Here is a 57,671-nt window from a genome sequence, read left to right on the forward strand (position 1 = left end):
GATCGGAATCAGGTACGTGACGGTGGACGCGGTGCTCGCGCCGGCCAACCGGATGTTGCGCATGTTGATGACGAAGGCGAGCCCGGTGCCGAGCGCGCCGAGGGCCAGGACGCTCACCACGACCTTCGCCGACAGCTCGGTGGGCAGCGGCGGCGCGCCCGCGACGAACGGGGTGACGATGGCGAGCTGCGCGGTGGCGAGCAGCAACTGCACCGTGGACAGGGACAGCCCGGAGTGCGTGCTGCCCGCGATGAACCGCTTCTGGTACGGGATGGCGACGCCGTAGCAGGCGGCCGCCCCGAAGCACATCACCTGCCCGACGAAGTGCGCCCCGCCGATGCCCTCCCAGACCCCGAGCACGACGAGTACGCCGACGAAGCCCAGCCCGAGGCCGATCGCTCGGCGGACGGTCAACCGCTCGGTCCGGAACACCAGCACCGCGAGCGGCAGCACGATCAACGGCGTCGTGGCGTTCCAGATGCCGGCGAGCATCGACTCGACCCGTTGCTCGCCGTAACCGAAGAGGGTGAACGGCACGGCCACGCCGAACGCGGCGATGACGGCCAGGTGCGCCCACACCCGGGGTTCACGGGGCAGCCGGTCGCGCAGCACCGCGAGGACCACCAACAGGGTCAGCGCGCCCGCGCCGACGCGGTAGAGGGTCAGCTGCACGGGGTGCAGCTCGGCCACGCCGACCTTGATGAACAGGAAGCTGGAGCCCCAGATGGCGGCGAGGGCGAGAAAGCCCGGTAGCCAGGCCCGCAGCGGGGCCCTGTCAGGAGCGATGTCGGTGGTCACCCCTGACACTCTGCCGGAGGGGTGCGACAGAGTCGTCGGATTTTCCGCTGCTTGGACACGACAATTGACATCGACAACCGGACCGGGCGGTCACGTAGTGTCGCAGCGTGGGACGAATTGATGAAATCGCCAACCGCTACGTGGACAAGTGGGCGCCGTTGAGCCCGACCGGCGCGACCTACGTCGGCATCGCCGGCCATGACAACAAGCTCGACGACCTCTCACCGGACGGATACCGGGCCCGCGCCGACCTGACCCGCGAGACGCTCAGCGAGCTGGAGACGGCCGAGCCGCACACCGAGGCGGAGCGCACCGCCAAGGAGGCCATGCAGGAACGGCTCGGTCTGGACCTGGCCCGGTACGAGGCGGGCGAGACGACCAGCGAGGTCAGCGTGATCACCAGCGGGCTGCACGAGATCCGCATGGTGTTCGACCTGATGCCGACCGCGACGGCCGACGAGCAGGCCAACATCGCCACCCGGCTCAACGGCCTCGCCGGCGCGCTGGAGGGCTACAAGACCACGCTGCGTGAGGCGCTCGCCGACGGGCAGGTCAGCTCGAAGGTGCAGCTCATCGAGGTGGCCAAGCAGTGCGACATCTGGACCGACCCGACCGGGGACAACTTCTACCACGGCCTGGTCGAGCGGCTGGGCGCGGACGGCACCCTCGGTGCCGAGCTGCGCAGGGGCGCGGCGGCGGCCACCGCGGCGACCGCCGAGTTCGGTCAGTTCCTGCGGGCCGAGCTGGCCCCGCACGGGCGCGACAAGCAGGCCGCCGGCCGGGAGCGTTACGAACTCGCCTCGCAGTACTTCCTCGGCGCGAAGATCGACCTCGACGAGACGTACGCCTGGGGTTTCGCGGAGCTGGCCCGCCTGGAGGCGGAGATGCGGGTCGTGGCCGGGCGCATCGCCGGTTCGGGCGCGACGGTCGACGAGGCGGTGGCAAGGCTCGACGCCGACCCGGCGCGCACGATCCAGGGCAAGGAGGCGTTCCGCGACTGGATGCAGGCGCTCGCCGACAAGGCCATCGCCGAGTTGCACGGCACCCACTTCGACATCCCGGAGCAGGTCCGCCGGATCGAGTGCTGCCTCGCGCCCACCAGCGACGGGGCCATCTACTACACCGGGCCGAGCGAGGACTTTTCGCGCCCGGGTCGGATGTGGTGGGCGGTGCCGCAGGGCATCACCGACTTCTCCACCTGGCGCGAGGTGACGACGGTCTACCACGAGGGCGTGCCGGGGCACCACCTTCAGGTGGCCCAGACGGCCGTCCGGGCCGACCTGCTCAACCGCTGGCAGCGGCTGCTCTGCTGGGTCTCGGGGCACGGCGAGGGCTGGGCGCTGTACGCGGAGCGGCTGATGGACGAGCTGGGTTACCTCCAGGACCCGGGCGACAAGCTGGGCATGCTCGACGGTCAGGCGATGCGCGCCGCACGGGTGATCGTCGACATCGGCATGCACCTGGAGCTGGAGATCCCGAAGGACAACCCGTTCGGCTTCCACCCGGGCGAGCGGTGGACGCCCGAGCTGGGTTGGGAGTTCATGCGGGCGCACTGCCGGGTGCCGGACGAGAACCTGCGCTTCGAGCTGAACCGCTACCTGGGCTGGCCGGGCCAGGCGCCGTCGTACAAGGTGGGTGAGCGGATCTGGTTGCAGGCACGCGAGGACGCGATGGCTCGCAAGGGCGCCGACTTCGACCTGCGGGAGTTCCACCGGCAGGCGTTGGACCTGGGCGCGCTCGGCCTCGATCCGCTGCGCAAGGCGCTGGCCCGGCTCTGACCGGTGTTCAGCTCGTGGAACGGCGTCCCGACCCGGACGCCGTTCCACGCTGCGTCACTGCTGCGTCTGCTTGAGGCTGGGTCGGCCGGTCAACGTGTCGCAGGAGATGAAGGCCAGGTCGATCTGCGGGTCGGTGAAGGTGAGCGGCAGCGGCGAGGTGACCGGGATGCCGTCGGGGAAGGGCAGGTCCGGAGTCAGGGTGACCTTGATGCCCAGGAACCGGCCGACGAACCGGGTCGCGTAGAAGGTCACGTCACCGTCGATCGTCAGCTGGTCGGTCTCACTCAACAGCGAGCCGCTCGAAGGCCCCGTGACCAGCAACGCGAAGTCGCTGGTCACCGCCCTGCTCATGGTGAACTTCAACGCCCGCATCTCACCCTTGGCGGTGCGCAACGGCTCGACGCCCCGAAAACGCAGGTTCGTCATCACCACCTTGGAGCCGGTCAGTTTCGCCGGGATGGCGGCCACCTTGGGCATGTCCGGGTCGGCCGCCAGCTTCGGCAGCGGCTTGCCGGGCTCGACGGGCGCGGGCTTGGTCGGCTTCGGGCTGACACACGGAGCGTCGGGGGCGCGGGTGGGGGTCGCCGTCCGGGTGGAGTCGGGAGTGGCGCTACGCGTGGGCTTGGCGCTCGGGGTGGCCGACTCGCTGGCCCGGGCGGTGCCGCTGGTGGGCTCGTCCGTGGCGGCGGCCTTGCCGGACGTTTCCGTCTTGTCGTCGTCACCGCCGGTCAACAGGTCGCCGATCCCGTCGACGATGCTGCTGATCAGATTTCCGTCCGGCTTCTCCGTCGTGGCGCTGGGGCTCGGACTCGGGCTCGCGTTGGGCGGGGAGGCGGGCGGCGTGGTGGGCCGGGCCGACGATGTCGGGGTTGGGCAGGAGGGCGCCGCCGCTCGCACCGGCGACGCGCCGTCGACCGTCGTCAGACCCGCGCTGGCGAGGCTCATCAGGAGCAGCGTCACCACGTACGTCTTCGGGTCGCGGGCCACCGTCGACCGGGGCTGCGACGGTCCCGGCTCCACGACGGGCGGTAGCTCATCGGTGTCGCGCGCGTCCGTCTGCTGGTTCGGGGCTGGCTCGCGCAGCACGCTGCGTGGCTGCGGGATGATGTCGGTGAGCGGCCCGGTGACCTCGTCCGGGAGTTCCCTCGCCGGCAGAAGCTCGTCGACGAGCGGCGCTTCGTCGGCGGTGTCGCCGTCCTCGGCCTGCTCGTCGTCCGGCTCCTCGGCGGCCGGGGCCACCGCCGCGGACTTCTTGACCGGCACCCAGGCGAAGCCGAGCGCGCTACCGACCATTCCCAGCAACATGCCGATGAAGAACCCGCCGAGGTTGACTCCGATCAGCGAGTAGACCGCGGTCACCGCGCCGACGATGGCATAGAAGATCCGCTGCGCGGGGCTGAGCCACATCAGGAGGCCGCAGGTGACCAGGATGGTGGGGATCAACCAGGACAGGAAGCCGGTCGGTCCCATCTGCAGGGTCAGCCCGGCCAGGCTGACCTTGGTGGTGCCGAGGATCTCCACTCCGGCCAGGAGGGTGAAGAGGCCGCCCCAGAATGGCCGGGACCGCCGCCAGCGGCGGAAACCGCGCCAGGCCTGACCGACACGGCCGGGCTGCGCGCGATGAGTGGCGGTCGACACGTACGTCCTCCTGGGGTGAAAGGGGTGGGCAGGACCGAGGCTCGCGAGGGGCGCCCCTCGCGAGCCTCGGCGGCGTCAGCTCAGAAGCATTCCTTGGCCTCAGCGCCGACGTTGACCTTCAACTTGAGGCCGGTCAGCGTGAAGGTGCCGGCGGTGGTGTAGCGGGCGACCTGCTCAAGGTCCTTGATGTTCACGTGCGCGGCGTCCTGACCGAACGAGCCGGCCGGAGCCGGGCCGAGGTCACTGGCGTCCTTACCGATGTTGATGTCGGTGAACTCCGCGTCACCCTCGAGCGACTCCATCGCGATCAGCAGGTTCTTGGCCACGGCCTCCTTGCCGGGGGCGTCGCCGGCGTTGATGGTCAGCACGATCTTGGGCAGGCCGGGAATGGAGGCGTCGACCGACTGGCACAGCTTGGTCAGGTGAGCCTCGCCGATCTCCGACATGGCCACCGGGACGATCTGGCCGTCCTTGGTGGTCACGATGCCGCCGTACTGCTTGAAGCCCTTCCCGTCCAGCTCGGAGGCGGAGATCTTGAACGGCTTGCCGGCGACGGTGATGTTGGCGGCGATGGCGCCGTTGGCCATACCGAAGACGATGCCGCCGGCGGCGACCGCAGCGGGAACCATCATGGCGGCGAAGCGACGCCAGCGGGTGCCGCCGTGGGCCTGACGGGTTTCCGAATCCTTCACGGGTCCTCCTCGAACCGGGGGTCACCGATCGCAGTCGCGACTCGGGACTACGGGAAAGCACGTGGCCGCTGCGTCCCGCTCCGGGGGATGGTCGGCGGATCGCGCAGTGTGCGGATTGGATGCTCTCGCGAAGCGACGTACCTCACAAGGGCGCTGCTACTGGCCGGTAACCCGCGCTCCGCGTCAAGATCTCCGACCGTCACCGTCGGTCAGATCTGCGCCGCCCCACTCCCGCTACAAACCCATTAAAAATGGGGCGGATGACTCCAGAATCTTCACCAGCGGTAGTTGCTGCACAGCATTGTTACATTTACGTAACGCCGGGCTGAAAAGCCGCTGAAGACGATCCTGGCCTCATCCGTACGGCTGAGCCTGCTACGTCACCCCGCCTCGGTGAGCCAGTCGGTCAGCAGCCGGTGGTCGATCGAGTCCACCCGGCCGAGCCGGCGACCTGCCGCGACCCGCTCCCGCAGCTCCTCCCGGGTGAACCAGCGCGCCTGGAGCAACTCCACGCCGTCCACGCGTACTTCGTCTGACGTCGCCGTGGCCCGGAAGCCCACCATCAGCCCGGCGGGGAACGGCCACGCCTGCGACCCCCGGTAGGTGACGTCGGTGACGGTGATCCCGGCCTCCTCGGCCATCTCCCGGCGGACCGCGTCCTCCAGGCTCTCGCCCACCTCCACGAAGCCCGCCAACGTCGAGTAGGAGTCCTCGGACGCACCCGCGTGCCGGGCCAGCAGACAACGCCCGGCCGAGCCGGGCGCCTCGACCAACACGATGATCGCCGGTTCGATGCGGGGGAACAGCAACCGACCGCACTCCGCGCCGGAACAGGTCCGCACGTGGCCACCACCACCGACGACGGCCACCGCACCGCACGTGCCGCAGTAACGCTGCTGCCGGTGCCAGTGCAGCAACCCCCGGGCGTACGCCTGGGTCGCCGCGCCCGCCGGGTCGAGCCGCCCGACCAGCGCCCGTACGTCGACGGCGCGCGCCGCCCCCGCCATCTCGACGGCGGCGGCCTCACCGAGACCCGAGAGGTCCACGGCGAACACCGCGACGTCCCCGTCGAGCCCCAGGAACACGGTCTCCGCGGCAGCCGACCGGACGAGTGACGCGCGGTCGGCCGTCAGCCGGACCGGACCGTCTCCGTCGACGAGACAGCGGTCCCGCCACAGCGGCAGCACCACCGTCGCCGGGTCGTCGAGCAACGCGTCCAGCCGAGCCGGGTCGGTCCGTAACGCGCCCGCCCGGTCCAACCAGCCCCCGCCGTACGCCAACACCCGCTCCGCAGCGTCCACCCCGCCACCGTGCCACGCCCGTCCCCGAGCGCGGACACCGACCCACGCCCCCGCGACACGCCGGACGACACGCGGTAGCAGCACCGAACGGGCACAGCCCGCGCGGACGGCCGGCCATTGGTTACCGTGGTGTCCTCCGGGAGGGGGGACCTCCCGCGGCACCTGGCGATCGAGGTTGCAGTGACGCTGTACGGCGACAAACGTCCACCCGTCGACGATCGGCCCACCGTGCAGGTCACGGCGGTCACCTGGCCGGACGACGAGCCGGACGTTGTCACACCGGTAGCGGCCACGGCCATGGGCGAGCCGGACAACGGCGGTGGCCGTCCACGCCGCGTACGGATGCTGCTCGGCGCGGGCATCACCGGCGGCGTCCTCGCCGCCGTCGCGGGTGCCGGCGCCTGGGCGTACGCCGGTGACGTGCCCCGGGGCACCAGCGTGCTCGGCACCGAGCTGGGCGGTCGGAGCCGCAGCGCGGCCGACCGGGAGTTGCGGGCGGAGCTGGAGAGGCGGGCCGCCGCCCTCGCCGCGCCCCTGCGGATCACGGTCGGGGAGCGCACCGCCGAGATCAATCCGGCCGACGTGGGGCTGGCGGTCGACGTGGCGGCCACGGTTGCGGCAGCGGCCGAGGCCGAGGCGCACCCGGTCAGTCGGCTGGTCGGTTCCCGTACCGTCGAACCGGTCGTCACCGTCGACGCGCCCCGCCTGGACGCGGCCCTGCGCACGGCGCTCGGCGACCAGGTCCGTCCGATGACGATGCCGGCCATCTCCTACCAGGGCACCACACCCAAGGTTGTACGCCCCAAGCCCGGTCGCGCCCTCGACCCGCAGCGCTCGGTCGACGCCGTCCGGGCCGGCTGGCTCGCCGGCACGCCGGTCACCGTGCCACTTGTGGAGAGCCAGCCGGCGACCACCGCCGAGGAGGTGGACCGGCTGGTCGCCGAACTGGCCCGGCCGGCCGTCTCCGCGCCGGTCACCCTGCGCACCGACCGGGGCTCGGTGCAGGTGCCACCGTCGGTCATCGCGAAGAGCCTCCGCTTCAATGCCGACAAGGCCGGCAAGCTCACTCCGGCGGTGGACGTCAAACGACTGCGGACGGCCCTCGGCGACAAGCTGAGCGCGATCGAGGTGCCGCCGAAGGACGCCACGATGACCATCGCCGGCGGCCGTCCCAAGGTCGTCGACGGGCGTGCCGGGCAGCAGCTCGACACCGGCACACTGAGCCGCGACCTGTTGGCGGTGCTGCCGAAGCCCGACGGACGCGAGGTGACCGGAGAACTGAAGGAGACGCCGCCGGAGGTGACCGCGGAGAAGCTGGCCGGTCTGGGCATCAAGGAACGGGTGTCCACCTTCACCACGCGCTTCACCGGCGGGATGGCGTCGTCGCGCAGCCAGAACATCGCCACCATCGCCAAGAAGGTGGACGGCACGGTCGTGCTGCCCGGCAAGACGTTCTCCCTCAATGGGCACACCGGCGAGCGGGGCTACGCCCAGGGCTACAAGGACGCGCCGGTCATCCTGGACGGCAAGCTGGTGCCCGGCGTCGGGGGTGGCACGTCGCAGTTCACGACCACTCTGTTCAACGCCACCTACTACGCCGGCCTCCAGGACGTGGAGCACAAACCCCACTCGTACTGGTTCGACAGGTACCCGGCCGTCATCGAGTCGACCATCTTCTGGCCGAACCTGGACCTCAAGTTCCGCAACAACACCGAGTACGGCCTGCTCATCGACACGTCGTACACGTCGAGCTCGGTGACCGTCTCCATCTGGAGCACGAAGATCTACGACAGCGTCAAGACGGAGTACGGCCCGCGCCGCAACACCACCACGCCGAAGCTCATCCACCTTGAGCCTGGCCCGAAGTGCATTGCCAGCAACGGCATCAACGGCTTCACCCAGGACGCCTTCCGGGTCATCAAGAAAGACGGCGTGGTGGTCAAACGGGAGAAGTTCACCTGGCGGTACGACGCCGAGCCGCGCTACGTCTGCGGCCCCAAGCCTTCCTGAGCCCGCCCGTCGGTGTCGTCGGCAGACGACCTCGGCGTCATGCGCTGCTCCTGAACGCGGACCTCCGCGCGGTAGCGCGTCGCCGCCGGATGCCACATCTCCTCGAACGGCCCCATGACCTCGCCCCCGACACCGCGGCGACGACCACGCACACCCAGCCACCACAGCGCGGCCAGCACGACGCCCACGCAACAGCCAAAGACGAGAAGAATCAGTACGTCCACCACAGCCCGACCCCAAGCCCAGTAACCAACCACCACCGCCACCGAAGCCCTCACTCTGCCCCCCGTTACCTTTTTGATCGTCCCCAGCCGGGGACCCTCGGTCGCCCGGCCCGGTATGACTTCCTGCCCCTGTCGTTCGGATGATCCGGGGGGTGTTGTCGCCGGGTCGGGTGGCGTCGGCGGACCGCTGATAGGGACACGGCCACCCGTGTTGGGGTAGGTCTCTTCGTAACGTGGCTGCCGGCAGTCCGACGCCTGGACCAGCGGCCGGGGCCACGATGCGATGCGTGGAGGCGGGTGCGGTGAACGACGGATTCGGCGTCTTCTTGGGCTTAGACGTTGGCAAAGAGGGTCACCACGCCGTCGGGTTGACGCCGGAGGGCAAGCGGCTGCACGACGCGGCGTTGCCGAACACTGAGGCGCGGCTGCGGCAATTGTTCGACAAACTCGCCCGTCACGGTCGGGTCCTGGTCGTGGTCGACCAGCCCGCCTCGATCGGTGCCCTGCCGGTCGCGGTTGCCCGGGCGTGCGGTCATCAGGTGGCCTACCTGCCTGGCCTGGCGATGCGCCGGATCGCCGACCTGCACCCCGGTGCGGCGAAGACCGACGCCCGCGACGCCTATGTCATCGCTGATGCCGCCCGCACCCTGCCGCACACGCTGCGGCGGGTCGACGTCGGCGACGAAACCCTGGCTGAGTTGGAAGTCCTCGTCGGCTTCGATGACGATCTCGCCGGCGAAGCCACTCGCGTGTCCAACCGGATCCGGGGCCTGCTCACGCAGATCCACCCCGCCCTGGAACGAGTCCTTGGCCCCAAGGTCAACCACAAAGCGGTCCTTGAACTGCTGTCCCGCTGCGGCGGCCCACTCGGGCTACGCAAGGCCGGCCGCCGCAAACTGCTCTCGATCGCCGCCGTCCACGCACCCCGGATGGGTGAACGCCTCATCGAGCAGATCATGACGGCCCTTGATGAGCAGAGCGTCACCGTCGCGGGCACCCGGGCCGCGGAGACGATCCTGCCCCGCCTCGCGGACAGCCTTCGCGACATCCTGAGACAACGCGACCAAGTCGCGAAAGAGGTCGAGGGGATGCTTGATGCGCACCCTCTTGCCCCGGTCCTGACCTCGATGCCCGGCATCGGTGTCAGGACCGCAGCCCGGATCCTGCTCGAAGTCGGCGACGGCACCGCCTTCGCCACCCCCGGGCACCTCGCCGCCTACGCCGGCCTCGCCCCCGTGACCCGACGATCCGGCAGCAGCATCCGCGGCGAGCACCCACCCCGCGGCGGCAACAAGAACCTCAAACGCGCGTTCTTCCTCGCCGCGTTCGCATCCCTCGCCGACCCCGTCAGCCGCACCTACTACGACCGCAAACGCGCCGAAGGTAAACGCCACAACGCCGCTCTCATCTGCCTCGCCCGCCGCCGCTGCGACGTCCTGTTCGCCATGCTCCGCGACAAGAACCCCTACCAGCCACACCCCACCAGCCCCGTCCCCGCTTGACGAAACTCATAGGGACACCCCCCCCGCGTCCTCCCGGCGCCCCGCCCTCGGCGGGTCGATCATGAAGTTGTTGCCACTGTCGTCGGCGGGTCGAGGCACTAACTTCATGATCACCGGCGCTGGGCGGGACAGGAACCGAGGCCGGGGGCGCCGAGCGCGGGTGGGGATTTTGGTGGGGAATGCAGAAATGGCCACCCCCATCGGGGGTGGCCATTTCTGGAAGATTGTCCGGCGGTGTCCTACTCTCCCACACCCTCACGAGTGCAGTACCATCGGCGCTGGAGGGCTTAGCTTCCGGGTTCGGAATGTGACCGGGCGTTTCCCCTCCGCCATGACCGCCGTAACTCTATGAACATATCAACCATCACCAACACGGGTGGGTGTTTGTTCAGAGTTGCACAGTGGACGCGTAGCAGCTTAGTAGTCAAGTCCTCGGCCTATTAGTACCGGTCAACTGAACCCGTTACCGGGCTTACATTTCCGGCCTATCAACCCAGTCGTCTAGCTGGGGGCCTTACCCCACCAAAGGTGGGTGGGATACCTCATCTTGAAGCAGGCTTCCCGCTTAGATGCTTTCAGCGGTTATCCCTTCCGAACGTAGCTAACCAGCCGTGCCCCTGGCGGGACAACTGGCACACCAGAGGTTCGTCCGTCCCGGTCCTCTCGTACTAGGGACAGCCCTTCTCAAGTATCCTACGCGCACGGCGGATAGGGACCGAACTGTCTCACGACGTTCTAAACCCAGCTCGCGTACCGCTTTAATGGGCGAACAGCCCAACCCTTGGGACCTGCTACAGCCCCAGGATGCGACGAGCCGACATCGAGGTGCCAAACCATCCCGTCGATATGGACTCTTGGGGAAGATCAGCCTGTTATCCCCGGGGTACCTTTTATCCGTTGAGCGACACCGCTTCCACTCGCAAGTGCCGGATCACTAGTCCCGACTTTCGTCCCTGCTCGACCTGTCAGTCTCACAGTCAAGCTCCCTTGTGTACTTGCACTCAACACCTGATTGCCAACCAGGCTGAGGGAACCTTTGGGCGCCTCCGTTACCCTTTAGGAGGCAACCGCCCCAGTTAAACTACCCACCAGACACTGTCCCTGAACCGGATAACGGTCCGAAGTTAGATACCCAAATCAACCAGAGTGGTATTTCAAGATTGCCTCCACCCATACTGGCGTATGGACTTCACCGGCTCCCACCTATCCTACACAAGCTAACTCAAGTACCAATGTCAAGCTATAGTAAAGGTCCCGGGGTCTTTCCGTCCTGCCGCGCGTAACGAGCATCTTTACTCGTACTGCAATTTCGCCGGGCCTGTGGTTGAGACAGTGGGGAAGTCGTTACGCCATTCGTGCAGGTCGGAACTTACCCGACAAGGAATTTCGCTACCTTAGGATGGTTATAGTTACCACCGCCGTTTACTGGCGCTTAAGTTCTCCGCTTCGCCCCCGAAAGAGCTAACAGGTCCCCTTAACGTTCCAGCACCGGGCAGGCGTCAGTCCATATACATCGAATTACTTCTTCGCATGGACCTGTGTTTTTAGTAAACAGTCGCTTCCCCCTGCTCTCTGCGGCCATACAACGCTCCACCCGCGCGGGGCTTCACGTCTCCGGCCCCCCTTCTCCCTAAGTTACGGGGGCAATTTGCCGAGTTCCTTAACCACAGTTCGCCCGATCGCCTCGGTATTCTCTACCTGACCACCTGTGTCGGTTTGGGGTACGGGCCGCTAAGAACTCGCTAGAGGCTTTTCTCGGCAGCATAGGATCACTGACTTCACCTGAATCGGCTCGGCATCACGTCTCAGCCTCCATGTGTCGCGGATTTGCCTACGACACGGCCTACACGCTTACCCCGGCACAACCACCGGCCGGGCTCAGCTACCTTCCTGCGTCACCCCATCGCTTGACTACTACCCGCCAGGTTCCCACGCTCCCTATCATCAGTCCGAAGACCTCAAACAGTTCGGGTGGTTAGCACAACGAGGTTCATCAGGGACGCTCTTTCGCGGGTACGGGAATATCAACCCGTTGTCCATCGACTACGCCTCTCGGCCTCGCCTTAGGTCCCGACTCACCCAGGGCGGATTAGCCTGGCCCTGGAACCCTTGGTCATCCGGCGGAAGGGTTTCTCACCCTTCTTTCGCTACTCATGCCTGCATTCTCACTCGTGCCGCGTCCACAACTGGGTCACCCCGCTGCTTCACCCCCGGCACGACGCTCCCCTACCCATCCACACACCTGCACAAGGAATCAAGTCCAAGCGAGGTTAAAATGTGAATGCCACAGCTTCGGCGGTGTGCTTGAGCCCCGCTACATTGTCGGCGCGGAACCACTTGACCAGTGAGCTATTACGCACTCTTTAAAGGGTGGCTGCTTCTAAGCCAACCTCCTGGTTGTCTATGCGACCCCACATCCTTTTCCACTTAGCACACGCTTAGGGGCCTTAGCTGGTGATCTGGGCTGTTTCCCTCTCGACTACGAAGCTTATCCCCCGCAGTCTCACTGCCGCGCTCTCACTTACCGGCATTCGGAGTTTGGCTGATTTCGGTAAGCTTGTGGGCCCCCTAGACCATCCAGTGCTCTACCTCCGGCAAGAAACACGCGACGCTGCACCTAAATGCATTTCGGGGAGAACCAGCTATCACGGAGTTTGATTGGCCTTTCACCCCTAACCACAGGTCATCCCCCAACTTTTCAACGTTGGTGGGTTCGGCCCTCCACGCGGTCTTACCCGCGCTTCAGCCTGCCCATGGCTAGATCACTCCGCTTCGGGTCTAGAGCATGCGACTAAAGCGCCCTATTCAGACTCGCTTTCGCTACGGCTCCCCCACACGGGTTAACCTCGCCACATGCCACTAACTCGCAGGCTCATTCTTCAAAAGGCACGCCGTCACCCCGCAAGGCTCCGACGGATTGTAGGCGAACGGTTTCAGGTACTATTTCACTCCCCTCCCGGGGTACTTTTCACCATTCCCTCACGGTACTCGTCCGCTATCGGTCACCAGGAAGTATTTAGGCTTACCAGGTGGTCCTGGCAGATTCACGGCAGATTTCAGGGGTCCGCCGCTACTCGGGAACACCCACAGAAGGTCAACAGCTTTCACCTACCGGACTCTCACCGTCTACGGTCAGCCATTCCAGACTGTTCGACTAGCCATCAACTTTGTAACTTCTCCAACAGATGTCAGTCTGTTGAGCAGGGTCCCACAACCCCGACCACGCAACCCCTGACAGGTATCACACGCAGCCGGTTTAGCCTCAATCCGCTTTCGCTCGCCACTACTCACGGAATCACTAAATTGTTTTCTCTTCCTACGGGTACTGAGATGTTTCACTTCCCCGCGTTCCCTCCACACACCCTATGTGTTCAGGTGTGGGTGACACCACATGACTGGTGCCAGGTTTCCCCATTCGGACACCCTGGGATCACAGCTTGGTTGACAGCTCCCCCAGGCCTATCGCGGCCTCCCACGTCCTTCATCGGCTCCTGGTGCCAAGGCATTCACCGTTCGCCCTTGACAACTTGACCACAAAGATGCTCGCGTCCACTGTGCAATTCTCAACAAACAACCAACCCACAACCCAACACGCCCCACACCAAACCCGAACCAACGTTCGGCGGTATGTGAGGCCAGGCCATGCCTGGCAGACTCCCAGCCCCCACCAAGGAGGGCCGGCCAAGTCTCCGAAAGAAACAACCAAAGGTTGTTCTTTCAGGACCCAACAGGGTGCTTACATCCTTCCCCAGCCGCACCAGAACCCATCCGTTCCCACCACCCGAGGGTGGCTGTACTAGGTAGTCCCGGCCGTTGCCACGGACAGACTTGCCAGTGTCTCCGCCATCTGAGCACCCCGGTCCAACATTCGTGGACCGCGGGCTCCTTACCACCTTTCGGTGGAAGGTGCTCCTTAGAAAGGAGGTGATCCAGCCGCACCTTCCGGTACGGCTACCTTGTTACGACTTCGTCCCAATCGCCAGCCCCACCTTCGACGGCTCCCTCCACAAGGGTTGGGCCACCGGCTTCGGGTGTTGCCGACTTTCGTGACGTGACGGGCGGTGTGTACAAGGCCCGGGAACGTATTCACCGCAGCGTTGCTGATCTGCGATTACTAGCGACTCCGACTTCACGGGGTCGAGTTGCAGACCCCGATCCGAACTGAGACCGGCTTTTTGGGATTCGCTCCACCTCACGGTATCGCAGCCCATTGTACCGGCCATTGTAGCATGCGTGAAGCCCTGGACATAAGGGGCATGATGACTTGACGTCATCCCCACCTTCCTCCGAGTTGACCCCGGCAGTCTTCGATGAGTCCCCGCCATAACGCGCTGGCAACATCGAACGAGGGTTGCGCTCGTTGCGGGACTTAACCCAACATCTCACGACACGAGCTGACGACAGCCATGCACCACCTGTGACCGCCCCCGAAGGACCCCCCATCTCTGGAGGTTTTGCGGCCATGTCAAACCCAGGTAAGGTTCTTCGCGTTGCATCGAATTAATCCGCATGCTCCGCCGCTTGTGCGGGCCCCCGTCAATTCCTTTGAGTTTTAGCCTTGCGGCCGTACTCCCCAGGCGGGGCGCTTAATGCGTTAGCTGCGGCACAGGGAACCGGAGAGGCCCCCCACACCTAGCGCCCAACGTTTACAGCGTGGACTACCAGGGTATCTAATCCTGTTCGCTCCCCACGCTTTCGCTCCTCAGCGTCAGTATCGGCCCAGAGACCCGCCTTCGCCACCGGTGTTCCTCCTGATATCTGCGCATTTCACCGCTACACCAGGAATTCCAGTCTCCCCTACCGAACTCTAGCCTGCCCGTATCGACCGCAGGCTTGGGGTTGAGCCCCAAGTTTTCACGGTCGACGCGACAAGCCGCCTACGAGCTCTTTACGCCCAATAAATCCGGACAACGCTCGCGCCCTACGTCTTACCGCGGCTGCTGGCACGTAGTTGGCCGGCGCTTCTTCTGCAGGTACCGTCACTTTCGCTTCGTCCCTGCTGAAAGAGGTTTACAACCCGAAGGCCGTCATCCCTCACGCGGCGTCGCTGCATCAGGCTTCCGCCCATTGTGCAATATTCCCCACTGCTGCCTCCCGTAGGAGTCTGGGCCGTGTCTCAGTCCCAGTGTGGCCGGTCGCCCTCTCAGGCCGGCTACCCGTCGTCGCCTTGGTAGGCCATCACCCCACCAACAAGCTGATAGGCCGCGAGCCCATCCCAAGCCGAAAAACTTTCCACCACCAGCCATGCGGCCAGAAGTAATATTCGGTATTAGCCCCCGTTTCCGAGGGTTATCCCAAAGCTTGGGGCAGGTTGCTCACGTGTTACTCACCCGTTCGCCGCTCGAGTACCCCGAAGGGCCTTTCCGCTCGACTTGCATGTGTTAAGCACGCCGCCAGCGTTCGTCCTGAGCCAGGATCAAACTCTCCAACAAAAAATTAGTTGAACAGCTATCCCGGCAACAAACAAATGTTGCCAAAGGAATCCCAACCAACAACCCACCAAAAGCAGGCTGCCAGTCCGGGGTATAAATCATAATTGGCACTGGCTTTACAAGCACCCTGTTGAGTTCTCAAAGAACAACCACACACCGATCAGCAGGCCCACCCAGTGGGCCCCGTCCCGGGGCTTTTCGTTCCGCGTCCCCGCCGCTCTCGCGCCGGGCACTTTTACTACGTTACCTCACCGTCTCGGCCGTGTCAAACCGGTGTGTCCCGGTCTGTCATGCTTCGTGCGGGTTGGTCCCGGCGCACTCACGCAGCAGCGAACCGCTGCGTCAGGTCGTCGGATTCGGCAGACCGGCCGCTGTGGTCTCCCACAGTCGCGCCCGGTGCCCTGCCGGTCGTGAACCTTACCCGGTCGGTTCCGCCGCACCAAATCCGCCTCCCGGCAGATCAGGTGAGCACCGCCCGAACCGCGCCTCCAGGAGCGAACCCCTAGCTGGCCCGGTTGCCGGCCCGGTTCGTGGCTCCAGGACTTTCGCCCTGTTTGCCCCGTTCCGCGCTGGCAGAGAGAAAGTTACGCGTCCGTGGGTTTGATCGTCAAATCGGGGGGTAGCGTCCCGCGTCACACTCGCGCCCGATACGCGTTTCCGCAGCTCAGGACGTTCCGCCTCGGCGAGCGACCAGCCAGCCGCGGATGCCGAGCACCCCGACCGTCGTGCCGATGGCCAGCGACGCGGCGATCAGAAGCGCGTGCACCCACAGAAAACTGGTCGGCACACCGTCGCCCACCGTGGCGGACGCCCACGACCGCGGGTCCTGCCAGATCGCGACCGCGAACCTCGGCCAGATCACCCAGGTCCAGACCCCGACCCCGACCAGGAAGGCGGACCACCCGCGCGACAGCACCATGACTGCCGAGTATGTCAGCGGAGCTGCGCACCGCCGATTCCGACACTGACCGCCCGTCCGGCAGAGAGCCGGCCCTCGTTTCCCGCATCCGCAGGCCGGGCATTGAGTGGGAGGACAGGGAGGTGACCCGTGCAACCCTCGATCTTCAACCCCTGGGCCTGGCGCGATCCGTCGGCGCTGGCTGGCGGATACACACAGACCACGCCCTCGACCGGCCCGTCGAAGGACCCGGACGGCGGGCACGACGGTCCGGACGCCCCCGGTCCGGGTACCCCGATCGACCTCGTCGGCTACCACGTGCAGGCCCGCGACGGACGTATCGGCACCATCGACCAGGCGAGCGACGAGGCGGATGCCGGACACCTGGTGGTGGACACCGGACCGTGGATCCTCGGTCAGAAGGTGCTGGTGCCGGCGGGCACGGTGGAGCGGGTCGACCACCTGGACCGGCTCGTGTACGTCGACCGGACCCGGCAGGAGATCAAGGACGCGCCGCCGTTCGACCCGGCGTCGTTCGATCCGGAGTACCGGGACCGCGTCGGCAGCTACTACGCGGACCGTCACGTGCCACCCCCGCAGCAGCGCCGCGGGTAATCTGAGCTGGTGGTCCGGACGGGCAGTTGCGTGCCGGAGGCGGTCGAGGTGGTCGACGGCCTCCCGCACCGTGTCGTGTCGGCGTCCCTGACCAGCTCCGGCGACGGCCGTGAGCAACTTCTGGACCTGCTTCGTGCCGGTGGTCTGCGGTACCGCGCCGGCGCGCGATGGCGGACGGCTCACTGAGCCCTGTTCTCCGCCGACCGAGGGGGCGAGTTCGCCCCGCTCGGCGCGCGCCCGACGCGTGACCCACCTACCCGCACGAAAGGCACATCACCATGTCCGTCGCACGCATGCTCACCGGCGACCGGCCCACCGGCCGCCTGCACCTCGGCCACTACGTCGGCAGCATCGCCAACCGGGTGCGGCTGCACCAGCGGTACGAGAGCTTCTTCATCATCGCGGACCTGCACATGCTCACCACCCGCAACCGCCGGGAGGACATCGACCAGGTCTCCGGCAACGCCCGCGAGATGGTGACCGACATCCTCGCCGCCGGCGTCGATCCGACTCGGGCCACGTTCTACCTCCAGTCGGCGATTCCCGAGGTCGGCGACCTGAACACCCTCCTGCAGAACCTGGTGACCGTGCCCCGACTGGAACGGGTGCCGTCGCTCAAGGACATGGCCCGCGACGCCGGCAAGGAGGAGATGCCGTACGGGTTGCTGGGTTACCCGGTGCTCCAGGCCGCGGACATCCTCTGCGTCAAGGGCGAGGTGGTCCCGGTCGGCCGGGACAACGCCGCGCATGTGGAGGTGACCCGGGAGATCGCCAGGCGGTTCAACCACCTGTACGGGCCGGTCTTCCCGGTGCCCGAGCTGATCCCGGCCGACAATCCCAGCCTGGTGGGCACCGACGGCGTCGCCAAGATGAGCAAGAGCCGGGGTAACACCATCGCGCTGTCCGACGACAGGGCCACGGTGCGCCGCAAGGTGCGCGGGATGTACACCGACCCGAACCGGGTACGGGCCGACGTGCCGGGAACGGTGGAGGGCAACCCGGTCTTCGCGTACCACGAGGTGTTCAACCCGGACCGTGCGGAGGTGGACGACCTGGCCCGGCGTTACCGGGCCGGGCAGGTCGGTGACGTGGAGGTCAAGGAGCGGCTGGTCGAGGCGCTGGAGACGTTCCTGGCCCCGATCCGGGAACGCCGGGCGGCGATCGAGGCCGACCGGGGGCTCGTCGACCGGCTGATCGTCGAGGGCACCGAGCGCACCCGGCAGGAGGTACGCCAGACCCTGACGGAGGTACGCCGGGCGATGGGGCTGACCGGGACGTACCAACAGGTGCGCCGGCGGGCCGAGCGGAGCCGGCGCCGGACGGACGCGCCGGCCTGACGCGGACGTCTCGGGTCTTCCCGATGTGACGGGGAGACCCGAGGCGGTCCACCGAGGGCGCAGAATGCCAGGATGAGGGGAATTCGTCCGGTCGTGGTCGGTGCCACGCACCGGACGACGATGTTCGAGATCTTCTTCGACCTGGTCTTCGTCTTCGCGCTCACCCGGGTCATCGCGTTCATGGCGCAGCCGCCGACCGCGCTGCTCACCCTGGCCCAGGGACTGCTCCTGCTCCTGCTGCTGCTCTACTCGTGGGGGCCGTACACCTGGGTGGGCAACCTCGTCCGCGCGGACCTCGGCCTGGTCCGCGGAGCGACCCTGGTCGCGATGGCGGCGATCTTCGTGGCCGCCCTGGTGTTGCCGGACGCGTGGCGGCAGGGTCCGGGGCTCGTCGACGCGCCGCTGACCCTCGCGCTCGCGTACGTGGTCGTCCGGGCGGTACAGCTCGTGATCCTCGCCTGGGTGAGCGTGACGATCCCGTCGCTGCGCCCGACGCTGCGCTACTTCCGCGTGCCCGTGGTGCTGGCGTGGTTTCCGCTGGTGGGCGGGGCGCTGCTCGGCGGGACCGCCCAGACGGTGCTCTGGACGGCCGCGCTGCTGGTGGACATCGGTGGCTCGCGGCTCGCGTCCACCTTCCACCCGTGGCAACTGCGCAGCGTGGACCACTTCACCGAGCGGTACGGGTTGGTGCTCATCATCGCCCTCGGCGAGTCGCTGATCTCCGCCGGCGCGGGGCCACGGACGATGACGCCGGTCGGTACGGCGGTGGCGGCCGCACTGCTCGGCCTGGTCAGCACGGTCTGCCTGTGGTGGCTCTACTTCGATCGGCTGGCTCCCGCCGCACGGGCGGCCGTCAGCGACGTGCCACCCGACCGACGGGCCGACGTGGCCGGCGACGCGTACGGCATCGGGCACTCCCCGCTGATCATCGGGGCCATCTACTTCGCGCTCGGCATCGAGGAGGTGATCGCCCGGCTCTCCGCGGACCCCTCCGACACGGGCCCGCTGGGCTGGGAAGCCACGGGCGCCCTCTACGGGGGTGTGACCGTCTACCTGCTCAGCAGGCTGGTGCTCCGTCGACTGACCGTACGTGCCGTCCATCCGGCGCAGGTCGTCGCGGCGCTGCTGCCGCTGGCCCTGCTGCCGGTCGGTCGTACCCTCGCGCCGTTGGCGGCGCTCGCCGTGCTGACCGTCCTCCTGATCGCGGTTACCTGGTACGAACGGCGGTTCGACCGGCGAGACGAACGGGCCGACCCGGCGCGGGCGACCCGTCCCTGACGGTTCGGAGAATGTTCGGGCGTCGTGTCGATAACCCGGGCCGTCGCTCGTCGTCATGCTGTACGGCGACCCTGCCGCACCGAGAGGAGTCCGGACGTGAAGTACATGCTGCTGTTCATGAGCCCCGCGAACGACGAGGTGGGCAACGGGTGCACCTTCGAGGACTGGATCCGCTACGACCAGGAGATGAAGGACGCGGGGATCTGGGTCTCCGGGCATCCGTTGCAGGACCTGACCACCTGCACCACTGTGCAGGTCGGCCCGGACGGCGAACGCACGATCACCGACGGGCCGTTCGCCGAGACCCGCGAGGTGCTCGGCGGCTACGACATCATCGACGTGCCGAATCTCGACGTCGCACTGGACTGGGCGGCTCGTAGTCCCGGCGCTACCGGTAACGGGTCGGTGCAGGTGCGCCCGGTCGCCGAGATCGAGGTCGGGGTCTGACAGTGGTGGAACCGGAGGCCGCAGCCGGGTCGGTCGAGGCCGTGTTCCGGGAGGAGCACGGTCGGCTGCTCGCCTCGCTGGTGCACCGCTTCGGCGACCTCGACCTGGCCGAGGAGGTGGCTTCCGAGGCGATCGAGGCGGCGCTGGTGCACTGGCCCGTCGACGGTGTCCCGAGCCGGCCCGGCGCCTGGCTGCTCACCACGGCCCGCCGTCGCGCGGTCGACCGGTTGCGCCGGGACCGGGTGCTGGCCACCCGGCTGGCCGTACTCAGGGCGGAGGCCGAGCGGTCCGACCCCGCGCCGCCCGCCGACGCCGACCCGGACCTGCCCGACGACCGGTTGGCACTCTTCTTCACCTGCGCCCACCCGGCCCTGCCCGCGCAGGATCGCGGGGCGCTCACGCTGCGTTTCCTCGCCGGGCTCACCACGGCGGAGGTCGCTCGGGCCTTCCTGGTGCCGCACGCGACCATGGCCCAGCGACTCGTTCGGGCCAAGCGCAAGATCCGCGATGCCCGCATCCCGTTCCGGGTGCCCGGCGTCGACGAGCTGCCCGAGCGTCTGCCCACGGTGCTCCAGGCCGTCTACTCGATCTTCACCGAGGGGTACGCGGCCAGTTCCGGCCCCGATCTCCAACGGACCGACCTCGCCGAGGAGGCCATCCGGCTGGCCCGGATCCTGCGCCGGCTGCTGCCCGCCGAACGGGAGGTCGCCGGGCTGCTCGGGTTGCTGCTCCTGGTGCACGCGCGACGTGCGGCACGCACCGGACCGGACGGCGCCGTGGTCCTCCTCGACGACCAGGACCGCGCACGGTGGGACCACTCGATGATCGACGAGGGGCGGGCGCTGGTGCTGGTCGCGTTGACCGGGCCGGCGCCCGGGCCGTACGGGGTGCAGGCAGCCATCGCCGCTCTGCACGACGAGGCCCCGGACGTGGCCGGCACCGACTGGCCGCAGGTGGTGGCGCTCTACGACGTGCTGCTCGGCATGGTGCCCTCGCCGGTCGTGGCGCTCAACCGGGCCGCCGCCGTGGCCATGCGGGACGGGCCGGATGCGGGGCTCGCCCTGCTGGACGGCTTGGCCGACGACCCGCGTCTGCGGGGTTACCACCTCTATCCGGCGACCAGGGCAGACCTGCTGCGCCGGCTCGGCCGTCTCGACGAGGCCGCGGCGGCGTACCGGGACGCCCTGGCGCTGGTCGGCACCGAGCCGGAACGGGCGCACCTGCGCCGCCGCCTGGCATCCGTCACCGGTGACTGAGCACGGTCGCTGTACCCTTCCCCGGTGACTCTGCCTCTGCCGCCCGGTGAGTTCGCCGCGTACCTGTTCGACTGCGACGGCACCATCGTCGACTCGATGCCGCTGCACTACGTGGCCTGGCAGCGGGCCCTCGACGAGTGGGGCTGCGAGTTCCCGGAGGACCTCTTCTACGCCTGGGGTGGCCGGCCGACCGCCGACATCATCGTCGCGTTGAACGAGCGCCACGGCCTGGCGATGCCGGTGGCGGCCGTCGTGGAGAACCGCGAGCGCATCTACCAGGAGCTGTTGCCGCAGGTCGCCGCCGTTCCCGAGGTGGTGGCGCACATCCACGAGGCGCACCGGCGGGTGCCGTTCGCCGTCGTCTCCGGCAGCACCCGGGCCGCGGTCACCGCCTCCCTGGAGGCGCTCGACCTGCTGGACCGGTTCGACGTGCTGGTGTGCGCCGAGGACTACACGCGGGCCAAGCCCGACCCGGAGGCGTTCCTGCTCGCGGCCCGACAGCTCGGCGTACCCCCGGAGTCCTGCCTGGTCTTCGAGGACACCGACCTGGGCATCCAGGCCGCGACGGCGGCCGGCATGGCGTCGGTACGCGTGCCGCAGCAGCGCACCGCCTGACCCTCAGGCGATCGTCAGCAGGAGCTTGCCGGAGTACGACGTCGTCAGGCGCTGGTGTGCCTCCCGCACCTTGCCCAGCGGGAACTTCTCGGCCACGTGCACCACGAACGGGCCGGCCTCGACGAGTTCGTTGAGACGCCGCAACTGCCCGGGGTTGGACACGCCGTCGTACGCGCGAACCGTCATCCCGGGGCGCTCGCTCGGCTCCGGCCGCACCCCGTGGGCGTACGCCACGACTCCGCCGTCGGACAGCGTCTCGGTCAACCGGTCCAGCGTCCCGCCGCCGGCCATCGCCAGGATGCCGGCCACTCCCTCCGGTGCCGTGTCGCGGATCGTCGTGAGCATCTCGGCGAGGTCGCCGTGGCCGTCCAGGGACACGTCGGCGCCGAGCCGCGTCACCAGCGCCACGCCGTCTGCGCCGGAGGCCACCGCGATCACGTTGAGGCCCTGCCGCTTGGCCAACTGCACGGCCAGATGCCCCTGACCGCCGCTCGCGCCGAAGATCAGGAGCCAGGCGCCGGCCGGCAGGCTGAGGGTGTCCAACCCGGCCAGCGCGGTCAGCGCGTCGGTGGGCATGGCACCGGCGTGTTCGGCGGGTACGCCGTTGGGCAACTTCGCGGCGTACTCGGCCTTGACGACCGCGTACTCGGCGTAGAAGCCGCCCTTGGGCCGGGTGGTGGCGGAGACGTAGACCTGGTCGCCGACCGCGAGGCCGGTCACCCGGTCGCCGGCCGCGATGACGGTCCCCGCGCCGTCGGAGCCCGGCACGATCGGAAGGGACGAGCCCTCCGGCACCAACAGGCCCTGCCGCTCGTACGCGTCCCACACCCCGACGCCGGCGCTCAGGACCCTGATGAGCACCTCGTCGGCGGCGACCTCGGGCACGGGGAGCTTGCGCAGGGTGATCACCTCCGGCCCGCCGAACTCGTCGAAGGCCGCGGCCTGCATCCGCTCTGGCACGTCCGCGTCAACCATGGGGGCTTCCTCTCCGGGCCGGCGTCACCGTCGCAGCATGCCGGCTCGCGGACGAATCCGAGCCGGTGCCGAGTGCCGTTCACCCACAAGGGCGACCGGGCCGGTTGCCTCCGGCTCACGGCCCGCCGCGCCGCGTCCTGCGACGCCCGGCCGTCCGCGCCGGGTGCTCAGGACGTCTGTGGCTGCGGGCCACGGAGTGCCTGCTCGACGGCGTCGCGCACCCGGGCGTCCTCGCGGGCCTTGCGCCGCGACCGGGCGCGGCGGCGGTACAGGTACGCGCCGACGACGGCGGCGATCAGCACGACGAGCGCCAACACCAGCGTCCACGGCAGGGCCCAGCCGTGTGCCGTCGCCTCGATGGGCTTGAGCGGGTGGTGGAGCCCGACGCGTCGGTGAGCAGCGGGGTGACGGTGGCGGTCGCCGCGAGCCGGACGGCGGGCGCGACACCGTGCACCGGCACCGTCACGTCCCAGCTCTCGCCCGGGAGCAACTGCGGCGGCGCGGCGATGTCACCGGCCCGCGCGCGCAGGACGCCGAACGGCCCCGAGACCGACACCGACTGCTTGGCGGAGAGGGCGGCGTTACCGGTGTTGTGGATCGTGTAGGAGACGGTCGCGTCGCCCTTGCCGATCGGGTTGGCCGATCCGTCGTACCTGACGTGGAAGTTCTCGACCGCGAGGGTCGGCTTCAGCTCGCCGCCCACCCGCAATGTGATCCGGATGCCGAGGCGACGGTCCACGTTGATGCCCTCGGCCTGGTCGGTCTGGGTCAGCGTGGTCAGGATGCCGCCGACGTGGTCGCCGGGCGTGGCGTTGGTCGGAACGGCGATCGTGAAGGGCACCTGGGCGGTCTTCCCGGGTTGGATCACGACGCTGCCGGCGCTCGGCTTGACCCAGGCGCCGACCGCCACCGACTTCTTGTCCCTGGTCAGCAGGTCGAGCTGCCCCGCGTCGGTGGTGAAGCCGTCGGCGGCGTACACGGCGAGGGTCAGGGGCACCGGGCCGCGGTTGGCCACCACCATGGCGTCCTCGACGGTTCCGCCGGGGTTGACGTTGTAGCTGTAGCTGGACCGGGCTTCGCCGTAGCTGTTGGAGGCCGTCCGGACCGTCCAGGCGACGTTGCCGTCGGCCGCGAGGGCGGGGCCGCCGCCGACGCCGGCCGCCGCGACGGCGGCGAGCAGGGACAGCACGGTCGTACGAAGAAGTGTCTTCCAGCGCGTTACGGACGGTCGCATCTCAGGTCCTCGAAGTGATCTTGGTGGTGGGTGAACCGGCGGCGGGGTAGGCCCCGAAAGGTGCCTACCCCGCCCGGTGGAACAGGCTCGATCAGCTGCTCAGGGCAGTGATCGTGAGGGTGGTGCGGTAGCTGCCCTTCGCGATGCTGTCCGGGATCTTCAGGTCCAGGTCGGCACCGAGCTTGGCCCCGCCGCGCGGGTGACCCTGCACAGCCGCGCCCAGACCGCTGGAGACCGAGAGGCCCTTGCCCTGGTCGTCGAGGGACGACAGGACCGGAGTGCCGGCCGCCGCGCCCGCGCCGGCGTCGAGGACGTACGGGGTCCAGCCCAGGTACGAGCCGGAGAACGTCTTGTCGGCGTCGGAGAAGTCGCCGACGCTGGCCGAGATCGACCACGGGGCGAGCGAACGACGGCTGTCCGACACGAGGATCGGGTTGATCTTGCCGGTCGCCTCGAAGTAGGTGCCGTCGCGCTCCTGCGCGGTGCCCAGGTCGACCAGGCCGTTGTAGCCGTCGATGGTCCAGCCGAACTCACCCGGCGCCGGGTTGGGCACGTTGACCTGGATGGCCTGACCGTCACCGTGGTACGGGTGGATCGTGGTGCTGTCGACGATCGAGCCGACCGGCTGCCCCTCGGCGGTGTTGGCGCAGGACAGACCCTTCTCGACGGCCGCGTTCGGGGCCGCGCAGGTGCCGCTGCGGATGTTCTGGAGCACCAGCTTGTCGGCCTTGACCCCGACCTTGACGTAGCTGCGGACGTGCTCCTGGTTCTCCACCGAGTTGAACCAGTAGTTGCTCGGGTTCAGCGGGTCCGGGCCGAGTCCCTCGACACCGGTGCCGGAGCCGTCCGGCTTCTTGATGTCGTAGTACTTCGAGCCGGAGGCCGAGTTCGCCGTCACGTAGAGGACGCCGCCCGGGCCGGGGAACACGTCGGCGGCCCCCGGCTTCTCAGCCGGGTTCTCCTTCTGACCGTTCTTGATCGAGTAGCTGCGGGTGTACACGTGGTCGTGACCCTGCAGCACCATGTCGATGCCGAGATCGGAGAAGGCGGTCGTGAAGTCCTTGCGGCGGTTCTTGTTGTCCGCGTCGGTGGAGTGGCTCGCCGCCGAGTAGATGGAGTGGTGGTAGACCAGCACCTTCCACTTCGCCTCGGAGCCGTGCTTCTTCACGATGTCCGAGACGTACGCGACGTGCGCCGCGTCGCCGCCGAGCGAACCGTCGGCCGGGTTGACGTAGCTGTTGCTGTTCAGGTCGATGAACAGCACGTCCTTGTAGACGTACCAGAAGTCACCGCCGGAGCGGGTCGACTGGTCCCCGTTGTAGTACTGGGCCGAGCGGTCCGTGTTCGGGGTGAAGTGGTGCTGCTCCCAGGACTTGCCGCCGACATCGTGGTTACCGATGGTGGCGGCCGTCGGGTACTGCCGGAGCTGGTCCGGGGAGAGGTACGCGTTCCACTGAGCCTCGTCGTTCGCGGACTCGACGTGGTCGCCGCCGGAGACCAGCAACTCGGTGTTCGGGTTCGCCGCGGTGGCGACCTTCAGGGTCTCGGCCCAACCGGCCTGGTCCCGCGCGACGTCGCCGGAGGCGCCGATCTGCGGGTCGCCGAAGAACAGGAAGTCGAAGTCGCCCTCGAAGTCCCGCGTCTTGAAGGCGTACGTGGGCGACCAGCTTCCCTCGGCGCCGACCCGGTACGAGTACGCCGTGTTCTCACGCAGGTTGCTGATCGTGGCGTGACGGTTGTAACCGGTCGTGGAGGTGTTCGCGGCGCCGACGGCGTCGAAGCTGATCGCGCTGGCCGGGAACTCGCCGTTGACGATCTCGGCGGTCGGGGCGAGCTGGATCTTCTGGGCGGTGTCGGCCGAGGAGTACCAGGACACGATGCGCTGGGTCTCGTTGGCGCCGACGCCGAGGACGATGCCGGACACCGTGGTGGGGTCGGCAGCGTTGGCGGCGGTCAGCACACCGCTGCCGAGGGCCACGCCCACTCCCAGGAATCCGGCCACGACCCCGGCGACAACGCGCCGCCGCACGAGCCCGGCGGCCCGTGTCGAGGTGCTCAATGTCATCGACATTGTTCCCTTTTCGAATAGAGAAATGGATTGTTCCGCCGCGAGCGCGGGGAAGCGAATCCAAAGCTCTCGTCGGCCGGTGAACCGATCATTAACGTGATCTTGCGGGCGGCTGCACGTCACGAACTGGTTAGCCGTACTCACGAGCCGGTGACTCGTTGAAAAAACCAGATCAGGCCCATGGTGGACACCCCTGCGGAAACCACACCGGTCGCCCACAGACCCGCTTTCGGCGCGCGGCGGCGCAGCACGAACAACAGCGGGAAGACGGCAGCGATAATCGCCAACTGGACGACTTCGATACCCACGTTGAACACCAGCAGCGACCACAGCAGCGTCCAGGACCACGCCTCGTCGATGCCGAGTGCGCCCGCGAAGCCCAGCCCGTGCACGAGGCCGAAGCAGAAGACGACACCGAGGCGGATCCACCCCCGGCGGTCCAGGGCGAGGTGACCGCGTCCGGTCGTCTCCAGATCCGTCGCGTGGTCACCACGTCGCCAGATCCCCCACAGGTGCCAGCCGGCCACGACGGCGATCGACAGCGCGATGACCGGCTCCACGATCCTCGCCGGCACGTCGACCAGGCCGAGGGCGGCGAGCAGGAACGTCACCGAGTGCGCCAGGGTGAAGCTGGTGGCCGCGAGCACGATCTCCCGCAGGCGCCGCGATCCGGCGATCAGCGCCAACAGGAACAGGATGTGGTCGATGCCGGACAGCAGATGCTCGGCCCCCAGCAGGAAGAACTCGCCGAACCGCTGGTAGGCGGTCTGAGCTGTCGAGAAGGACGGGTTGGCGGCGTCGAGCGCGGCACTGCCTGACCGCCCGTCGATCTCGTAGGTGACGATCGTCTTGGTGCCCTTGACGTACGCCTCGTCGTCCGGGAAGAGACCACTGCGCACCTCGTGCTCGGCGACCCGCTCGGGACAGGTCCAGTCCAGCAGCAGGTTCGCGTACGGCACACCGTCCCGAACGCTGACCGTGGCGTCACTCACCTGGGTGGGTCGACAGGCGGCCCCACGGGCGGTCACCGAGAGGCGGTCGGTGACGTAGCGCAGGACCGTCGGAGCGTGGGCCTTCAGCGCGGCGGCCTGAGCGTCCGGGTCACCCGCCTCGAAGGCGGCGGTTCCGACCCGAAAGAGTGGATCATCGTCGCCGGAGTCGGCCGCCGACACCACGAGGAGGTCGTATTCGAGGCCTAGTTCGGCGCGGATGTGACCCTCGTCTCCGGCGGAGATTTTCGCGTACACGGTCGACGAAAAGCCGTGCGCGAACGCCGCTCCACCGCTGAAAAACGGAAGCACCGTCGCCGCGAATGCGACAACGGCGACGACGACGGTACGGCGGATATGCCCCAGCATGCGGTTCCCCTCGGTTGGCCAGTGCACGCTGCACGTCGCGGGTGAACAAGAACCCGCCCGCCGACGAACCGATGGCGAACAAATATCCGCAGCGGCCGCTCGCGGATCGCGGGCCGCCGGATCTGGGATAGGAATACGAGTCGTACCCGCACCTGCCTCAGTCATCGGAGAAGGACGATCACCTTGCGCCCCCCGCTTCGGGCCGTCGCCCTGCTGGCCACGACCGCCGTACTCCTCGCCGGCTGCGGCTCCGGCGACGACTGGTCCCAACCCCACCCCACGCCGAGCGCGGTCGGCACGCTCGGCCCGGGCTTCGTCGACACCGCCGCGACGCCCGCGCCGGAGGCGACCATCACGCCGAAGCCCGGTTCGTGGGCCGACGTGCACCCGTCGAGGGACTACCGGGTGGTGCTGCTGACCGCCGGCGCGGATGCGCCCACCAAGGCCCTCGTGGCGGCGGTCCGGAGTTGGGCCGACGACGAGCACCTCGACCTGCGCACGGTCGTCGTCGACGACCCGCACGAGGCCGTCGCGGGCATCAGCAAGGCGATCGGAATGAACGCCGACCTCATCGTCACCGCGGGCAACGACCTGATCGACCCGCTGGCCCTGGTCACACCGAACCACCTGGACGAGAGGTTCCTGGTCGTGGGTGCCGAGCTGGCCGAGCCCACCCACAACGTCACCGCCGTCGACTGGGAGGGCGCGTCGTTCCGCGGTGAAGGGCTCGGCATGTCCTCGACGTACGACGCGGGCTCGTTCACGGCCGAGCGCTGCGCGGCCGCCATCCGGGCCGGCGCGGCCGCCGTGCTCAATGGCCTGACCGGCATCGTCGTCTGGCTCTGACCTCCCGGTGTGCTCGCCGCGCGGCAGGTTGTTTTCGCTGCGACCGGTTGTTGAGGTGGCGTGACGGGCGGATGTTATCGATAACAGCGACGACACCCCATCATTCGCTCTGTCGACCACCCGGCCCGCAGTGACCGGTGCCCGCACCCTGCCCGACCGGCAACCGTAGGCACCTGCTGAAGCCCTGGTCAGCGGGGTGATGAGGTCGTTCACGTGTCGGCGAGACATCGAGGATGATGGTTTGGGAGCGCTCCCGTAACATACTCGAAGCGGCTGTTAACGCTCACCTAACAATGACTCCCACGAATGTGGAGGCCGCCGTCCCGTCAGGAGGGTGCTCGATGACCATATTCAGACCGACCAATCTCGGGGTCGTCTCGGCCGGTGTCGCGTTACTGGCGTCGGCGACGGTTGCGGTGGCGCTGCCGGCCGGCGCGGCCGCAGCGGGCTGCTCGGTGAACTACGCCGTGTCGTCCGACTGGCCGGGTGGCTTCGGCGCCAACGTCACGATCACGAACCTCGGTGATCCCGTGAGCAGTTGGACGTTGACGTGGTCGTACAGCGCCGGGCAGACGATCACGCAGTCGTGGAACACCACCCTGACGCAGAGCGGGGCGGCGGTGACCGCGCGGAACGTGAGCTACAACGGTTCGATCGCGACCAACGGCACGGCGTCGTTCGGGTTCAACGGCTCCTGGACGGGCAGCAACCCGGCACCGACGAGCTTCGCCCTCAACGGCGTGACCTGCAACGGCGGCACCACACCCACCACTCCGCCGCCCACCACGCCGCCGCCGACCACCCCGCCACCGACCACTCCGCCGCCGACCACCCCGCCACCCACCACCCCGCCGCCGACCACCCCGCCGCCGACCACGTGCAACCTGCCGTCGTCGTACCGGTGGTCGTCCACCGGAGCCTTGGCGCAGCCGAAGTCGGGCTGGGTGTCACTCAAGGACTTCACCGTGGCGCCCTACAACGGACGTCAGCTCGTCTACGCGACGACTCATGACTTCGGCACCCGGTGGGGCTCGATGAACTTCGGTCTGTTCACCAACTGGTCGGAGATGGGCTCGGCCAGCCAGAACACCATGAACAGCGGCACCGTCGCGCCGACCCTGTTCTACTTCGCGCCCAAGAACATCTGGGTCCTGGCCTACCAGTGGGGCGGCACCGCGTTCTCCTACCGCACCTCCACCGACCCCACCAACGCCAACGGCTGGTCCGCCGCGCAGACCCTGTTCACCGGCAGCATCACCGGCTCCGGCACCGGCCCCATCGACCAGACCCTCATCGCCGACGACCAGAACATGTACCTCTTCTTCGCCGGCGACAACGGCAAGATCTACCGCGCCAGCATGCCCATCGGGAACTTCCCCAGCAGCTTCGGCTCCAGCTACACGACCATCATGAGCGACACCACCAACAACCTCTTCGAAGCACCCCAGGTCTACAAACTCCAAGGCCAGAACAAGTACCTCATGATCGTCGAAGCCATCGGCGGCCAGGGCCGCTACTTCCGCTCCTTCACCGCCACCAGCCTCAACGGCAGCTGGACCCCCCAGGCCGCCACCGAGAGCAACCCCTTCGCCGGCAAGGCCAACAGCGGCGCCACCTGGACCAACGACATCAGCCACGGCGAGTTGATCCGCACCAGCGCCGACCAGACCTTCACCGTCGACCCCTGCAACCTCCAACTGCTCTACCAGGGCCGATCGCCCTCCTCCAACGGCGTCGACTACGGCCTGCTGCCGTACCGCCCGGGCCTGCTCACCCTGCAACGCTGACCCGACCCACCACCACCCGCAGGGCGGGCCCGGCACAGCCGGGCCCGCCCTCGTGGCGGCACAGCTCGCGATGATTACCTCCAGCGCGGGCCGTCGCGTACCAATCTGGCGCTGAGCAGGACGAGTCCGAGCAGGCCGACGAGCCACGCCGCCTCGACGAGCGCGGGTCGTACGCCCACCGCCTCGGGGAAGTACGACGTGGTCTGCAACAGCGCGATGACGCTCCCGTTCGGGTGGATGACGCTGATGGTCCGGTACGGCTGTGGGAGGAGAGCGGTCGCCACGGCACCGCCCGAGGCCGCGTTGCCGATCGCGATGAAGATCAGCCACGTCGGTACCACCGCCCACCGGCCGATCAGGATCACCATCAGCGTGCTGAACAGGCCGGTGACGGCGATCTGGGCGGCCAACGTACCCCAGAGGGCCGGGAGGGACGCCGGAAGCGCCCCGAGGATCGGACCCACGGTGACCGCCAGCGCGATCCCACCCACGACGGCGAGGCCGACGAGGATGGCGAGCCAGGTCCGCAGGGGCAGCCGGCCGACGTTGATGCGCAGTTGCAGGGCCGTCAGGAAGCCGAGCAGGGTCGCGGCGATCATCACGTAGAACGCGGCCAGGCCCGAGCGGTCGGTGTCGGGCAGCGGCCGGACATCCGTCACGAACAGTTCCCGACCGCTCTGCTCGTTGAGCTGTAGAGCGGCGTTGCGCAGCACCTGGGCGAGTGTGTTGCCGGCGGCGCTGGCGACCAGCAGCCGCGAACCGCCGGGTTCCACCACCAGCGCCGCGTAGACCCGTTGTCGCTCGATGGCGCGCTGGGCCTCTCCGGCGTTCGGATAGCTCTGGTACCGCAGCGCGCCGCGCATGCGCGACCGCAGCTCCTGCGCGACCCCCGCGTCGGCAGTCGCGTCCCCGACGAGCGCCGTCGGGATGCGGTTCGGCGGCGGTCGGTCCAACGCCAGGGTGTACGAGGTCACGAAGGCCACGGCCAGCGCGATCCCGACCGCCACGACGGTCAGCACCGTACGGAGCTCACCGGGTTTGTGCCCCCCGTCGGCCGTGTTCTCCGTCAAGAAGATCCCCCTGGTTCGCTTCGCGGTAATGACGAGCATGCCCTTGTCTTGTCGCACCCGTGCCGCGAACAGGGTGATCACCTGCGAATCGAATGGGGAAAGGCGAAACCAAATGTCCACCGTACGGCTCGACGCAGGTGCCGATGATCTGAATTCCGGTGCGCAGGACAGCGCGACCCATCGTCGACAAGGGATACTCTCCGGGCCCACGCCGATGGTCAATTGACCTCGCGAGCAAGGAGAACCCCACCTCACCATGCCTAGAAGACTGCTCTGCGTGCTGATGTCCGCCAGTCTCGCCGTTGCTACGGCGCTCGGCGTGACACAGCCGGCGCAGGCCGACGACCCCTCCGTCGACGGTGGCGGCCGGGCGAACGCCGGCATCGCCCCGGGCGCGCGCAGCTCCGCGATGGCCAAGAGCGCCGCCATCCCAGCGGGTTACACGGTCCGGGGAATCGACGTCTCCAGCCACGACCACAACCTCGGCCCGATCAACTGGCCGGCCGTCGCGGCAAGCGGCGTCAAGTTCGCCTACGTCAAGGCTACGGAAGGTCGGACGTACCTCAATCCGTATTTCGCCGAGGACTACGCGGCGGCCAAGGACGCCGGGCTTCTCGTCGGCGCGTACCACTTCACCCGGCCGGACAAGCGCGACCCGATCAACGAGGCCAACTTCTTCGTCGACAATGCCAAGTTCGCCAAGGACGGTCAGACCCTCGTGCCGATGGTCGACATCGAGTGGCCGTACTGGAGCGGGGCGCCCACCTGTTACGGGCTCACCCCGACCGAGATGTCGAGCTGGATCAAGTCCTTCACCGACCAGGTCAAGGCACGCATCGGCCGGCCCCCGATGATCTACACGAACACCAACTACTGGAATCCCTGCACCGGCAAGAACGCATCGTTCGGCGCCAACCCGTTGGACATCGCCGGCTACACCACGGCTCGGCCGCCGCTGCCGGCGGGTTGGACCACGGAGACCATCTGGCAGTACGCCGCCGGCAACCCGAGCCAGCCCGGCAACTACAGCCAGAACGTCTTCAACGGCACCTTTGCGGCTCTCACCAAGCTCACCAGCACTCCGGTGGCCGCGCCTCCCGTCGCCCTCCGCTCGCGGTCGAACAAGCGCTACGTGGTGGCCGAGAGTGCCGGCACCAAGCCGCTGATCGCCAACCGCACCACCGTTGCCCGGTGGGAACAGTTCGACGTGATCAGTGCCGGCGGCGGTTACGTCGCCCTCCGCTCACGGTCCAACGGTCGCTACGTGAGCGCGGAGAGCAAGGGGACCAAGCCGCTGATCGCCAACCGGACCAAGGTCAGCACGTGGGAGAAGTTCACCATCGTCAACAACTCGGATGGCACGATCAGCCTGCGCGCCGCGGCCAACGGCAGATACGTGGTGGCCGAGAGCAAGGGCACCAAGCCTCTCATCGCCAACCGGACGTCCATCAGTACCTGGGAGAAGTTCGACCGCATCTCCCTCTGATCGCCGCCGCCTGCCCGGTGCCCCCCTTCGCGGGGGCGCCGGGCAGGCGGTTCCGGTGCTACCGCTGCCCGCCGTCCAGGTAACGCAGCACCGCGGTGACCCGGCGGTCGGCGCGGTCGTCCGGCGGCAGTTGGAGTTTGGCGAAGATGCTCCGGATGTGTTTGTGCACCGCCCCCTCGGTGACGAACAGCCGCTCGGCGATCGCGGTGTTGCCGAGCCCCTCGGCCATCAGTCCCAGCACCTCGCGCTCGCGGGGCGACAGCTCGCCCAGCGCCGTGTCGGTCCGCCGGTTGCGGGCGAGCAGTTGGGCCACCACCTCGGGGTCGATCACGCTGCCGCCGTCGGCGACCCGGCGCAGCGCGCTGAGGAACTCCTCGACCCGGCCCACCCGTTCCTTCAACAGGTAGCCGAGCCCGGCCGCGCCCACCGAGAACAGTTCGGTGGCGAACGCCTGCTCCACGTACGCCGAGAGGACCAGCACCGCGAGGCCCGGGCGACGTCGCCGGGCCTCCACCGCGGCCACGATGCCCTCGTCGGTGTGGGTCGGCGGCATCCGTACGTCCACGATCGCCACGTCCGGCGCGTGCTCGTCGACGGCGACCAGGAACTCGCCGGGCGTACCCGCCGTGGCCACCACGTCCAACTCCTCCGCCCGCAGCAGCAGCGCCAACCCCTCGCGCAGCAGCGGGTCGTCCTCGGCGATCACGATCCGCACGGCAACTCCACCCGCATCCTCGTCGGTCCTCCCGGTGGGCTGGTCAGTGCCATCCGCCCGTCGTACGCCTCGACCCGCCGGCGGATGCCGGTGAGCCCGGAGCCATGCGTCTCGGTGGCGCCGCCGCGCCCGTCGTCCTCGACGGTCACCAGGAGCTGACCCTGCTCACGACGGACGACGACGTCCACCCGGCTCGCGCCGCTGTGCCGGACGACGTTTGTCAGCGCCTCGGCCACCACGAAGTACGCGGTGGCCTCGACCGATGCCGCGCAGCGGACGGCCACGTCGACCGTGAGTCGGCAGGGCACCACGCAACTCGCGGCCAGACCCGCCAGCGCACCGGCGAGACCTCGATCGTCCAGCACGGGCGGCAGGATGCCCCGCACCACCGTACGGAGTTCGCCGAGGGCCTGTTCCGCCGCGTCCTGCGCCTGCCCGAGGATCTCGTCGGCGCGGTCGGGGTCACGCCGCACGGCCCGCCGCGCCGCCCCCAGCAGCACGTTGACCGCGACCAGCCGATTCTGCGTTCCGTCGTGCAGCGACCGCTCGATGCGGCGCAGCTCCAGCGCGTGGGCGTCCAGCGCGGCGGCCCGGGTGGCGGTCAGCGCGGCCACCCGCAGCGACAGGTCGATCCCCGGCGGCGGAGGCAGCAGCAACCGGCCCGGCCAGGCCTGGACACGGGCCAGCGCCGGGCCGAACCCGATCGCGGCGATCAGCCAGCCCACCCCGAGCAGGCCCACCAGGAGCGCTTCGGACAGCCCGTCGACGCGCCACCAGACGATCCCCGGAGCGCCGTCCTCGGGTGCGACCAGCCGGTACCACAGCGGAAAGGTGATTTCCTGGAGGGCGTTCAGCGGCATCGTGAGGCCGACCAGCCCCGACAGCAGTCCGATGACCGAGTGCAGCGTGATCCACCCGACTTCCCGGCGGACGAACGGATCGCGTGCCGCCTCCCGCAGCCCCTCCTGCACCGGCCCCGGCGCCGGGATCGGCGTGCCCCAACGGGTCAGCCGGGCCCGCTCCCGATCGGCCACCGAGCGCACCGCGCGCAGGGCGCCGGGCACCAGTCCTCGGCCCAGTCCGGTGAGGCAGATCAGCGCCACGACCGCCGCCCACAGCAGCGCGCCCAACGCGAGCAGGGCGGTGCCGAGCCCGCCGACGAGGTGTTCGAGGGCGTCGACGGAGGCCCGGAACCGGCCTCGCACGTATGCCATCGCCACCCACCTCCCGCGCCAACATAGGTCACGGTGGGCACCCTCGGCAGCGGCCGCGGCGGAAAGTACAGCCTGCTGTACCAGCGGTTGTCGAGCTGGGGGATTCGCCGTCGCGGGTTACCGCTTCGCCGCCCAGAAGACGTAGACCGCGCCGTACGGCACCGACGTCGTGGCGCCGTCCGTGCAGGCGCCCGCCGGGGCGGCGCCGCCCGAGGTCAGGAGCCGACTGATGTACGCCACGTTGCCGAGAATGCCGGTGCCGCTGTGGCTGTCCACCGTCAGCAGCAGCTCCGGAATCGTTCCCGCTCGCGGGCTCTCCGCCGTCTTCTTGGCGGTGATCAGGGAGTTGTCGCGCAGGGACTGCCAGCTCGGCCCCTTGAAGTGGTGGATCCGGCCGCCGGTCCCGACGAGCTGGGCCTCCGGCACGGAGGCCCCGGTGAACACGCCACCGGTGCAGGTGTAGGTCTGCGTCCCCTGGGTGACGACGTACGCGCCCACCGGCCGGGATCCCGCCGGCGGCTTGATCGCCTTGGCGATACGCGGAATGTCGACCCGGCGGGCGTCGGGGCCCACGGCGACCGGGGCGGGCACCTCGGCGGCGGACGCCTGATGGGTCACCGCACCGGCCGCCGCGAGGACACCGGCCGCACCGAGGACCAGGAGTCCCCGGAGACGGGATCGAGACGTCTTCTGCATGGGATTCCTCCGATTCGGGTGGGCGAATCCGCGCCCACGTGAATCCTTACGGGCGAAATCCGGACGGCGATCAAAACCGCGCCAGATCTGATCGACCGTTCACCCCGAAGGCGTACCGGAGGGGTTCAGGCGGTGGTGGCCGCCACCCGTCGGACGGACCCGGCGCGGGCCGCCCAGCGCCCGTCCTCGTGGCGTACCTCGATGGGGTGCGCGAAGGCCGCCGAGACCTGCGCGGTCGTGACCGTCTCGTCGGCCGGGCCGGCGGCGACCACGCTGCCGCCGCTGATCAGCATGGCGTGGGTGGTCGTCGCCGGAAGTTCCTCGAGGTGGTGGGTGACCATGATCGAGGCGAGGCTGGGGTGGGTCTCGCGGAGCAGGTCGATGGTCTCGAGCAACTGTTCGCGGGCCGCGACGTCGAGACCGGTCGAGGGTTCGTCCAGCAGCAGCAGTCGGGGCTGACTGATGAGCGCCCGGACGATCAGGGCACGACCCCGCTCGCCCTGCGAGAGGGTCGGCCAGCGCTCGTCGGCCCTGTCGACCAGCCCGAACATGCCCAGCAGGGAGTCCGCCCGGTCGCGGTCGTCCCGGGTCGGCTGCCAGCGTGGCGGCAGGTCGATCGACCCGACGAGCCCGGTCAGGACGACCTCCCGGATCGTCAGGGGTGACCGCAACGGGTGACGGGGGTTCACGTGACCGATCGCCCTGCGGAGCTGCTGCAGGTCGACGCGGCCCAGTCGTTGACCGAGGACCCGTACGGTCCCCGAGGTCGGGTGGGTCAGCGCACCGCAGAATCCCAGCAGCGTGCTCTTGCCCGCCCCGTTCGGGCCGAGCAGCGCCCAGTGCTCGCCTTCGCCCACGGTGAGGTCGATGCCGTGCAGGATCTGCTTGCCGTTCCGCCGGAACGTCACGTCGCACAGTTCGACGACGGGAGACGGCGGGTGGGGCTCGGCGGTCCTGGGGAGCATGGGCCCTCTATCGGTACGGCGACGGTCGCCCTGCACGGTGCCACAGACCGGCCGTGCGGGTCAGTGACCAGGGCCACCGCCGTCGTACGCGCCGTCGCGGTATCCCTCGGCGGGCTCACTCGTTGGTAGCCGTGTGCCGTACGCCACCGGGTCCGGATGTCCGGCGTCGTCGCGGCGGCGTGGGCGGACGACGGCAGCGGGGGCGGCGAAGCCATGACGAGGGCGGACCCGACCGGGCCACGACGCAAACCCAGCTCGTCGGCTCGGGCCACCCTCCTGGAGTTGTTCTTCGACGTCTTCTACGTGGCCGTGTTCGCGCAGTTGTCGGTGCAGTTGGCCGCTGATCCCACCTGGGGTGGTCTGGGGCAGAGGCTCGTCCTGCTGTTGGCCGCCTGGTGGACCTGGTCGGTGACGGTGAACACCACCGAGTTCTACGATCCACAGCTCCGGGCGGTCCAGGGCGTGGTCGTCGGCACGGTGATCGGTGTGTCCCTGATCGCGGTCGCCCTACCGGGTGCCTACGGCGGGCGGGGCCTACTCTTCGCCGTCGCGTACGTCGGCCTTCACCTGGCCCGGGGACTCACATTGATCATCGCGTTGCGTCCCCATCGGGCGCACGAGCGGGAGGAACGCCTCCTCTTCTGGTTCGTCGTGTCCGGGGTGCTGTGGATCGCCGGCGGTCTCGCCGAGCCGACCTGGCGTACCGGCCTCTGGGTCGGTGCGCTCGCGATCGACTATGTGGCGGCGGCGGTGCGCTACCCGAGGCCGCTGCGCGGCCCGATACCGCTGGAGCACTACAGTCGCTTGAGCATTCATTTCGGCGAGCGCTATCAGCAGATCGCGATTCTGGCGCTCGGCGAACTGACACTGACGACCACGCTTGCGTTCGCCAGCACTCCGTACACCCCGGCCCGAGCGGTCGCGTTCGCCGCCGCGATCCTCACGGCGCTGCTGTTCTGGCAGATCTACGCGTTGCAGAGCAACAATCTCGTCGACCGGTCCGCGCACCGAAACCCACTCCAGTCCGCCTACCTGGCACCGTACGTCTACACACTCGTGGTGACCGGGGTCATCGCCACGTCCGCCGGCGTGGAACTCGTACTTCACGAACACCTTCGAACCACCCCGGCCACCTGGGTGGTCCTCATCGTCGGCGGACCGGTCCTGTTCGTGATCGGACGGATGAACTCCGAGTACCTCCTGCTGGACCAGCTACCGAAATCGCGCCTGGCCTGGCTCGCTCTCCTTGTCGCCGCGTCGCCGGTACTGACGATGCTCGATCCGGTCCTCGTCACGATCGTCGCCACGAGTGTGTTGGCCGGCATGACGGTCACCGATATCTGGCGGCTTCGCGCCCGCGCCCTGGCGAGCTAGGGCCTGGCCGCCGCCGAGGTAGACCAGATCGGGCCAATGAATCTACACTCGTCTGTGTTAGCGCTCACACTCGTCCCAGTGCTGAGGCAGAACGCCGTGCCGATCCGACGATCGGCGCGAGCCGGGCCACGCCCGGCAGCCGGCGGCTGCTCGGTCCGGCCGGCCCCCTCTTCGGATGTCGACTGCCCGGGCGGCCCTACCGATCGGCCAACGCCCTCGGCCAGCTCTACCAACCAAGGGGAGATCCATGCGAACGAGGGCACGATGGCTCGCGACACTCGCCGCGCTCGGTGTCGTGATCGCCGGGGTGGTGGCACCCACCAGTCCCGCCAGCGCAGAGTCCAACGGTGGGGTACGCGTGATGCCGCTCGGTGACTCCATCACCGAGGGCACGCAGGTGCCCGGCGGATACCGCATCGGGCTCTGGCAGCGGCTCGCCGCCGGCCGGTACACGGTGGACTTCGTCGGATCGCAGTTCAACGGGCCAGCCAGCCTGGGCGACCACGACCACCAGGGGCATCCCGGCTGGCGGATCGACCAGATCGACGCGAACATCGTCAACTGGCTCAACACCCAGCGGCCGGCGACCGTCCTGCTGCACATCGGCACCAACGACATCCTGCAGAACTACAACGTGAGCACCGCGCCGAACCGGCTCTCCACGTTGATCGACAAGATCACCACCACCGCGCCCACCGCCGAGGTTTTCGTCGCGCAACTCATCCCGCTCTCCAACAGCAACCAGGAGAACGCCGCCCGCACCTTCAACGCGGCCATCCCCGGCATCGTGCAGAGCAAGGTCAACGCCGGTAAGCGCGTACACCTGGTCGACATGCACAGCGCCCTCACCACCGCCGACCTGATCGACGGCGTCCACCCCACAGCCGGCGGATACGACAAGATGGCCGCCCGCTGGTACAGCGCGTTGCAGTCGGTCCCCGGCAGCATCGGCAACCCGAGCAGCGGCGGCGGCCAGACCACCACGGCGCTCGTGGGCACGCGGTCCGGCCGGTGCGTCGACGTCCCGGGCTCGACCACCACCAACGGCACGCAACTGCAGTTGTGGGACTGCCACGGCGGCGCCAACCAGCAGTGGACCTACACGACCGGCAAGACCCTGACGGTGTACGGCACCAAGTGCCTCGACGCCGCCGGCTACGGCACCTCGCCGGGCACCCTGGTCACGATCTACGACTGCCACGGCGGAACGAACCAGCAGTGGAACGTCAACGCCAACGGCACCATCACCGGCGTGCAGTCCGGCCTCTGCCTGGACCCCTACAACCAGGGCACCGGCAACGGCACCAAGCTCGTCCTCTGGACGTGCACGGGCCAGACCAACCAGCAGTGGAGTCGTCGATGAAGCGGCCCGGCACGGCCAGATGGCTGACGGCCGGACTCGCGGTGGTCCTCGGTCTGGCGCTGGCCACGACGACCCGGGACGCGGCGGTCGCGGACAGCCCGTACCAGCGGGGCCCGGACCCCACCCTGGCCAGCGTGGCCGCCACCCGAGGTCCGTTCGCCACGACGCAGGCGACCGTGCCGGCCGGAAACGGCTTCAACGGCGGGTACGTCTACTACCCCACCGACACCAGCCTGGGCACCTGGGGCGCGATCGCGATCGTTCCCGGTTACTCCGCCCTGTTCGCCAACGAGGAGGCCTGGATGGGCCCCTGGCTGGCGTCCTTCGGGTTCGTGGTGATCGGCATCGAGACCAACAGCCGTACCGACGGCGCCGACGCCCGGGCCACCCAGTTGCTCGCCGCGCTGGACTACCTCACCCGGACGAGCCCGGTCCGCAACCGGGTCGACCCGAACCGGCTGGGCGTCATGGGCCACTCGGCCGGCGGCGCGGGCACCCTGCTCGCCTCGCTGCGGCGGCCCACCCTGAAGACGGCGGTCGGTCTCGCGCCCGGCACCCCCGGCAACAACCTGAACATGTCCAGCACCCAGGTGCCGACCATGCTCATCTCCGGCCAGAACGACGGGACGGTCACGCCCTCGTACGTCCAGGGCATCTACAACAGCCTGCCGGCAACGGTGGAACACGCCTGGGCCGAGCTGGCCGGCAACGACCACCTCTCCTTCACCAGGTCGAACCCGACCGAGATGCGGCTCCTGATCCCCTGGCTGAAGACGTTCCTCGACAACGACACCCGCTACACCCAGTTCCTCTGCCCGCTGGCGGACAGCCGGGGCGTGTCGCGGTACAGCGCCACCTGCCCCCTTGTGCCGCCGGGTGAACCGACACCACCACCCACCACGGGTACGCCCACCACGCCACCGCCCACGACGCCGCCTCCGACGACGCCGCCACCCACCACGCCACCACCGACGACGCCGCCGCCCTCCGACGCTGCCTGCACCGCGGCCTACCACACGGTCAACTCGTGGTCAGGTGGCTTCCAGGGTGAGGTCACGGTGACCGCGGGCACGACCGCCGTCAACGGGTGGACCGTCCGCTGGACCCTGGGCAACGGGCAGAGCATCAGCCAGGTCTGGAACGGCACGCTGAGCACCAGCGGCTCGACAGTGACCGTCCGCAACGCCACCTACAACGGCTCGCTCGCCCCGGGCGGCACGGCCACGTTCGGCTTCCTCGCCACCGGTACGCCGACCAACCCGTCGCCAACCTGCACCAGCCCGTGAACAGCCGCGTGGCGGTCGTCGGCCTGTGGAGTCCGCTGACGACCGCCACGCGGGTCCGATCAGTTGCCCGGTCAGCGCCATCATGCCCAACGGCGCCGTCAGCGATCCTCGTCGTCGAGCAGAACCGGTTCGAGCGCGGGCAGGGGCAGCCAGAAGACGGGGATCATCAGGGCGTAGATGACCAGCCCGGCGGCGGGGGCGACCGTACCGACCGCCGCACCGAGGAGAGTCAGCACCGGTCCCGCCAGGAAGCGTCTACCCACGAGCCTGCCCGCGTGCGCACTGACCCGCGGATTCAACAGTCTCGGCGCACGCAGCGCGTACCACCAGAGGGCATTGAAGAAGATCGCGCCCAGGCCGAAGGAGCCGCCGAAGAACAACACGGCGAGCGGCTCACCCGACCCGTTGCGGAAAGCCGCCGCGAGTACGGAGGCCGCGAACGGCAGGAACGCCACGGTCATCAGCAGCACGGTGTTGAGCAGGAGCACCCCGCGATCAGCGGCGACGACCTGGTCGAACATGACATGGTGGTTGGTCCAGATCGAGGCGATCAGGAAGAAGCTCAGCACGTACGCCAGGAACGAGGGCCACAGCTCGACCAGACCCCGACCGAGGTTGGAGGTGTCCTCGGGCGGGTGGATCTCCAGCACCAGAAGCGTGATGGAGATGGCGAACACGCCATCACTGAAGAACACGGTCCGGCTCGGGTCTCGGAGAGCGCTGCCCTGCAGCGCAGCCTCATCCCCCGGTCGTGTCCGCCGCCGGAAGCGCCACCGCCTGGCCATCAGCCTGCCCGGCCGAATGGACGAAACGCCATAGATGGGATCATGCGTCAACCTCCGACGCCGGGTGGAGAGGGCTGCTCGGGCGGTTTGCCCATCGCGCGCATCCCGTCCGAGATGGCGATGCCGGCCAGGACGGCGACGGCGGTGCCGGCCACGGCCAGCGGCGGGACGAGGATCATCGCGGGCGCGACAGCGACCAGCAGGAGAGCGCCGATCAGCCGGGAGCGGGACACCCGCGCGAACACCGCGTGTTCGACAAGCATTCGTCCAGCCAGGAACAGCACCGGTCCGCCGAGGATGGCGATGATCCAGGAGGCATCGGTGGGCCCGAACGGATGGGTGATCACGATTTCGTAGCCGACGGCGATGGCGACGGTGCCGACGACCATGAGCATGTGGGCGATGAACGCCTCCCGGATGAGGTGCGCCGGGTCACGGGCGGCCGTGAGCGCCCCGGGCAGCAACTGGCCCGCCTTGAAGAGGTACACCCGGAACAACAGCACGGTCGTGGCGAACGAAACGGCGAACGCCACGGCGGCGCCGCCCTCCTGGAACGACGTGTCGCTGTAGGCCGATCCGGTGGTCAGGATCAGCTCACCGAGCGCGATGATGAAAAACTGCCGATACCGCTCGGAGATGTACTCCGCCGACACCGGCCAGCCCGGTCGGCTGGAGATGTTCCACGGCGCGGGGTAGAAGAGCAGCAGCGCCGTACCGTCGATGGCGAGTGCGAGCGCCCACAGCACCGTCCGCGCCGCATCCGGCAGCAGCGCCCCGACGATCCACGGGACGGCGGACATCGAGAACCACAGGAGCACCCCCGCCGCCCGACTCTGGGCCTTCAGACCGCGCAACGCCGGCACGATGACGAGGCCACGGACGATGTGCACCGCCACGTACGAGCCGGCGAAGACCAGACCCCCGGCACCGAACGCCTGTGGCACCGCGACCGCCATCATCAGGGCGCCGAGCATGGCCGTGTAGACCACAAACTGGACCTGTGGCCGCTCGGAGTTGTAGAGATCGGTAACCCACGCCGTGACGAACCAGAGCGACATGAAGGCCATCAGCAACAGGAACGTCTCGCCGACCTCGGCGAGGACCATTCGCCCCTCGGTCAGGTCCTCGACGAGCCGATGGGAGACCCGGTTGAGCGCGAAGACGAACACCAGGTCGAAGAAGAGTTCCAGGAGGCTCGGCCGCTGCGGCTGCTCCGCCTTGCGAAGCAGCGTTGCTGCGCCTGTCGACATTCCGCCGCCCGACCTTGCCCGGATTCTTCACCTTTTGGGAATTGATACCACCTTCGGCGGCCCATCGGGGTCGGTACGACATGCCGCCGCCCTTTGGCGTCACCGCCCGAAGCGTCCGGACCACGCAGACCGGTAACGCGCTCCGATGTGCAGGGCTCAAGAACCTGCGGTCCGCGTCAACTTCGCCAGTAGGCGCTCGCGTCTTCGACGGGGTCCACCTCGCCGGCTGCCGGGCGTTCTCCGAACTCAAACGCGCCCGGGCCGATGGCCTCAGCTTCACGTAGGCACCCGCCGCCCGACCGACGTCCGGGGCGCCAGGTGGATGTGGGGCCGCCGATGAGCAGCCCTCACGCCAAGGTTCAGTCGTAGAACACCACGAACGCTGATGCGGAGTCGTTCGGGATCTCGTCTCCGCCGCCCCTGAAATCCACTCCACTGTGCGCGGGAACGAACGTGATCCTGCCGCCGCCACTGCCGGCGGCGAAGCCGTGCTCGAAGACACCGATCGTGTGATTACTGCCGTTCCACACGGAGGACGCTGAATCGTTCAGGTTTTTTCCGTTGGTGTACTGGTACCAGCGGAAATCGGCGAAGCTGGCACCGGCATCGACGGTCCGGAACGCCATGGTCGAACCCGTCCAGCCGAAGTTCTCGTAGAAGCAGACCTCCACATACTTCTCGGCGCACCTGTACACCGCCTGCGCAGCCGTCGGGGCGACCGTCACCGAGGCCACGACGGCCACGGTGGTAGCGAACGTGGCCGCGAAAGCTCTGCGCTTCTTCACGTCATCTCCAACAAGAAATAGCCGGCAGAAAATGTGCCACGAACCTACCGGCCAGTTCTTTATTCCTTCTGAACATCCCGGTCGTGGAAGGCCCGGAGAACCCGGTGACGCCCGCAGACGCTCGCCGTACGCCACCGGTTTCAACCCCGCACCGGGTTCCGACGGCGCGCTGTCACGACCAGGTCCGGTACGTCGTCGCGAGTGATCAGGCGGCAGCGCCCGCCTTGAGGCGGGCGGCGATGTCGACGACCCGGCGGGCCTGATGGCGGGCCGCCTGGAGGACCACCTCGCCGGGCGGGCCGTTGCCGACCACGTGGGAGGTGCCGTAGGGGTTGCCGGCCTGGAACTGAACGGGGTCGGTGTAGCCGGGGGGCACGATGATGCCGCCCCAGTGGCAGAAGGTGTTCATCAGCGCCAGGAGAGTGGACTCCTGGCCGCCGTGAGCCGTGTTGGATGAGGTGAAGGCCGAGTAGACCTTGTCGGCGAGCTTGCCCCGGAACCACAGCGGGCCTGTCGTGTCGATGAATGCGCGTAGCTGGCTGGCCGGGTTGCCGAAGCGGGTCGGGGTGCCGAAGAGCACCGCGTCGGCCCAGTCCACATCGTCGTGGCTGGCCTCGGCAATGTCCGCGGTGTCCTTCAGGTGCTGGTCCCACTCCGGCCTGGCGCTGATCGCCGCCGCCGGGGCGGTTTCGAATACCTTGCGCAGTCGCACGGTGGCGCCGGCCTTCTCGGCCCCTTCGACGGCGGCTCGCGCCAACGTGTGGATGGTGCCGGTGGAGCTGTAGTAGATGATCGCGAGGTGCACGGGTTCCATGGTCGATTTCCTCCCTCAGCGGTTCTGACCGGTACGACGAGACAGCGCGAGAAGATGTGAGGCGACCTGCGACCGCACAATTCGCGGCGACGGTTCGTCGTAAGGGGTGAGCCAGATCGTTCGAAGGAGTCGGTGAACCCATGGCCCACCCGCCCGAGCGGCTGCACGACCGGCCCGATCCGAGCCTCAGCGCGATCATCAGCGAGCGCCGTCAGCTGACCAACCTGGCGTACCGACTGCTGGGCTCCCTGGCCGATGCGGAGGACGTCGTGCAGGAGACCTACGCCCGCTGGTACGCCATGTCCCCCCGCCAGCAGGAGGACATCGACGCTCCCGGCGGCTGGCTGACGACGGTTGCCAGCCGCATCTGCCTGGACCTGCTCCGCTCGGCACGGGTCAGGCGCGAGCGTTACGTCGGCGAATGGATCCCGGAGCCGCTCCCCGACCGGGCCGAATGGATCAGCGGCCGGTCAAGCGGCGACGCCGACCCCGCCGACCGGGTCACCCTCGACGAGTCGGTCAGCATGGCCTTCCTCGTCGTACTCGACGCGATGACCCCTGCCGAGCGGGTCGCGTTCATCCTGCACGACGTCTTCGGCTACCCCTTCGCCGATGTGGCCGCGATCGTCGGTCGTACCCCCGGGGCATGCCGACAGCTCGCCACGTCGGCCCGCCGCCGCATCCCCGTGCCACGGCCCGACGCGGGCTCGTCGGCACGACGTGCCGATCTCGTCCGGGCCTTCAAACGCGCGTGGGAGGCCAAGGACATCGAAGCGCTCATCGGCCTGCTGGCGTCCGACGCCACGGCGACCGGCGACGGCGGGGGGCTCGTCACCGCCGCACTCCGCCCGATCGAGGGAGCCGAGCAGGTAGCCCGCTTCTTCGTCGACCGGCCCACGGCGGCGGTCGGCGTGACACTTCGGGAACGCACGGTCAACGGTCAGCCCGGTCTGGTGGCTCTGCGGGACGGCGTCATCGTGTCGGTGATGGCGTTCGACGTCAGCGGGGACCGCATCGAACACATCTGGGCCGTACTCAACCCCGACAAGCTCCGCTCCTGGGTTGCTAAGGCTTGAGTTTCCGGAGACCGCCAGGCTGGACGAAGAGCTCCCGCCGGGCTACCGCATCTCCCCGGGCGTCCAGCTCGTACCCCTCGATCCAGGCCCACCCGTCGTACGTGATCCGGTCTTCCAGTACGCGGATGAGCCGGAAGTAGAACGGCCGGGAGAACTGGACGCTGGCCGCCGGCGTGAGGTGCAGGAGGTCACCACTCTTGAATGGGTGCACGACCGACCGCCCGTCGCCACGCCACGATCCGTGCCCGGGCTACCGCAGCCCTCGGGCACCAGCCGTCCGGGTGGCAACGGCTACACCTCTGCATGCGGTGGTAGTCGATCACCGTCCAGGAAAGCTCGACCTCGAACGGCACCGCGCTCACCGCGCCCCCTCCCGCTTCGGGTGGGGTGGAGCAGGACAGGCGAACGGCCAGAGCTTCACGAGGAGCCTCCTACCTGGGCGAAGGTCTGACCTCGAGAGTAGTCGAGCCTATTCTACCTGTACAGCCCGTGCAGCCTGCCCAGCCCGGGCTACCTGTACCTGCTGACCATGCCGTGTAACGCGTCCATATCGTGTCGATCATGATTGACGAGATGAGCCCGGTCCCCTTCTACATTCAGCTCGCCGATCTCCTCGCCAAGCAGATCGAATCCGGGAAGCTCAAGCCTCGTCAGCCGCTCCCGAGCGAGGCGACGTTGCAGCAGGAGCACGGCGTAGCTCGTGGAACGGTCCGCGCAGCGGTACGGCTGCTGCGGGAACGAGGGCTCGTCGTCACCTTCACCGGGCGCGGGACGTTCGTCGCCGAGAAGCCGTAGCCTCCACCACCGTCACTCACCGAGGCGTCAGCCAGGTGCGCGCCGCGGTCGTCGGCGGTGTCGCGCCCGCCGCGCGGAACCCGGTCACCGATCGGGCGTACCGGTAACCGGTCCCCAGCACCGCGGCGAAGCCGATCAGCACGGTGTAGGACCAGGAATCGCCGGGACCGGTCAGCTCGCCGTAGCGGTGCGCCAGGAAACCGACGAACGTCGCCGCGCCCAGCGCGGTCACCGCGACCACCGCGCGCAGGTCGGCCACCATCCCGGCGTACGCGCCGACCACTACCGCGATCAGCAACGCCCGGCCGGGCAGTTCCCCCGGCGTGAACAGACCCGCCGCCACCAGCGTCGCACCGACCGTCAGCACCGCCCCGCCGGCGACTCGAAATCCGGTTTCCCCATCCCGTACCACCACCACGACACGCCTCCGGCGACCCGACCGCGGGGCGCTGCGCTCCGCTCTTGAGGCCATACCAGCCGCCCCGACCACCGACCGTCGAGGTTCTTGACGCATCCGCTACGCCCGGCCGGGCGATGCAGTGCGGGCCTAGGCTGCGGAACCCAGCGCCACAAAGGTATTCCGCAGGAGTGCGTCCGGTCACGGCGCTAGCATCGACCACCCGTCACCGGCGCGGTGGGCTCAGCGGAGGGAGGCGGCAATGGCCGACGTGTTGGTCGAAATACCATCGCCCCTGACCAAATGCATCATCTTCTGCGAGGTCGAGTGCGTCCGCGCGTGCTGCGGGATCGACGCCGTCTCTACCAATCCCGCCCTTATCGAGGCGTGGTGCCGTCAGGTGGGGTCGGTCGCGGTGGTCGAGGCTCGGCTTCAACTCGCCGAGCTGATCGAGGTGGTCGGGGACCGCTCGCACCGCGTCACATCGACATTCCTGAACCACCGCACGCACGACAACGCGGCACGGCGTCAGTTGCTGGATTTCCTGGCCGCATTCGAAGCGGGACTAGCGGCCGGCGATGCGTCGTGAGCGGTCAAGGTTATCGATTAGGACTGCTGTCCTGACAGATACCCAATAGCCGTCCGGCAACTGATATGCGACACCCTCAGCGCGCCGATCGCGACAGAACAGTGCGTCATCGGCAGGTTGCGGCCACCACAGCCTAGCGCCTGCAACGACGTAAATCACTCGGTCGTGCGGCCCTGTTGAACTGCGTGTTCTCCTTCTACGGTGGCTTCTCGCAGGTCTTGACGACCAATCCCGGAGGTCCCGCTGCACGTCAACGATGCGTTCCTCGCCCACTACCGAAAGCCCGCCCGGGCTCGGCTGCGCGGCCTGGCCCGCAACCCCACCATCCCCGCCGACCTGTTGCGGCGGCTCGTCGACGAGCAACTGAAGGAGGTGGATTTCGCCCTGACCTTCCGCAAGGAATGGACCGACGAACAGTTCGAGGTGTTGGCCGACCACCCCGACCGCAAGGTGCGCGAACTGCTGGCCCAGGCGCTGCACGTCACCCCCGAACAGCGGGCCAGGCTGGTTGAGGATCCGGAACCCGGCGTGCTTCGCGCGCTCGCCGAAGGGCCTGACTGGTTCCTCGCGTGGACGTGGACGCCACAGCCGGCGTTGCCCACATGGGCGTACGAGCGGCTGCTCGAACGGAGCCCGAGGCTGGAACTGATCATGGTTGACTCTCGGTGGCTGCCGCAGGACCTACGCGCCCGGCTATGGCCGGCCGGATCACCACCGGCGCCGGCCGACGAGCCGCCGCAGGACAGGCGGGAGGCCGAGGCGCAGGCCGGCGCCACCAACGAATGGACGCGCGCTGCTGCCGCCACCGATCCCAAGCTGCCCGCCGACCTCGTCGCCCGGCTGGCGGTGGACCCGTCCCCCGCGGTCCGACTCGCCGTTTCGATGCGCCCCGAGCTCAGCGAGGAGCAACGCGCGGAGATCGACTACCACGTCGGACGCGACGACCGGATCCAGCCCGCCCGTTGGGCGATCGTCACCCGCGACCCGGAGGTCCAGCGCCGCTGCGTGCTCTCGGCGCACGTCGGGTTACGCCGCAGCGTCGCCTGCAACCCCCACCTGACCACCGACCACATCGCCGCGCTCGCCAACGACGACGACTTCGCCGTCCGGCTCCTGTTGTGCGAGCGCCACCCGGACGTCGCCCCCGAGACGGTGCTCAACACGTATCTGGAGGCGACGACGATGACCCGAGGCCGACTGCTGGGCCACCCCAGCTTCCAGCGCGTCGGGCTGGCCCGCCTGGCAGACTCGCCGGACCCGCAGGCCCGAGCCCTGGTGGTCCGCGATCCCGAGGCAGCGCCGAAGCTCATCGAGCGGCTCAGCAACGACCCGCATCCGGTCGTACGGGAGTCGACGGCCGGTGACCCACGACTCTCACCCAGTCGCGTGCTCGAAATGTTCGACGACCCGGCAACGGCCGGAGCAGCCGCCGCCAACCCACACCTGCCGGTGCCGGTCATGCACGGTGTCCTCACCGACGCGGCCACGCTTGCCGACGAGGACGTCGAGGGCAAACCGGCCGTGCACCTGGGTCGGTGGTCACCCGACCAACTGCCGGACGAGGACTGACGCGCTCGCTGTCCGACACAGACACTGGCACCGCGGGCGGGTCGGGCAATATCAATCGGCATTTCGAGCAGTTGGGCGAGCACGCGTCCAGCAGGACACGGTGGACCGGCTCGGCTCTCCTTCTCGACGCGCAGGCGTAGGGGTCAGCTGTGGGTGCCAAAGGTCAAGGGGCGGTCTCCCGTGATAGGAGACCGACCCTTGACCTGGCGTGCGCCCGAAAAGGACTCGAAACCGATCTTTGCTTGCTCGTCCGCCGTGCACAGCAGCACCACGCGGGCTTGACCGCAATGTATACATTGACCAGCGCCGGTTTGCTGTCGATGGATCGAGGCGCGATGAGCTACCCGACGCCGCCACCGCTTCCCCCGCCGCCACCGCCGCTTTCGCCCCCACCCCCACCGCCACCGCCACTGCCGCCGGAACCGGCACGGCCGCGACGGCTCCTGCTGCTGTTTGGTGGCCTGGCCCTGGCGTTCCTGCTCATCTGCACGATCGGCGCGCTTGTCGTGGTGCCCCGCTTCACCGGCAACCCAGGTGGCAAGGAGGAACGGGCCACTGCGGCGCAGGTGGCGGTGAATACCGCCGATCAGGAGTTGAGGCAGGCGGCTGAGCGGCTGCTCACCACGCCGGCGGTCCGCTACCAGGGGTCGTTCTCCGGACCGGACGGCGACCGCATCAGCATGGACGCCCAGGTGACCAACGAAGGCACGGTGCGGGGCAAGCTGATCACTGACGGCCAGACCGCCGAGATCCTGGACCTTGGCGATCGTACGTTCCTCAAGGTCGGCGAGGCGTTCTGGCGTGCGGCCGGGATCACCGACGGGCGCGAGAAGAAGTTTGCCAACCGGTGGGTGCGGGTCGCCGGTGACCTCTTTGGATTCGACTTCGGGGACGTCCTGGCGCCGGCTCTGTTCGCCACCGGCATGGTGCCGAGCATCGACGATAACGGCTATCCGCAGCAGGAGGAGTCGCTCGGACTCGGCGTGGTCACCTCGGTGGATGGGGTCGAGGCACGAGCGGTGGTCCTCGACGGTGTCACGTACCTGATCAGTACGGCCGAACCGAAACGGCTGTTGGGTGTGAGCACCACCCCGGTGACCGAGTCGGGAAGCGGCTTTCAGACGATCGCGCACCGGGTGAGTGACGTCGAGTTGCGCGCCAAGCTAGAGGTTCTCACCGACGACCAGCGGCAGTTGCTGTTCGACGAGGTGAAACGTCAGATGGCCGTACTGGCGCAGTCCCTCGACAGCATCGTCCAGGTGTCGCTCACCGGCGACGCGAGCCTCAGCCCCTGCACCACCAACGGCTGCACCGCGAACCTCAAGCTCCGCAGCAGGGTGACGTCGGCATCCAAGTACGTGACGATCGACAAGCAGGTCACCGTCGAGGTGAACATAACCATGACGTTGGACGGCAGGCCGGTGCAGACCTGCCCGGAAGTCCTGGTCATGAAGCCGAAGGACACGAAGACGGTCCGGTGCCGCGCGTCGTACTACATCCCGCCGGCCCGGAAACCCAAGACCCACCAGGTGTATGCCGCATACACGGCGGTCGCCCGGGCGGTCACCACGACGGATGCCAAGAAGATGGCCGCCGACCTCGCCGACGAGATCAAACGCAACGGCACGTTGGGCGTCAAGCCGGCGGACAAGCCTCATGAGTACCTGCCGACCGGCGCGAACCCGCCAGCCCTGAACACCCGTCAGCAGCAGGCGAAGACCCGCGTCGAACAGCTCGCGAAGCAGGCTTGCAAAGACGTGCAGCGGTGGCCCGGAGAGTCCCCGCAGCACTGGGGCGACCGGGTGCACAAACGACTCGCGGAGCTCGTCGGTGCGGAACCGGCGTCGGCCAACCTCTTCGCGGAGGTCGGCTACCGCAACGGTCTGCCCGCCAGGAGGTGGAAGAATCCGGTCACCGGACGGGAGGGCTGGGAGAAGGGCGCCAAGGCGCCGGATGTCGTGCTCGGCGTGGACGAACTGCGACCGGAGCTCATCCTCGACCTGAAGACCGGCGCCAAGGGGCTCGAAACAAAGTGGTACGGGGACCTACAGAACCAGCTCCCGGCAAGGTATCGGAACGTTCCGGCGATCACCGTTCGATGCTGAGAAGGGGATGATCACGTGGATGCCGGTAGGTGGGAGAAGGCCGTCGACGCGTACCTGCTGCCCGCTCTGGGTGACGGCTGGCATGCCGCGGAGGGCCGGCTGGTGCGGGGGCCGGTCGGCTGGACCGCCCAGACGGTGCAACCAGTACCACCACTGCGCCCACGGCCCAATTTCCAGGTGGAGGTGATCGTCTGGCTGCTCGCGGTGCCGGGGGCCGACGGCCACACGTGCTCACGGCGGCTGGAGGGGGTGTTCCCGGAGCCGGACGCCCTGGCCGGCTACGAATCGGTGATGGCCGACATCCGGGACGTCGTACTCCGGGAGGGCATCCCGTTCCTGGACCGTTACGGAGATGTGGAGGGCTTGCTCGCCTACCGGCTGGAATGGGAAGCCCAGGACGTGGAGCGTGGCCTGACCGACCCCGACATTCGTGCATCCGAGGAACTCGCCTACCTGCATGTGATCCGCGGTGACTGGGACGCCGCGCTGACCGCGGCGGCGCTGGCTGAGGAGGCCGGCGAACTGAACCGTTCCCGCCCGCACCCGATTCCCTGGGAGGACGAGGTCCTCGAACGCGTTCGTGCGGTGATCGCCCTCGGCCCGGACGGCGCCCGCGAGGCCCTGGCCCGGAACGCGGCCACAACGGCGGCCGCGTTGTCCCTGCCCTACTCCATGCCGCGTTGAAGCGCCGGGGCGACCGGATGAGCGGATGCTCGCCTGCACGCTCGCGCCTTCTCGGCAGAGGGATCGTGGAGGGTGGATGGATCGACGTTGATCAGGGCTGGGTGGGTGGGACTTCGCTGCCGGCGGGCTGACCGTGCGGGCCACCGTGGGCCTGGGGGATCGCACGGCGGCCACGTTCCGGGATCGGCCGGGGCGGTGGTGGCGCCGTCGAGGCGCGGACGACGAGCTCGACCGGTTGGTCGGCCGCCGGTGGAAGCTCGACGTCCGGCTTCTCGATGACCTGTACCAGCAGCGCGAGGCCCTGCCGCGCGACCTCGTCGAACGGCTGCCGCACGGTGGTGAGCGGGGGAGTGACGTAGGCGGAGACCGGGATGTCGTCGAACCCGACGACGCTGATGTCCTCGGGCACGCGGCGCCCGGCCTCGAGCTGCGCGCGGATGAGACCGATCGCCATGTCGTCGTTCGCGGCGAACACCGCGGTCACGGTGCCATCGGAGGCCAGTTCCCGGCCCGCCGCGTAGCCGGACGCGGCCGACCAGTCGCCCTCGACGACCGGCGGCTCGTCCGCGCCGTGGGCTCGCAGCGCCTCGCGCCAGCCGGCGAGACGGTCCCGTGCCGAATACCACCGCTGCGGGCCGGCCAGGTGATGGACGGTCGCGTGCCCCAACTCCAGCAGGTGCTCGGTCGCGGCCCGCGCGAGCCGGCCCGCGCCGACCCTGGCGGTCACCACCTGCGGCGCGGCGAAGGTGGGCGGCGCGCCGAGGACCAGGACCGGCACGTCGACGCCGATGAGGCCGACGCCCTCGTCGATCGGCTCGGAGATGACGACGCCGTCCACGCCCTGGTCCAGCAGCGACGCCAGGGCGCTCGCGATGCCGCCCGGGTCGCCCTCGATCGTGGTGGCCACCCGCAGCGTGTAGCCCATCTCCCGGACCCCCCGCTCGACGCCCATGAGCCACGACGCCGGGCCGTACAAGGCGCTGCCGAGCGTAACCACGCCGATCGACCGGGTCCGCCCGGAGGCCAACGCCCGGGCCGCCTGGTTGCGCCGGTAGCCGAGCTCCTCGGCGGCGTCCAGGACCCGCCGGCGCACGTCGGCCGAGACGTACGGCTCGTCGTTGAGGACCCTGGACACCGTCTTCTGGGAGACGCCGGCCAGCCGCGCGACGTCCACGCTGCGTGGCGCCGGAGGGCTTCCACCCGGCCTCGCCAGTCGCGTCATGGCACCTCCCATCGCCGGCCATAGTCCTGTATGATTGCGTAGTCATGTCTACGCAGTCAGACTCGTAAAGAGCCCGTAACCCGCCCGTGACGCTGGCGAAGCACGTTCCTTGCCAGCACCCTAACTCCAGTTTCGAACCGAACAAATCAGCCGGCCCGCCCGCCGACTGCACCGAAGACCACAGTGCTGCCGTCCACGTCTTCAGCGTGTCATGCGGCCGGGCGCCGCAGAGGCGAATCGGTTCGCTATTCGATCGGCCGTCGCGCCGGTGGGTCGGCGACACGGAATGTCTTAGCGCGATGCTCTGGCATTCCGGAAGGGGTCGTACTGTCGACGGCCGCTCGACCCTTGCGAGGGGCCAGGAGCAGGAAGTAACCGTCTCGAAACCTTGACTTCACGCCCGCTGCACCCATTAATACACATATCTATGTATCTGGGCCGCAGCCACCCTTCCCGGGTGGTCGGCGACGCCGGCAGATTTGTCGAATCGATTCGAGTATCGGCCTTGTGGCTGTGCCCTGAACCGAGTTTCGGAGCCGGCGGATGAGTCACAGGAGGGTTACCGTGCATCGTACGAACGTCCACTGGGGTGGCCGATTGTCGGCGTTGGCCAGAGGGCTGGCCGCAACCGTGGCGCTCGCCCTGCCCCTGACGCTGGGTGGCCTGACCCTGGCGACCCCCGGATCGGCCCTGGCCGCGCCGGCCGCGACGCAGAGTGTCGCGGCCGCCGGACTTGACGGTGTGGCGGCCGGCAACGCCGCGATCACCTCAGTCGACCTGGCCGGGACGTGGAACTTCACGCCCGCGGGTCGGGGGGCGACCACGATCGCGGTACCCGGTGGCGGCTGGTACAAGCAGGGCTTCACCACCGTGAACGAGGCGGTGTACTCACGCAGCATCACGGTGCCGGACTCGGGGCAGCCGCAGTCGACCTGGATCGAGTTCGGCGCCGTCAACCACCAGGCGACACTGTCGGTCGACGGCCGCGTGGTCGCCACCCAGACGACGGGGTTCACCCCGTCGAACTTCGACATCAGCGCATACGCGGCGCCCGGCACCACCCACACGATCACGGTGAACGTGAAGGGCCGCGGCGCGTTGAAGGCATCCAACGGCCGGTACCTGGTGCCCGACGCCGCCACGTGGTCCGAGGCGGTACCGCAGGGGATCTTCGGGTCCGCGTTCCTGCGGGTGTACCCGGCGGTGTACGTCAGCGACACATTCGTGCGTACGTCGGTGGCGAACAAGACGCTGACCTACGACGTGACGGTGCGGAACACGTCGGGCAGTCCCCGGTCGGTGACGTTGACCGGGTCGCTGTCATCCAGCAACGGAACGGCTTTCAGCTACCCGGCACTGCCCAGCCGTACGGTCACCGTGGCGGCCAACTCGACCGCGACCGTGACCGTCGGTCCGGTCGCGTGGAACCTCGACAGCACCTCGTACTGGTGGCCCAACGTGCCGTACCGGTCGGGGTACCGGGCGCAGCTGCACGGGCTGGCGGTGCATGCCGTCACCGACGACGGCCGGACGAGCGACGCCGATTACCGGTTCGGGTTCCGGGAGGCCACCCAGAACGGGGACTACTACTACCTCAACGGCGTGCGCGTGAACTTCCGCGGCGACAACCTCCAGGGTGCCGACTATGACCGGATCAACAACGGCGGCAAGGGCGACGCGTACCACACGCTGCCAGGCTTCCTGCCCCCGTCGTCCGGCAACGGCGGCTGGCCGCAGGCGGTGGACAACTACCAGCGGCTGAACTACAACGTGGTGCGCATCCACCAGGAGCCCGGCAGCCCGTACATGTTGGATGTCGCCGACGAGATGGGCCTGATGATCATCGACGAGGTCGCGATTCGCGGCTCCCAGTCCTCGCAGGAGTGGCAGAACTCCGTCGGGCGCGAAAACATGATCAATCACGCCCGCGCGCTGGTCCTGCGCGACCGCAACCACCCCGCGATCATCCGCTGGAGTCAGAACAACGAGCCGAACCAGAGCGGCCAGGATTCCGAACAGTTCGAGAAGGACCTCTACGCGGCGATGAACGGCGCCGACGGCACCCGGCCGATCATTGTCGAGGTGGGCGTCGGCAACAATGTCAGCCTGTATCCCGGGATGACGTACGCCAACTTCGCGGTGATCCCGCACTACGTCGACGGCTTCGGCAGGTACGGGGAGGGCCTGGTCACCGTGAACGGGCGGCCCGACGGCGAGGGCGAGTTCATCTGGCCGGCATGCAACAACAAGCAGGGCTTCGAGTGGTTCGCCACCGCGACTGCTGCCAAGCGCGGCAAGGGCGCCACCGACCTGCGTCCGTACACGCTGCTGTCCGCCTGGGCCAGCGTCGTGCCCGGCGTGCGGTCCACCGACTTCACCCCGGAGGAGGGCGGTCACCCGATCTACGGAGTGGACAACCTGCCCGATCCGTGGAGCAACCCGCAGATCCAACGCGTGCAGGCGGCGTTCAACCCAGTGGCCGCGATCGACCTCCCCTACTGGTCCGCCTCCGGCAATTCGGACTCCAACGGCAGCTTCCCGCTGGCGCAGGCGGTACCCAGCTACGCCCGCAATGCCACGGTGACCCGCACCATCACCGTGTTCAACGACGATCTCACCAACACCTCGGTGGGCTTCACCTGGACCGCCCGGCTCGACAGCCCCACCGGCGCGGTCGTCGCGTCCGGCAACAGCACCCTGACCGTCCCACTCGGCTCACGGGTCACCCAACCGGTGTCCTTCACCGCCCCCGCCACCGGCAGCCGCGTGTACCTGCAGCTGTCGACCGCCAAGTCCGGCAGCACTGTCTTCACCGACTCGGTCGAGTACCTCAACCTCAGTGGAAGCGGTGGAACCGGGCCGGCAGCAGGCACCTACCGCATCGTTAACCGCAACAGCGGCAAGCCCCTCGCCATCGCCGGTAACTCCACCGCCGACGGCGCCAAGGCCGTCCAGCAGAGCGGCACCCCCACCTGGACGATCAGCACCACCCAGGACGCCTACACCCTGCGCTACACCGCCTCCGGAAAGATGCTCGACGTCAACGCCGGCAGCACCACGCAGGGCCTGCAACTGCAACAGTGGTCGGCCAACGGCGGTGCCAACCAGTCGTGGTACCTGCGGCCCACCGGCGACGGCTACTACACCATCGTCAGCCGCAGCAGCGGACTCGTGGCCGACGTCTCCGGCGCCTCGACCAGCGACGGGGCGCAGGTCGTGCAGTGGACCGCCAACGGCGGGACCAACCAGCAGTGGCAGTTCGTACCCGCCTGACCAGTGGCAGAGGCGGTTGACAGGTCCGACCGTCGGTGACCGCCTGACAATCGTTGTGAGGTCTACCCGGGCGCGGGGTTCCCGCGCCCGGGTAGATCACGACCCGATCTCACGCCGTCCATCTTCTTGCCGAATCATTCGACAAGACAGAACCGAGAGCAGGTCAACGTACAGGCGACCCAAGCATGATTACGGAAAGTGACGACGCCCACATGACACCCACGGCCCAACCGGGACGATCAACAAAAAACGCCTGACCGCGTTTCCGCAGGTCAGACGTTCTTTGATCTTGTGCGCCCGAAGGGACTCGAACCCCTAACCTTCTGATCCGTAGTCAGATGCTCTATCCATTGAGCTACGGGCGCTCGTGCTCAGCCAGTGTACACACCCGGCTTTCGCGCGGAGACTCCGGGATTCGAACCCGGGAGGGGCTTTAAGACCCCAACCGCATTAGCAGTGCGGCGCCATAGACCAGACTAGGCGAAGTCTCCCTGGTGGCCCGCAGACCACCGCGCCCGAGGATACAGGTCGGCACCCACCGGGGGCAAAACGACTTCCGGGGTACGCCGACCGGGGCGACCCGCCCCGGTATTTCACCGCTGTGCGGTGGCGTGATCGGGACTACGCTCCATCGATATGCAGGAGCAGCCGCCCAGCGAACCGACCCGCCAGGAGCCTGCTGAGCGCCCGCGTCGGCGCCCGGCGCGGGCCACGTTCACGCCGCCGCAGGCGACCGATCAGTCTGCCGAGACGGCCCCTGCGGCACCGGCGAGCCCGCGTCCCCGCCGGGCCAAGGCGGCACCGGTGATCTTCCAGCCGCCGGATCCGGACCGTCCCCTGCCTCGACAGCCGGAGCCTGCCCCCGCCCACGCGGAGAGCACCCCGGTCGAGCCGCCCGCCGCCACCAGAGACGCGCTGCACCCCACCGAGGAACCCGACGAAGACACGGCGCAGCCCACCAAGGAACCCGCCGGAGACGCGGCGCATCCCACCAAGAAGCCTGCCAAAAAGGCAGCTCACCCCGCCAGGGACGCAGGTCACCCCGTCCAGGACCGGGCGATTCCCGGCGCGGTGGGAGAACCGACAGTCCAGCCGCCGAGGGCCCGGGCTCCCCGGCCCCGGAAGACCGCCACCAACACGGCGGCCGTCGCACCGACACCATCTCCGCCAGCGCCGGCCGTCCCGGATGCGACGCCCGTCACACCAGAACCGACCGAGATCACGCCAACCCCTCGCAAGCGCGCCACGCCCACCCGTAGAGCCGCCACGAAGAAGGCCAGCGCACCCGCAGTCGCACCGACGCCCACCCCGGAAGTGGCTTCCGCGATCACCCCCGAGCCGGCCGCAGCGGCGGTCCCTCCGACCAACCCGGAGGCGGCTTCGGCGCGTACCCCCGAATTGCCGGCCGTGGTCGCGCGCCTGCGCGACCATCCTGGCTTCGCGCCGGAGTTGCTGGCGATGGAGGCGGTGCGGACGCTCGGACCCGGCGCGGCCGAGTGGGCGCGGCGGCTGCGGGACCGCTACCCGGACGCTCCGGCGGACGGTCTGGCCCGGCTGGCGACCCGGCGGTACGTGCGGGCGGCGGGCGCGGAGGGGCGGCGGCGGCGCTGGCCGGCCTGTTCGCGCCGCTCGCGGAGCTGGTAACGGTGCTCTGGACCCAGGCGAACCTGGTGCTGCACCTGGCGGCGGCGTACGGACGCGACCCGGCGCATCCCGATCGGGCCGAGGAGCTGCTGGTGTTGACCCAGGTGCATCCGGACGCGGCGAGCGCGCGGGCCGCGCTGGTCGGCGCGCGAGAGGCCGGTGATCCGGTGGAGGGGACGTGGCCGAAGGCGGCGGAGGCCGCCTGGCGGCTGGCCGCGCCGCTGACCGCGCAGGCCGGCGGGTGGGTGGCGTTGCGGTTGGCGTCCCGACTGGTGCCGGGGCGGCGGTGATCGCCGCGACGCTTGGCGACGCGGCGGCGGCCGATCGGCTGGCGGCGCGGGCGGTGGCCGCCTACCGGCCGCACCGGCGCTGAGTGGTCACAACCAGTCGAACCACTCACGGGGCAGCGACGCGTAGCCGACGAA

49 protein-coding genes, 2 tRNA genes and 3 rRNA genes (2 of these 54 only partly in view) are annotated in these 57,671 nt (G+C 68.6%); 25 read left to right on the forward strand and 29 right to left on the reverse strand.

The genetic code is table 11. The features are described 5' to 3' along the window. Positions 1-798, reverse strand: partial view of a DMT family transporter gene (locus tag ACQP0N_RS31825; RefSeq protein ID WP_433116260.1) — the 5' portion only. 261 nt of this gene lie to the left of the window's left edge; the window shows 798 of its 1,059 coding nt (coding positions 1-798); its start codon is at positions 796-798; its stop codon lies beyond the left edge, outside the window. A gap of 107 nt (positions 799-905) precedes the next feature. Between ACQP0N_RS31825 and ACQP0N_RS31830 the strand changes: the two genes are divergently transcribed. Further along, positions 906-2,576 carry a DUF885 domain-containing protein gene (locus ACQP0N_RS31830; RefSeq protein ID WP_433116262.1) on the forward strand — a complete coding sequence of 557 codons (1,671 nt, stop codon included), beginning with the start codon at positions 906-908 and terminating at the stop codon, positions 2,574-2,576. A gap of 54 nt (positions 2,577-2,630) precedes the next feature. Here the strand turns inward: ACQP0N_RS31830 and ACQP0N_RS31835 are convergent, their stop codons facing one another. From ACQP0N_RS31835 to nudC, 3 genes are all read right to left on the reverse strand, one after another. Further along, positions 2,631-4,214, reverse strand: coding sequence for a DUF6114 domain-containing protein (locus tag ACQP0N_RS31835; protein ID WP_433116264.1), 1,584 nt, complete (start codon positions 4,212-4,214; stop codon positions 2,631-2,633). Positions 4,215-4,294: 80 nt separating this feature from the next. After that, positions 4,295-4,846: a DUF6230 family protein gene (locus ACQP0N_RS31840; protein WP_433121896.1), complete on the reverse strand. Its 552-nt coding sequence runs from the start codon at positions 4,844-4,846 to the stop codon at positions 4,295-4,297. A gap of 440 nt (positions 4,847-5,286) precedes the next feature. Beyond that, positions 5,287-6,207, reverse strand: a complete 921-nt coding sequence (gene nudC / locus ACQP0N_RS31845; RefSeq protein WP_433116266.1) for an NAD(+) diphosphatase — start codon at positions 6,205-6,207, stop codon at positions 5,287-5,289. Between the two features lie 180 nt (positions 6,208-6,387). Here nudC and ACQP0N_RS31850 point away from each other — a divergent pair, with 180 nt between their 5' ends. Then, on the forward strand, positions 6,388-8,217 hold the full coding sequence (locus ACQP0N_RS31850) for a VanW family protein (protein WP_433116268.1): 1,830 nt from the start codon (positions 6,388-6,390) through the stop codon (positions 8,215-8,217). Here ACQP0N_RS31850 and ACQP0N_RS31855 read toward each other — a convergent pair. Next, entirely contained in the window at positions 8,190-8,444 is a 255-nt protein-coding gene (locus ACQP0N_RS31855; protein ID WP_433116270.1) for a hypothetical protein, read from the reverse strand. The two genes, ACQP0N_RS31850 and ACQP0N_RS31855, sit on opposite strands and share 28 nt — an antisense overlap. Positions 8,445-8,719: 275 nt before the next feature. Between ACQP0N_RS31855 and ACQP0N_RS31860 the strand changes: the two genes are divergently transcribed. Further along, on the forward strand, positions 8,720-9,943 hold the full coding sequence (locus tag ACQP0N_RS31860) for an IS110 family transposase (RefSeq protein WP_433116272.1): 1,224 nt from the start codon (positions 8,720-8,722) through the stop codon (positions 9,941-9,943). Between the two features lie 226 nt (positions 9,944-10,169). On the opposite strand, the gene rrf is transcribed toward ACQP0N_RS31860, so the two are convergent. The 4 genes from rrf to ACQP0N_RS31880 all read right to left on the reverse strand — a co-directional run bounded on the left by rrf (position 10,170) and on the right by ACQP0N_RS31880 (position 16,294). Next, positions 10,170-10,286 (reverse strand): 5S ribosomal RNA (gene rrf, locus ACQP0N_RS31865). A 77-nt stretch (positions 10,287-10,363) separates the two neighbouring features. Further along, positions 10,364-13,476 (reverse strand): 23S ribosomal RNA (locus ACQP0N_RS31870). Between the two features lie 384 nt (positions 13,477-13,860). After that, a 16S ribosomal RNA gene (locus ACQP0N_RS31875) occupies positions 13,861-15,375 on the reverse strand. The 16S, 23S and 5S rRNA genes sit together here, the layout of an rRNA operon. A gap of 664 nt (positions 15,376-16,039) precedes the next feature. Continuing rightward, positions 16,040-16,294, reverse strand: coding sequence for an SCO4848 family membrane protein (locus ACQP0N_RS31880; protein ID WP_433116274.1), 255 nt, complete (start codon positions 16,292-16,294; stop codon positions 16,040-16,042). Positions 16,295-16,423: 129 nt separating this feature from the next. Here ACQP0N_RS31880 and ACQP0N_RS31885 point away from each other — a divergent pair, with 129 nt between their 5' ends. The 7 genes from ACQP0N_RS31885 (at position 16,424) to ACQP0N_RS31915 (ending at position 21,821) form a co-directional block, all read left to right on the forward strand. Further along, positions 16,424-16,888, forward strand: coding sequence for a PRC-barrel domain containing protein (locus tag ACQP0N_RS31885; RefSeq protein ID WP_433116276.1), 465 nt, complete (start codon positions 16,424-16,426; stop codon positions 16,886-16,888). Positions 16,889-16,897: 9 nt separating this feature from the next. Continuing rightward, positions 16,898-17,074, forward strand: coding sequence for a hypothetical protein (locus ACQP0N_RS31890; RefSeq protein ID WP_433116278.1), 177 nt, complete (start codon positions 16,898-16,900; stop codon positions 17,072-17,074). A gap of 92 nt (positions 17,075-17,166) precedes the next feature. Next, positions 17,167-18,225 carry a tryptophan--tRNA ligase gene (gene trpS, locus ACQP0N_RS31895; RefSeq protein ID WP_433116280.1) on the forward strand — a complete coding sequence of 353 codons (1,059 nt, stop codon included), beginning with the start codon at positions 17,167-17,169 and terminating at the stop codon, positions 18,223-18,225. A 72-nt stretch (positions 18,226-18,297) separates the two neighbouring features. After that, positions 18,298-19,503, forward strand: a complete 1,206-nt coding sequence (locus ACQP0N_RS31900; protein WP_433116282.1) for a low temperature requirement protein A — start codon at positions 18,298-18,300, stop codon at positions 19,501-19,503. Between the two features lie 105 nt (positions 19,504-19,608). After that, the gene (locus ACQP0N_RS31905) at positions 19,609-19,950 is read left to right on the forward strand and encodes a YciI family protein (protein WP_355053654.1); all 342 of its coding nucleotides are present in this window, start codon (positions 19,609-19,611) and stop codon (positions 19,948-19,950) included. Between the two features lie 2 nt (positions 19,951-19,952). Then, on the forward strand, positions 19,953-21,206 hold the full coding sequence (locus tag ACQP0N_RS31910; protein ID WP_433116284.1) for an RNA polymerase sigma factor: 1,254 nt from the start codon (positions 19,953-19,955) through the stop codon (positions 21,204-21,206). Positions 21,207-21,230: 24 nt separating this feature from the next. After that, entirely contained in the window at positions 21,231-21,821 is a 591-nt protein-coding gene (locus ACQP0N_RS31915) for an HAD family hydrolase (protein WP_433116286.1), read from the forward strand. Between the two features lie 3 nt (positions 21,822-21,824). Here ACQP0N_RS31915 and ACQP0N_RS31920 read toward each other — a convergent pair whose 3' ends face one another. From ACQP0N_RS31920 to ACQP0N_RS31940, 5 genes are all read right to left on the reverse strand, one after another. After that, on the reverse strand, positions 21,825-22,796 hold the full coding sequence (locus tag ACQP0N_RS31920) for an NADP-dependent oxidoreductase (protein ID WP_433116288.1): 972 nt from the start codon (positions 22,794-22,796) through the stop codon (positions 21,825-21,827). A gap of 167 nt (positions 22,797-22,963) precedes the next feature. Next, positions 22,964-23,113, reverse strand: a complete 150-nt coding sequence (locus ACQP0N_RS31925; protein ID WP_433116290.1) for a hypothetical protein — start codon at positions 23,111-23,113, stop codon at positions 22,964-22,966. Next, the gene (locus ACQP0N_RS31930) at positions 23,092-24,030 is read right to left on the reverse strand and encodes a WxL protein peptidoglycan domain-containing protein (RefSeq protein WP_433116292.1); all 939 of its coding nucleotides are present in this window, start codon (positions 24,028-24,030) and stop codon (positions 23,092-23,094) included. Before ACQP0N_RS31930 ends, ACQP0N_RS31925 begins: the two co-directional genes overlap by 22 nt. 91 nt (positions 24,031-24,121) lie before the next feature. After that, the gene (locus tag ACQP0N_RS31935) at positions 24,122-26,095 is read right to left on the reverse strand and encodes a fibronectin type III domain-containing protein (protein ID WP_433116294.1); all 1,974 of its coding nucleotides are present in this window, start codon (positions 26,093-26,095) and stop codon (positions 24,122-24,124) included. A gap of 143 nt (positions 26,096-26,238) precedes the next feature. Next, positions 26,239-27,456, reverse strand: coding sequence for a HupE/UreJ family protein (locus tag ACQP0N_RS31940; RefSeq protein WP_433116296.1), 1,218 nt, complete (start codon positions 27,454-27,456; stop codon positions 26,239-26,241). Between the two features lie 183 nt (positions 27,457-27,639). Between ACQP0N_RS31940 and ACQP0N_RS31945 the strand changes: the two genes are divergently transcribed. Both ACQP0N_RS31945 and ACQP0N_RS31950 read left to right on the forward strand, forming a co-directional pair. Further along, positions 27,640-28,302 (forward strand): hypothetical protein, encoded by a 663-nt coding sequence (locus ACQP0N_RS31945; protein ID WP_433116298.1) that lies wholly within the window; start codon positions 27,640-27,642, stop codon positions 28,300-28,302. Between the two features lie 341 nt (positions 28,303-28,643). Then, complete coding sequence (locus tag ACQP0N_RS31950; protein WP_433116300.1) at positions 28,644-30,089, forward strand: non-reducing end alpha-L-arabinofuranosidase family hydrolase; 1,446 nt, start codon at positions 28,644-28,646, stop codon at positions 30,087-30,089. Positions 30,090-30,163: 74 nt separating this feature from the next. Here the strand turns inward: ACQP0N_RS31950 and ACQP0N_RS31955 are convergent, their stop codons facing one another. Next, a complete protein-coding gene (locus tag ACQP0N_RS31955) occupies positions 30,164-31,159 on the reverse strand; it encodes a hypothetical protein (RefSeq protein ID WP_433116302.1) in 996 nt (331 codons plus the stop codon). A gap of 256 nt (positions 31,160-31,415) precedes the next feature. Here ACQP0N_RS31955 and ACQP0N_RS31960 point away from each other — a divergent pair, with 256 nt between their 5' ends. Then, complete coding sequence (locus ACQP0N_RS31960) at positions 31,416-32,645, forward strand: GH25 family lysozyme (RefSeq protein WP_433116304.1); 1,230 nt, start codon at positions 31,416-31,418, stop codon at positions 32,643-32,645. A 58-nt stretch (positions 32,646-32,703) separates the two neighbouring features. Here the strand turns inward: ACQP0N_RS31960 and ACQP0N_RS31965 are convergent, their stop codons facing one another. The 4 genes from ACQP0N_RS31965 to ACQP0N_RS31980 all read right to left on the reverse strand — a co-directional run bounded on the left by ACQP0N_RS31965 (position 32,704) and on the right by ACQP0N_RS31980 (position 36,235). Continuing rightward, the gene (locus tag ACQP0N_RS31965; RefSeq protein WP_433116306.1) at positions 32,704-33,360 is read right to left on the reverse strand and encodes a response regulator; all 657 of its coding nucleotides are present in this window, start codon (positions 33,358-33,360) and stop codon (positions 32,704-32,706) included. Further along, entirely contained in the window at positions 33,348-34,574 is a 1,227-nt protein-coding gene (locus ACQP0N_RS31970) for a sensor histidine kinase (protein ID WP_433116308.1), read from the reverse strand. Before ACQP0N_RS31970 ends, ACQP0N_RS31965 begins: the two co-directional genes overlap by 13 nt. A 117-nt stretch (positions 34,575-34,691) precedes the next feature. Next, positions 34,692-35,270, reverse strand: a complete 579-nt coding sequence (locus tag ACQP0N_RS31975; RefSeq protein ID WP_433116310.1) for a DUF3455 domain-containing protein — start codon at positions 35,268-35,270, stop codon at positions 34,692-34,694. A 125-nt stretch (positions 35,271-35,395) separates the two neighbouring features. Next, complete coding sequence (locus ACQP0N_RS31980) at positions 35,396-36,235, reverse strand: ABC transporter ATP-binding protein (protein ID WP_433116312.1); 840 nt, start codon at positions 36,233-36,235, stop codon at positions 35,396-35,398. Positions 36,236-36,391: 156 nt separating this feature from the next. On the opposite strand from ACQP0N_RS31980, the gene ACQP0N_RS31985 reads away from it, so the two are divergent. From ACQP0N_RS31985 to ACQP0N_RS31995, 3 genes are all read left to right on the forward strand, one after another. After that, positions 36,392-37,609: a low temperature requirement protein A gene (locus ACQP0N_RS31985; RefSeq protein ID WP_433116313.1), complete on the forward strand. Its 1,218-nt coding sequence runs from the start codon at positions 36,392-36,394 to the stop codon at positions 37,607-37,609. 247 nt (positions 37,610-37,856) lie between these two features. Next, positions 37,857-38,972, forward strand: a complete 1,116-nt coding sequence (locus ACQP0N_RS31990) for a ricin-type beta-trefoil lectin domain protein (protein ID WP_433116315.1) — start codon at positions 37,857-37,859, stop codon at positions 38,970-38,972. After that, positions 38,969-40,258, forward strand: coding sequence for a cellulose binding domain-containing protein (locus ACQP0N_RS31995; RefSeq protein ID WP_433116317.1), 1,290 nt, complete (start codon positions 38,969-38,971; stop codon positions 40,256-40,258). Before ACQP0N_RS31990 ends, ACQP0N_RS31995 begins: the two co-directional genes overlap by 4 nt. 98 nt (positions 40,259-40,356) lie before the next feature. On the opposite strand, the gene ACQP0N_RS32000 is transcribed toward ACQP0N_RS31995, so the two are convergent. The 4 genes from ACQP0N_RS32000 to wrbA all read right to left on the reverse strand — a co-directional run bounded on the left by ACQP0N_RS32000 (position 40,357) and on the right by wrbA (position 43,892). After that, complete coding sequence (locus ACQP0N_RS32000) at positions 40,357-40,935, reverse strand: TMEM175 family protein (RefSeq protein WP_433116318.1); 579 nt, start codon at positions 40,933-40,935, stop codon at positions 40,357-40,359. 155 nt (positions 40,936-41,090) lie between these two features. Continuing rightward, on the reverse strand, positions 41,091-42,293 hold the full coding sequence (locus ACQP0N_RS32005; RefSeq protein ID WP_433116320.1) for a low temperature requirement protein A: 1,203 nt from the start codon (positions 42,291-42,293) through the stop codon (positions 41,091-41,093). Positions 42,294-42,652: 359 nt separating this feature from the next. After that, positions 42,653-43,078 carry a peptidase inhibitor family I36 protein gene (locus ACQP0N_RS32010; protein ID WP_433116322.1) on the reverse strand — a complete coding sequence of 142 codons (426 nt, stop codon included), beginning with the start codon at positions 43,076-43,078 and terminating at the stop codon, positions 42,653-42,655. A 205-nt stretch (positions 43,079-43,283) separates the two neighbouring features. Then, positions 43,284-43,892, reverse strand: coding sequence for an NAD(P)H:quinone oxidoreductase (wrbA, locus tag ACQP0N_RS32015; protein ID WP_433116324.1), 609 nt, complete (start codon positions 43,890-43,892; stop codon positions 43,284-43,286). A 140-nt stretch (positions 43,893-44,032) separates the two neighbouring features. Between wrbA and sigJ the strand changes: the two genes are divergently transcribed. Beyond that, the gene (sigJ, locus tag ACQP0N_RS32020) at positions 44,033-44,968 is read left to right on the forward strand and encodes an RNA polymerase sigma factor SigJ (protein WP_433116326.1); all 936 of its coding nucleotides are present in this window, start codon (positions 44,033-44,035) and stop codon (positions 44,966-44,968) included. Here sigJ and ACQP0N_RS32025 read toward each other — a convergent pair. Further along, complete coding sequence (locus tag ACQP0N_RS32025; protein ID WP_433116328.1) at positions 44,958-45,179, reverse strand: hypothetical protein; 222 nt, start codon at positions 45,177-45,179, stop codon at positions 44,958-44,960. The two genes, sigJ and ACQP0N_RS32025, sit on opposite strands and share 11 nt — an antisense overlap. A gap of 350 nt (positions 45,180-45,529) precedes the next feature. Between ACQP0N_RS32025 and ACQP0N_RS32030 the strand changes: the two genes are divergently transcribed. Then, positions 45,530-45,763: a GntR family transcriptional regulator gene (locus ACQP0N_RS32030; protein ID WP_355240562.1), complete on the forward strand. Its 234-nt coding sequence runs from the start codon at positions 45,530-45,532 to the stop codon at positions 45,761-45,763. Positions 45,764-45,779: 16 nt separating this feature from the next. On the opposite strand, the gene ACQP0N_RS32035 is transcribed toward ACQP0N_RS32030, so the two are convergent. Next, on the reverse strand, positions 45,780-46,130 hold the full coding sequence (locus tag ACQP0N_RS32035) for a hypothetical protein (protein ID WP_433116330.1): 351 nt from the start codon (positions 46,128-46,130) through the stop codon (positions 45,780-45,782). A gap of 292 nt (positions 46,131-46,422) precedes the next feature. Between ACQP0N_RS32035 and ACQP0N_RS32040 the strand changes: the two genes are divergently transcribed. The 4 genes from ACQP0N_RS32040 (at position 46,423) to ACQP0N_RS32055 (ending at position 51,107) form a co-directional block, all read left to right on the forward strand. Then, complete coding sequence (locus tag ACQP0N_RS32040; RefSeq protein WP_433116332.1) at positions 46,423-46,749, forward strand: DUF6331 family protein; 327 nt, start codon at positions 46,423-46,425, stop codon at positions 46,747-46,749. 339 nt (positions 46,750-47,088) lie between these two features. Then, positions 47,089-48,318 carry a hypothetical protein gene (locus ACQP0N_RS32045; RefSeq protein WP_433116334.1) on the forward strand — a complete coding sequence of 410 codons (1,230 nt, stop codon included), beginning with the start codon at positions 47,089-47,091 and terminating at the stop codon, positions 48,316-48,318. Positions 48,319-48,560: 242 nt separating this feature from the next. Further along, positions 48,561-50,423 carry a hypothetical protein gene (locus ACQP0N_RS32050; RefSeq protein ID WP_433116336.1) on the forward strand — a complete coding sequence of 621 codons (1,863 nt, stop codon included), beginning with the start codon at positions 48,561-48,563 and terminating at the stop codon, positions 50,421-50,423. A 15-nt stretch (positions 50,424-50,438) separates the two neighbouring features. Beyond that, the gene (locus ACQP0N_RS32055; protein WP_433116338.1) at positions 50,439-51,107 is read left to right on the forward strand and encodes a hypothetical protein; all 669 of its coding nucleotides are present in this window, start codon (positions 50,439-50,441) and stop codon (positions 51,105-51,107) included. 91 nt (positions 51,108-51,198) lie between these two features. On the opposite strand, the gene ACQP0N_RS32060 is transcribed toward ACQP0N_RS32055, so the two are convergent. Beyond that, entirely contained in the window at positions 51,199-52,329 is a 1,131-nt protein-coding gene (locus tag ACQP0N_RS32060) for a LacI family DNA-binding transcriptional regulator (protein WP_433116340.1), read from the reverse strand. Positions 52,330-52,893: 564 nt separating this feature from the next. Between ACQP0N_RS32060 and ACQP0N_RS32065 the strand changes: the two genes are divergently transcribed. Then, positions 52,894-55,602, forward strand: coding sequence for an RICIN domain-containing protein (locus ACQP0N_RS32065; RefSeq protein ID WP_433116342.1), 2,709 nt, complete (start codon positions 52,894-52,896; stop codon positions 55,600-55,602). A gap of 292 nt (positions 55,603-55,894) precedes the next feature. Here the strand turns inward: ACQP0N_RS32065 and ACQP0N_RS32070 are convergent. Both ACQP0N_RS32070 and ACQP0N_RS32075 read right to left on the reverse strand, forming a co-directional pair. Further along, positions 55,895-55,967, reverse strand: a tRNA-Arg gene (locus ACQP0N_RS32070). Between the two features lie 35 nt (positions 55,968-56,002). Continuing rightward, positions 56,003-56,093: transfer RNA gene (locus ACQP0N_RS32075), tRNA-Ser, on the reverse strand. Between the two features lie 823 nt (positions 56,094-56,916). Here ACQP0N_RS32075 and ACQP0N_RS32080 point away from each other — a divergent pair. Both ACQP0N_RS32080 and ACQP0N_RS32085 read left to right on the forward strand, forming a co-directional pair. Further along, positions 56,917-57,246 carry a hypothetical protein gene (locus ACQP0N_RS32080; RefSeq protein WP_433116344.1) on the forward strand — a complete coding sequence of 110 codons (330 nt, stop codon included), beginning with the start codon at positions 56,917-56,919 and terminating at the stop codon, positions 57,244-57,246. Positions 57,247-57,248: 2 nt separating this feature from the next. Further along, positions 57,249-57,536 carry a hypothetical protein gene (locus ACQP0N_RS32085; protein WP_433116346.1) on the forward strand — a complete coding sequence of 96 codons (288 nt, stop codon included), beginning with the start codon at positions 57,249-57,251 and terminating at the stop codon, positions 57,534-57,536. 87 nt (positions 57,537-57,623) lie between these two features. Here ACQP0N_RS32085 and ACQP0N_RS32090 read toward each other — a convergent pair whose 3' ends face one another. Next, positions 57,624-57,671, reverse strand: the 3' end of a protein-coding gene (locus ACQP0N_RS32090; protein WP_433116348.1) for a CPBP family intramembrane glutamic endopeptidase. 723 nt of this gene lie beyond the right edge of the window; the window shows 48 of its 771 coding nt (coding positions 724-771); its start codon lies off the right edge, out of view; it ends in the stop codon at positions 57,624-57,626.

This window comes from Micromonospora sp. CA-246542 (assembly GCF_050942905.1).
Lineage (GTDB): Bacteria > Actinomycetota > Actinomycetes > Mycobacteriales > Micromonosporaceae > Micromonospora.

Excerpts from the sequence above, each read along its gene's own strand:
- ACQP0N_RS31900 (WP_433116282.1), top strand. The coding sequence starts at position 18,298 with ATGAGGGGAATTCGTCCGGTCGTGGTCGGTGCCACGCACCGGACGACG.
- ACQP0N_RS31995 (WP_433116317.1), top strand. The coding sequence starts at position 38,969 with ATGAAGCGGCCCGGCACGGCCAGATGGCTGACGGCCGGACTCGCGGTG.
- ACQP0N_RS31930 (WP_433116292.1), bottom strand. The coding sequence starts at position 24,030 with ATGCGACCGTCCGTAACGCGCTGGAAGACACTTCTTCGTACGACCGTG.
- ACQP0N_RS31940 (WP_433116296.1), bottom strand. The coding sequence starts at position 27,456 with ATGCTGGGGCATATCCGCCGTACCGTCGTCGTCGCCGTTGTCGCATTC.
- ACQP0N_RS31980 (WP_433116312.1), bottom strand. The coding sequence starts at position 36,235 with ATGCTCCCCAGGACCGCCGAGCCCCACCCGCCGTCTCCCGTCGTCGAA.
- ACQP0N_RS31985 (WP_433116313.1), top strand. The coding sequence starts at position 36,392 with ATGTCCGGCGTCGTCGCGGCGGCGTGGGCGGACGACGGCAGCGGGGGC.
- ACQP0N_RS32060 (WP_433116340.1), bottom strand. The coding sequence starts at position 52,329 with ATGACGCGACTGGCGAGGCCGGGTGGAAGCCCTCCGGCGCCACGCAGC.
- ACQP0N_RS32040 (WP_433116332.1), top strand. The coding sequence starts at position 46,423 with ATGGCCGACGTGTTGGTCGAAATACCATCGCCCCTGACCAAATGCATC.
- wrbA (WP_433116324.1), bottom strand. The coding sequence starts at position 43,892 with ATGGAACCCGTGCACCTCGCGATCATCTACTACAGCTCCACCGGCACC.
- ACQP0N_RS32030 (WP_355240562.1), top strand. The coding sequence starts at position 45,530 with ATGATTGACGAGATGAGCCCGGTCCCCTTCTACATTCAGCTCGCCGAT.
- ACQP0N_RS31860 (WP_433116272.1), top strand. The coding sequence starts at position 8,720 with ATGCGATGCGTGGAGGCGGGTGCGGTGAACGACGGATTCGGCGTCTTC.
- ACQP0N_RS31905 (WP_355053654.1), top strand. The coding sequence starts at position 19,609 with ATGCTGCTGTTCATGAGCCCCGCGAACGACGAGGTGGGCAACGGGTGC.
- ACQP0N_RS31880 (WP_433116274.1), bottom strand. The coding sequence starts at position 16,294 with ATGGTGCTGTCGCGCGGGTGGTCCGCCTTCCTGGTCGGGGTCGGGGTC.
- ACQP0N_RS31950 (WP_433116300.1), top strand. The coding sequence starts at position 28,644 with ATGACCATATTCAGACCGACCAATCTCGGGGTCGTCTCGGCCGGTGTC.
- ACQP0N_RS31920 (WP_433116288.1), bottom strand. The coding sequence starts at position 22,796 with ATGGTTGACGCGGACGTGCCAGAGCGGATGCAGGCCGCGGCCTTCGAC.
- ACQP0N_RS31935 (WP_433116294.1), bottom strand. The coding sequence starts at position 26,095 with ATGACATTGAGCACCTCGACACGGGCCGCCGGGCTCGTGCGGCGGCGC.
- trpS (WP_433116280.1), top strand. The coding sequence starts at position 17,167 with ATGTCCGTCGCACGCATGCTCACCGGCGACCGGCCCACCGGCCGCCTG.
- ACQP0N_RS31975 (WP_433116310.1), bottom strand. The coding sequence starts at position 35,270 with ATGCAGAAGACGTCTCGATCCCGTCTCCGGGGACTCCTGGTCCTCGGT.
- ACQP0N_RS31960 (WP_433116304.1), top strand. The coding sequence starts at position 31,416 with ATGCCTAGAAGACTGCTCTGCGTGCTGATGTCCGCCAGTCTCGCCGTT.
- ACQP0N_RS32005 (WP_433116320.1), bottom strand. The coding sequence starts at position 42,293 with ATGTCGACAGGCGCAGCAACGCTGCTTCGCAAGGCGGAGCAGCCGCAG.
- ACQP0N_RS31990 (WP_433116315.1), top strand. The coding sequence starts at position 37,857 with ATGCGAACGAGGGCACGATGGCTCGCGACACTCGCCGCGCTCGGTGTC.
- ACQP0N_RS31970 (WP_433116308.1), bottom strand. The coding sequence starts at position 34,574 with ATGGCATACGTGCGAGGCCGGTTCCGGGCCTCCGTCGACGCCCTCGAA.
- sigJ (WP_433116326.1), top strand. The coding sequence starts at position 44,033 with ATGGCCCACCCGCCCGAGCGGCTGCACGACCGGCCCGATCCGAGCCTC.
- ACQP0N_RS31840 (WP_433121896.1), bottom strand. The coding sequence starts at position 4,846 with ATGATGGTTCCCGCTGCGGTCGCCGCCGGCGGCATCGTCTTCGGTATG.